Origin of the sequence: Salinarimonas soli (assembly GCF_008386575.1) — a bacterium.
Taxonomy (GTDB): Bacteria; Pseudomonadota; Alphaproteobacteria; order Rhizobiales; family Beijerinckiaceae; genus Salinarimonas_A; species Salinarimonas_A soli.
The window spans coordinates 1-47966 of record NZ_VUOA01000040.1 but is presented as its reverse complement, the minus strand read 5'-3'; the positions used below and the strand labels follow the sequence as shown (position 1 = coordinate 47966).

Sequence of the window (47966 nt, the reverse complement as noted above, 5' to 3'; positions counted from 1 at the left end):
CCCCATCGGGGAGAGGGGAGAGGGCCTCAACGACGAAGGCCGCCGGGTCGCCCCGGCGGCCTTCGGTCATTCACGGGTGAAACGCCTACTGCGCCGCTTCCGCCAGCGACGCCCATTCGCGGATGTCGACGAAGCGGCCCGCGATCGCGGCGGCTGCCGCCATGGCGGGGGAGACGAGGTGGGTGCGGCCCTTAAAGCCCTGGCGGCCCTCGAAGTTGCGGTTCGAGGTGGAGGCGCAGCGCTCGTTGGGGGAGAGCCGGTCGGCGTTCATGGCAAGGCACATGGAGCAGCCCGGCTCGCGCCAGTCGAAGCCCGCCGCGATGAAGATCCGGTCGAGGCCCTCGGCCTCCGCCTGCATCTTCACCAGCCCCGAGCCCGGGACGATCATGGCGTTGACGTTGGCGTGGACGCGCTTGCCCTCGACCACCTTCGCCACCGCCCGGAGGTCCTCGATGCGGCCGTTGGTGCACGAGCCGATGAACACGCGGTCCAGGGTGATGTCGGTGATCCGGGTGCCGGGGGTGAGGCCCATATAGTCGAGCGCGCGGTGCTTGGAGCGGCGCTTGTTCTCGTCGGCGATGTCGTCGGGGTTCGGCACCACGCCGGTCACCGACACCACGTCCTCCGGGCTCGTGCCCCAGGTCACGATGGGCGGCAGGTTCGCCGCATCGAGGCGCACCTCGCGGTCGAAATGCGCGCCCTCGTCGGTGTGCAGCGTGCTCCAGTAGCGCACGGCCGCGTCCCAGGCGTCGCCCTTCGGCGACTTCGGGCGGTCCTTCAGGTAGGCGAAGGTCTTCTCGTCGGGAGCGATGAGGCCTGCGCGGGCGCCGCCCTCGATCGACATGTTGCAGACCGTCATCCGGCCTTCCATCGAGAGCGAGCGGATGGCCTCGCCCGCATATTCGATGACGTGGCCGGTGCCGCCGGCTGTGCCGATCTCGCCGATGATCGCGAGGATGATGTCCTTCGCCGTGACGCCGGGGGGCAATTGCCCGTCGACCGTCACGCGCATGTTCTTCGCCTTGGACTGGATCAGCGTCTGGGTGGCGAGCACGTGCTCGACCTCCGAGGTGCCGATGCCGTGCGCCAGCGCCCCGAAGGCGCCATGCGTCGAGGTGTGGCTGTCGCCGCACACGATCGTGGTGCCCGGCAGCGTGAAGCCCTGCTCCGGCCCGATGATGTGGACGATGCCCTGCCGCACGTCGAGCTCGTTGTAGTACTCGACGCCGAAGTCGCGGGCGTTGTCGGCGAGCGTCTGGACCTGGGTCGCGCTCTCCGGGTCGGCGATGCCGTCCTTGCGGTCGGAGGTCGGCACGTTGTGGTCGACGACAGCGAGCGTCTTGTGCGGCGCGCGCACGGGACGCCCGGCCACGCGCAGGCCCTCGAAGGCCTGCGGGCTCGTCACCTCGTGGACGAGGTGGCGGTCGATGTAGAGAAGGCAGGTCCCGTCCGGCTGCGTGTCGACGACGTGGTCGTCCCAGATCTTGTCGTAGAGGGTGCGGGGCTTCATCGGGGCCGTCCTGTCAAAGACCGATGGGATGCGCCTCATTAAAGCGGGGAGCGCCCGGGCCACAATACGCCAAAACGCGCATGAAACCGGCGCAGGGCCCCGCGGGAGGCGGTCTTGCATGCGAAAACGCCGGCCCCGGGGGCCGGCGTGGAGGATGTCGTCTCAGGCGAGCGCGACGCTCACTCGGCCGCGGTGGCGGGCTGGCCGCCGCGCTTGGCGTCGCCCGGCTTGCCGGAGCGGTCGACGCGCTCGGCGATGCGGGCGGCCTTGCCGCGGCGATCGCGCAGGTAATAGAGCTTGGCGCGGCGGACCTTGCCGCGGCGCACGACCTTGAGCGAGTCGATCATCGGCGAGTAGACCGGGAACACGCGCTCCACGCCCTCGCCATAGGAGATCTTGCGCACGGTAAAGCTCTCGTTGAGGCCGCCGCCCGAGCGCGCGATCACCACGCCCTCATAGGCCTGAACGCGCGAGCGCTCGCCTTCCTTCACCTTCACGTTCACGATGACCGTGTCGCCCGGCTCGAAATCCGGAATGGTCTTGTTGAGGCGGGCGATCTGCTCGCGCTCGAGCTGCTCGATGATGTTCATGACAAAGCTCCTGCCGTTGCGTGGGCCTCGGGCCCGCGCGGGATTTCGGCGTCCTGTTGTGATTTAGGGGGCGGCCTATACCCGAGAATCCGGGTGTTGTCCACGCTCCCGTCGAGGGAGCGCCTTCGGCGCGTCGTCTTGCGCCCCGCAGGAGCCTCACGCCGCGATCAGCGCCCGCCCGTCGTGCCCTGCGATCGCCACCTCAAGGAGATCGCCCGCCCGAGCGCCCCCCGGGAGCCGCACCGGCGCGAAGCTTTCCGTGCGCCCGACATCGCCGAGCTCCACGAGAACCCGCGCCCACGTCCCGACCTGGGCGTCGAGATGGCGCCGGAGCGCCGCCTCGCCCCGCTCGCGCAGGCGCCGGGCCCGGTCCTTGACGACGTCCCGCGGCACCTGGGGCATGCGGGCCGCGGGGGTGCCGGGGCGCGGCGAGAAGGGGAAGACGTGGAGATGGGTGAGGCCGCATTCGTCCACGAGATCGAGGGAGCGCGCGAACGCCTCCTCCGTCTCGGTGGGGAAGCCCGCGATGATGTCGGCGCCGAGCACGACGTCGGGGCGAAGCCGCCGCACCTCCTGGCAGAAGCGGATGGCCTCCGCCCGGGAATGGCGCCGCTTCATGCGCTTGAGGACGAGATCGTCCCCGGCCTGGAGCGAGAGATGGAGATGCGGCATCAGCCGGGGCTCGGTGGCGATGGCGTCGAGCAGGTCCGCGTCCGCCTCGACGGAATCGATGGAGGACAGGCGCAGGCGCGGGAGATCGGGCACGTGCCGCAGCACCGCCCTCACGAGGGTGCCGAGCGCGGGCGCGCCCGGCAGGTCGCGGCCGTAGCCCGTCATGTCGACGCCCGTGAGCACCACCTCGCGGGCGCCGTGCTGGTAGAGCGTGCGCACCTGCTCCACCACGGCGCCCATGGGGGCGGAGCGGGAGTTACCCCGGCCGAAGGGGATGATGCAGAACGTGCAGCGGTGGTCGCAGCCGTTCTGGACCTGGACGAAGGCGCGGGTGCGCCCCCGCATGCCGTCGATGAGATGAAGCGCGGTCTCTCGCACCGCCATGATGTCGGCGACCCGCACCCGCTCGGTGTCGGCGGGGTCGAGGAGCGCGCCCCAGGTCTCCGGCTTCATCTTCTCGTGGTTGCCCAGAACCCCGCCCACCTCGGGCATCGCCGCGAAGGCGCCGGGCTCGACCTGCGCGGCGCAGCCCGTCACCACGATCCGTGCCTCGGGCCGCTCGCGCTTGATCCGGCGGATGGTCTGGCGGGCCTGGCGGGCGGCCTCGCCCGTCACCGCGCAGGTGTTCACGATCACGAGGTTCTCGTGGCCGGCCTCCCGGGCCTGCCGTTCCATCGCCTCGGATTCATAGATGTTGAGCCGGCAGCCGAAGGTGACGACCTCGACCCCCATCAGGCCGCCCCGGCGAAGAGCGCGGGGGCGAAGGTACCCTCCCATTCGAGCTCGACGGGGCCGGTCATGAGGACCCGGTCGTCGCTCTCGCGCCACTCGATCGTGAGGTCGCCGCCGGGCAGCGACACGGTCGCCTTGCGCCCCGTGAGCTTCTTGCGAGCCGCCGCAACGACGGCCGCGCAGGCAGCCGAGCCGCAGGCCCGGGTGAGGCCAACCCCCCGCTCCCAGACCCTGAGCACGATGTGCTCGGGCCCGCGCACCTCGGCGAGCGAGATGTTGGCGCGCTCGGGGAAGACGGGATGGTTCTCGAGGAGCGAGCCCACGCGGGCGAGATCGTGGGCGTTCACGTCGTCGACCCAGAAGATCGCGTGCGGGTTGCCCATGTTAACGGCGGAGGGCGAGTGCAGGACGGGCGCGTCGATGGGACCGATCTGGAGCTCGATCATCCGGGTGTCGCGAAACTCCTCCGCCAGGGGGATCTCGTCCCAGCGCAGCCGGGGCCGGCCCATGTCGACGGTGAAGACGAGGTCCGACACCCGCCAGGCCGGCAGGAGCCCCGCCTTGGTCTGGAGCGTGAGGCGCTCAGGGCTCCCGCCCATCTGGGCGTCCGCCATCATGGCCCAGGCGACGCAACGCGTGCCGTTGCCGCAGGCGCCCGATTCCGAGCCGTCGGTGTTGAGGATGCGCAAGTAAGCGTCCGTGCCCTCGACGACCGGATCGTGGATCGCCATGAGCTGGTCGAAGCGCGAGCGCGGATCGGCCGCGATGGCACGGGCCTCGTGGGGCTGGATACGCGTCTTGGAGCCGCGCAGGTCCACCACGACGATCTCGTTGCCGAGGCCGTTCATCTTCAGGAAGCGGTGGTGATCGAGCGCGCTCATGGCATCTTCCGGGCTGACCCGCCGCTATATGGGCCAAAGCCATGAAAATCGCGAGTCCGGACGTTACGGCACGGGCTCGCGGCGGGCCGCCCGGGAACCTATGCTCCGCGTCGCGGCGTTGACCCACGCTTGCGATTCGCACATCAGAGATCACCATGCTCCGCCGGCGCTCCCCTTCGACCCTCCGCCTCGCCCTCGTGGGGCTGCTCGTCTCCTCCACGGCCGTCCTGGGCCAGACGGCACCCGCGCCCGACGCGGGCGCCGCGCCCCGCCCGGCGCCGGTCGAGAGCGCTCCCCTCCCCCCGCCGGCCGCAACGCCCGCCGAGCCCCAGCCCGCTCCGGCTCCCCCGCCCGCGGCCGCCCAGCCCGCTCCGCCTCCGGGTCCCGCGACGGCCCAGCCGGCGCCCGGCACCCGCCAGACCCTCGTGCCCACCCCCGGCGACCCCAACGACGTGGACGAGGTCACGCTCCCGGCGCGCCCCGCCGCCATCGTCTCGGGCCGCAGCACCTGGGACGACGGCTTCAGCCACCTGAAGACCACCTTCGCGCGCATCGAGGCGGCCCTGAAGCCGATGGGGATCACGCCCACCGGCCGCCCCATCACGGTGTTCGTCGAGACCGACGACCTCGGCTTCCGCTACGACGCGATCGTGCCGCTGGACCGCCCTCTCGAGGGCCCCTCCCCCGTGAACCCCGAGATCCGCGCCGGCACGACCCCGTCCGGCAAGGCGCTGCGCTTCGTCCACGAGTCGCCCTACGACGACATCGACAGCACCTACGAGACGATCACGGCCTATCTCGACGCCAAGGGCGTCACGGTGAAGGACACCTTCATCGAGGAATACGTCACCGACCTCACCGACCCCACCGACCCCAACCTGCGCATCAACATCTTCGTCCAGCCGAAGTGAGCGCGGCTCCCCTCTCCCATGGGGAGAGGTATGCACGAAGTGCCAGGGGGTGAGGGGGTACCACGCGGTTCCAGCGAGTTCCCACCCCCTCATGCTGAGGAGCCCGCGCCAGCGGGCGTCTCGAAGCACGCACCACCTCTGCCACGGCTCTCCGGAGATCCCTGGACCGCCCTTCGAGGCCCTGCTCCGCAGGGCACCTCAGGACGAGGGTGATGGGTGGGAGCAACGGGGTGGGAGATCGCTGGTTTGAGATGGTCACCCCTCACCCCTGGCCCCTCTCCCCCCGGGAGAGGGGAGACGTCGCGAGCCGGCATCCGTCAGCGCCGCCTCATCCCTTTCCGCCCTCCCCCAGGAGATCCGGCCGCCGCTCGCGAGTCAGGCGCTCGGCCTCGGCGCGGCGCCATCGCGCGATCGCGGCGTGGTTGCCGCCAAGCAGCACGTCGGGGATGGAGCGGTCCTCCCACAGGCGTGGGCGGGTATAATGCGGGTATTCGAGGAGCCCGCCCTCGAAGCTCTCCTCCGTGCCCGACGCATCGTGGCCCATGACCCCCGGCAGGAGGCGGACGCAGGCGTCGAGGAGCACCATGGCCGCGATCTCGCCGCCCGAGAGCACGTAGTCGCCGATGGAGACCTCCTGGAGGCCTCGTCCCTCGATCAACCGCTCGTCCACTCCCTCGAAGCGGCCGCACACCACGACTGCGCCCGGCCCCGCCGCGAGCTCACGCACGAGCGCTTGCGTGAGCGGCCGGCCGCGGGGGCTCATGAGGAGGCGTGGGCGGGGATCGCCGGGCGGCGCGGCGGCGTCGATGGCGGCGGCGAGCACGTCGCAGCGCAGCACCATGCCGGGCCCGCCCCCGGCCGGGGTGTCGTCCACGGCACGGTGACGGCCCAGGCCATGGTCGCGGATGTGGCGGGCCTCCAGCGACCAGGCACCCCGCGCCAGGGCGTCGCCCGACAGCGACACGCCGAGCGGCCCCGGGAACATCTCGGGATACAGGGTGAGGATCGTGGCGGCGAAGGGGGTCACGCGAAGGTGAGCTTGAAGCCCTCGTGGCTCGCTGTGAAGCCGAGGGAGCCGTAGAAGCGGTGCGCCTCCAGGCGCGTCTTGTCGCTCGTGAGCTGGACCGTGCCGCAGCCGCGGGCGCGCGCCGCCTCCACGAGATGGGCGACGAGACGACCCCCGAGGCCGGCATTTCGCCGGGAGGCCGCGATGCGCACGGCCTCGATCTGGCCCCGCAGCATGCCTCGGCGCGACAGGCCTGCCAAGAGGATGAGCTGGGCGCAGCCGATCACGGCGCCCGCGTCCTCCATGACGTAGATCGTGCAGTTCGGGTCGCGCTCCACCGCCTCGAAGGCTGCGCCATAGGCCGGATCGTCGGGCTCGCCCTCGCGCTCGCGCCCGAGCGGATCGTCGCGCAGCAGCGCCACGATGGCGGGGACGTCCGCGCGTGAAGCTGGACGGATGAGGGGGTCAGGACCGCTCGTCGCCATGGGGCTTTGCCGGCTCGAAGAGGTCGTCGGGCGCCTCGACCACGAGCCGGCGGGCCGCGAGGTCGATGGTCGGCACGAAGGCCTTGGTGAAGGGGAGGAAGGCGGTGGGCCCGCGCGGCGGCCGGATCTCCAGGAGATCGCCGCCGCCGAAATCCGGCACGCCGATGACGGTGCCGATGGTCCGGCCGTCGGGGGTCTCGACGGAGAGACCCACGAGGTCGGCGGCGAGGAACTCGTCTTCGTCGTCGGGCGGGGGCAGGCGGTCGCGGGGGATGAGCAGGCGGCGCCGGTTGAGGACTTCCGCCGCCTCGCGGGTCGTCACGCCGTCGATACGCGCCAGCACCATATCGGCGGTGCCGGTGAGCGGGCGCACGGCCCCGAGCACGGCGGGGGTGCCGTCGTCCAGGACGAGCGGGCCGTAGGCGCCGATCGCCACGGGATCGTCGGTGAACGACTTGATCCGCACCTCGCCCTTGAGCCCGTGCGCGCGGCCGATCTCGCCCAGGGGCACGAGGCCCTCTGGAAGAGACGGCACGCGGGCGGCCGCGGGCGGGGCTGGAGCGCGCGGCGCCCGTGCTCCCCGGAGGGAGGCCTTGGGGCTGGGGCGCCGCGCCATGGCGCCTTACGCCGCTTCGCCTTCGGCCACGCCGGCCTTCTTGGCGCGCTCGGCGGCGCGCTCCTTGGCCTTCTGGCCCGGCTCGGCCTTCTGCGGGTTGTTGCGCGGGGCACGCTTCATGAGGCCGGCGGCGTCGAGGAAGCGCAGGACGCGGTCGGTGGGCTGGGCGCCCTTGGCGAGCCAGGCCTGGACCTTCTCGGTCTCCAGGATGATGCGGGCCGGATCGTCCTTGGGCTTCATCGGATCGTAGGTGCCGATCTTCTCGATGAAGCGGCCGTCGCGCGGGGAGCGCGAGTCGGCGACGACGATGCGGTAATAGGGGCGCTTCTTGGCGCCGCCGCGGGTGAGGCGGATCTTCAGGGACATGTCTTCACTCCTTGATTTCAGACGTTTGGATCAGAGACTTGCGAACCCGCCCGTCATCCCGGGGCCGCCTTCGGCGCCCGGAACTGACGAGCGGAACCTCACTTCTTCTTCCCCCCGAAGGGGAAGCCACCCAGGCCGGAAAGCCCGGGAATCTTCGGCCCGCCCAAGCCCGGCAGAGACGGACCCTTGCCCGGACCGCCGAGGCCCGGCGGCAGCGGCGGGAGCCCGCCGCCCGGCACGCCGCCGGCCTGCCCAAGCTTCTTCTGCATCTCGGCGAGCATTTCGGGTGTCGGCTCGGGCATGCCGCCCCCGCCGATGCCGAACATGTTGCCGAGCGCGCCCGCCAGGCCCCCCCGCTTGTTTTGGCCCATCATCTTCATGACGTCGGCCATCTGGCGGTGCATCTTGAGGAGCTTGTTGATCTCCTCCGGCTTCGTGCCCGACCCCGCCGCGATGCGCTTCTTGCGCGAGTTCTTCAGGAGATCGGGGTTGCGCCGCTCCTGCGCCGTCATCGAGTTGATGATCGCGATCTGGCGCTTGATCACCTTGTCGTCGAGGTTCGCGCCGGCGATCTGCTTCTTCATGTTGGCGATGCCGGGCATCATGCCGAGCACGCCGCCGATGCCGCCGATCTTCTCCATTTGGCCGAGCTGGTCGCGCAGGTCCTCCAGGTCGAACTTGCCCTTGCGCATCTTGTCGGCGATGCGTTGGGCCTTCTCGGCGTCGATGGTCTCCGCCGCCCGCTCCACGAGGGAGACGATGTCGCCCATGCCGAGGATGCGGTTGGCGACGCGGCCGGGGTGGAACTCCTCCAGCGCGTCGATCTTCTCGCCCGTGCCGACGAGCTTGATCGGCTTGCCCGTGACGGCGCGCATGGAAAGCGCCGCGCCGCCGCGCGCGTCGCCGTCCATGCGGGTGAGCACGATGCCTGTGACGCCCACCCGCGCATCGAAGGCGCGGGCCGTGTTGACGGCGTCTTGGCCGGTCAGCGCGTCGGCGACGAGGAGAACCTCGTGCGGGTTCGTCGCGGCCTTCACCTCCGCGACCTCGGCCATCAGGCCCTCGTCGAGGGTGACGCGGCCCGCCGTGTCGAGCATGACGACGTCGTAGCCGCCCAAGCGGCCCGCCTCCAGCGCGCGGCGCGCGATCTGGACGGCGTTCTGCCCCGCCACGATGGGCAGCGTGTCGACGCCGACCTGGCGGCCGAGCACGGCAAGCTGCTCCATGGCGGCCGGGCGGCGGGTGTCGAGCGAGGCCATGAGCACGCGCCGGTCGCCCCGCTCCTTGAGGCGGCGCGCGATCTTGCCCGTGGTGGTCGTCTTGCCCGAGCCCTGGAGGCCGACCATGAGGATCGGCACGGGGGCCGCGGCCTGGAGGCTGATGGGGTCTGCGTCGGCGCCGAGCATGGCGACGAGCTCGTCATGGACGATCTTCACCACCATCTGGCCGGGCGTCACCGACTTCACGACCTCGGCACCGACCGCGCGGGCCCGCACCTTGTCCGTGAAGGAGCGCACCACCTCCAGGGCCACGTCGGCTTCAAGAAGCGCGCGGCGGACCTCGCGCAGCGCCGCGTTGACATCGTCCTCGGTCAGCGCGCCGCGGCGGGTGAGGGTGTTGAGGATGCCTGAGAGGCGTTCCGACAAGCCTTCGAACATGTCAGTCGAGCCCCCGTGCGATGAGCGGCACGTCCGCCGCGGCCTCGGCGTCCTCGATCGCCCGGTCGAAATGGGCGACCGCCGCCGCGAACTTGTCGCGGCAGCCCGGATTGCAGAACCCCACCACGTGATCGCGGTACAGGGTGAGGGCATCGGCGGCGACGGGCTTGCCCGACCAGGGGCAGGCCTCGTTCACCGCGTCCTCGATGTTGAGCGTGTCGCTCGCCATGGATCTCTCGTGCGCTGTCGATTTTTCAGAATCGACAGATGGGGACGCACGGCCCAAAGCCAAACGCGCCCGAGGGCGCATCGCGCTGTCGGGCGTTGACCTCCGGCCTCACAGGACCGGGCGGCTTGGCGACGTTCGGGTCGAGCGTCTGGAATTTGAGCGGAGGCGATACGCGGATAGGGCGCCGGAGTCAAGGAAACCGAAAGCAGAGACCCCGACGCTTGCGCATCGGGGCCCTCTTGGTCCGTTCCTCACGGTGGTATTGGACCGCACGGGCGGGGCCGTCCCGCTTGTTTGTCGCTCGCCGTCGAGGGTGATCAGGCCTGCCGGCTGAGGCACGTATCGGTCGGCGTTAAGAGTGCCTTAGCAATTGTTAAAAATCCGTTACCGCGAAGCCACACCGGCCGGGCTTTCCGGATCCCGCCCGCGGGGCGTCACCCGCGCCGGCAGGCCGCCCTCGGGGCGAAGGGTGATGCGCAGCTTCAGGCGCGGCTCGTGGCCGTCGGGCACCGCGACCTGCAGGGCACGCACGAGGACCGCCAGGATCGCGACCGCCTCCCGCATCGCGAAGCCCATGCCGATGCAGATGCGCGGCCCCGCCCCGAAGGGCAGGTAGGCGAAGCGGTGGCGGGCCCGCGCGGCCTCCGGGGCAAACCGGCCGGGATCGAAGGCGTCGGGGCGCTCCCACAGGCGCGCATGGCGGTGCACGGCATAGACGGGGACGTAGACCGGCGTCCCGGCCGTCACCGTCTCGGGGCCGAGCGAGAGCGTCTCCAGGGCGGAGCGCACCACCACGGGCGCGGGCGGATAGAGGCGCATGGCCTCCTGCACCACCTGCCGGGCGTAGGGCAGATGCTCCAGGTGCTCGGGCGCGAGCGGCGCGCCGCCCGTCACCGTCTCGATCTCCTCGACGAGGCGGCGCTCCACGTCGGGATGGCGGCTCAGGGCATAGAACGTCCAGGCCAGCGCGAGCGCCGTGGTCTCGTGACCCGCCGTGATAAAGGTGAGCAGGTTGTCGGCGACGTCACGGTCGCTCATCGCCTGCCCCGTCTCGGGGTCCCGGGCCCCGATCAGCAGGGCCGCGAGGTCGTGGCCCCCACCGCCCGCCGCGCGGCGCTCCCGGGCGAGCCGCAGGAGCTCGGCGCGAAGATAGTCCCGCGCCCGCTCGGCGCGCCTCTGCCCCGGATAGGGAAGCCAGCCCGGCGCCTTGAGGAGGGCGTAGGCAACGTTCCAGCTCGTCGATTCGAGATAGTCCGTGACCCCCGCCTCGACCCGCGCGGCATCGATGCCACGAGTCCCCGACAGCATGGTCTCGACGATGATGTCGAAGGTGGTGCGGGTCATCTGCGACGCGAGGTCGATCGTGGCATCCGGCCCGGCGGCGAGGAGCCGGTCGCGGGTGCGCTCGGTCGCCGCCAGCATGGCGGGCACGAGCGCCGCCACCCGCTCGGGCCGGAAGATCCCCGCCACCGCCCGGCGCTGCCAGCGCCAATGCGCCCCGTCGGCGGTGAGGATCGCGTCGCCCAGCGCCGGCCGCAGGGCGCGCCGCATGGTCTCGGCCTTGCAGAAGCTCTCCGCGCGGTCGACGAGCACCGTGCGGATCAGGTCGGGATCGCTGACGAACAGGCTCTCGCGGCCGAACAGGCGCGAGCGGAACAGCGGCTCCTCGTAGACCGGCCGCGGCCAGGCCTCGATAGGATTGCGCACCACGGTGCGCAGGAGCCGCAGCGAGGGCAGCGGCCGCTCCGGGGGCGAGACCTTGGCGAGGGTGGAATCAAGCATCAGGTGAGCGCACGTCCCTTGTCGTTCCGGGGCTTCGCGGAGCGAAGGACCCCGGAATGACAGAGGTGGGGGCGAACTACCAGCTCGCGAGCACCGCGCCGCCGAAGGTCTTCTCCACGAAGGCCTTCACCTCGGGCGAGCGGTAGGCGTCGACCAGCGTCTTGACCCAGGGCTTGTCGCGGTCCGCCGCCCGCACGGCGAGGACGTTCACGTAAGGGCCCTTCGGGTCCTCGCGCAGGATCGCGTCCGAGGGCTTCAGGCCGGCGGGGGTGGCGTAGTTGGTGTTGATGGCGGCCGCGTCCACGTCGTCCAGCGACCGCGGGGTCTGGGCCGCGTCGATCTCGACGAAGCGCAGGCGCTTGGGGTTCTCGACGATGTCGGCCACCGTCGGCTTGAAGCCCACGCCCTCCTTCAGCTTGATCACGCCCTTGTCCTGGAGGAGCAGGAGCGAGCGCCCGCCATTCGTGGGATCGTTCTGGATCGCGATGCGGGCGCCGTTCGGGACCGCGTCCCAGGTCTTGTGCCGCTTGGAATAGACGCCGAGCGGAAAATTCACCGTCTGGGCGACGCTCTCGATCTTGAAGCCGCGATCGGCCTTCTGGTTGTCGAGATAGGGCTGGTTCTGGAACGAGTTCGCCTCGATCTCGCCCGCCGCGAGCGCTGTGTTGGGCACGACGTAGTCCGAGAACTCGATGATCTTGAGATCGACGCCGCCCCGCGCCGCGATCGGGCGCACGGCCTCGAGGATCTGGGCGTGGGGGCCGGGCGTCGCGGCGATCCGCACGGTCTGGGGCGCCTGGGCCCCCGCCGGGCCGGCGAGGAGGGCGAGCGACAGGGAGAGGAGGACGCGACGGGTGGGCATGGGGAAGCCTCCGGGAGACGGGTCTGGGGATCAGGCGCGGCGGATGCGCCGGTTGAGGCGGCGGGCGAGGCCGTCGCCGAGGGTCTGGACGAGCTGGACGATGAGGACGAGGATCACGACGACGGCGGCCATCACCTCGGGCATGAAGCGCTGGTAGCCGTAGCGGATGCCGAGATCGCCCAGGCCCCCGCCGCCGACGGCGCCCACCATGGCCGAGAAGCCCGTGAGCGAGACGATCGAGAGGGTAAGGCCGAGCACGATGGCCGGCAGCGCCTCGGGCAGGAGCACCTTGAGGGCGATCTGGAGCGGCGTCGCCCCGAAGGCGCGGGCGGCCTCCACGAGCCCCCCATCCACCTCGCGGATGGCGCCCTCGACGATGCGGGCGATGAAGGGGATCGCCGCCACGGTGAGCGGCACGATCGCGGCCCCCGTGCCGATCGAGGTGCCCGCGATCAGCCGCGTGAAGGGGATGATCGCCACCACGAGGATGATGAAGGGCGTCGAGCGGGTGACGTTCACGAGGAAGCCCAGCGCCCGGTTGAGCCACGGCACCGCGAACAGCTCGCCCGGGCCGCTGGTGGCAAGGAACACCCCGAGCGGCAGGCCGACGAGCCCGCCGATGCCGGCCGCGGCCGCCACCATGGCGAGCGTGTCGAGGGTCGCTTCCAGGATGAGGCGGATGAGCTCAGGCGACATGGCCGACGACCTCCGCGGTGAGGGAATGGCGGGCGAAGAAGCCTAAGGCCTGGGCCGTCTCGGCACCGCTCGGTATCGCGACCACGAGCACGCCGAAGGGACGGCCCGCGATCTCGTCCACGGTGCCGGCCAGGATGTTGGCCTCGATGGCCTCGTCCCGGGCGAGCCGCGCCAGCACGGGCTCGGTGGCGTGCGCCCCCCGGAACACCACCCGGATCACGGTCTGCCCGTTCTCGACGGGCTCGGGCACGAGGCGGCCCGCGATGGCGGGCGGGAGCGCGAAGCCGGGCTCGCCGGCGAGGAAGGCGCGGGTGAGCGGATGGCGCGGGGTGCTGAACACGTCGAAGACGGGTCCCGCCTCCACGATGCGCCCCGACGCGAGCACCGCCACCTCGTGGGCGACGCCGCGGATCACCGCCATCTCGTGGGTGATGAGCAGGATGGTGAGCCCGAGCTCGCGGTTGATGCGGGCGAGGAGGTCGAGGATCGAGCGCGTGGTCTCCGGGTCGAGCGCCGAGGTCGCCTCGTCGGAGAGGAGCACCTTCGGGTTCGTGGCGAGCGCCCGTGCGATGCCGACGCGCTGCTTCTGACCGCCCGAGAGCTCGGCCGGGTAGCGGTCGGCCTTGTCGGACAGGCCCACGAGGTCGAGGAGCTCCGCGACCCGCGCCCGCGCCGCCGCCCGCCCTATGCCTGCGAGCTCCAGCGGCAGCGCCACGTTGTCGGCCGCGGTCCGCGAGGAGAGCAGGTTGAAGTGCTGGAAGATCATGCCGATGGAGCGGCGCGCCTCGCGCAAGGCGGCCTCGTCGAGCCCCTGGATCTCGCGCCCGTCCACGATCACGCGGCCGGCGCTGGGGCGCTCCAGGCCGTTCACAAGACGGATGAGCGTCGACTTGCCGGCCCCCGAGCGCCCGATCACCCCGACGATGGAGCCCGGGCGGACGTCGAGATCGACGCCGTCGAGGGCCGTCACGGGGGCAGGGCCCGCCGAAAACGTTTTGGTGACGCCCTCGAAGCGGATCAGGGGCGGATCGGTTTCGGCGGCGAGCATGGCGTGCGGAAAAGGAGCGTTCATGGGGGTGAACCCTGGTCGGTGCGGCAGACGCGTCTCCGCCGCGGACGCGTGCGCCGCGTCCGGGTCATGGCTCGTGGAGACGTTTGGTTCGGCGAACGCGGCTCGGTCCACCGGATGGAGCGCTCAATGCGCGTGGGGACAGCAGCTCGGGGTCATCGGGCTCTCCTGATCGGGCCACGACGACGCGCGTGGCTCTTTAGCAGTTGGTGACGCGGAGCAAGCTGCTGCTCAAATCGCCGCGGCTCGGCCTGAAGCGCCGTGCATCGCCAGACTGGCCCAAGAAGGGCGGAACGGCAAGTAGATTGTTCGATAAAACGGACAAGATACATTGCAGCGGACGCATGCAGGCCGTGCGTCGGCTGCAAGCCGGGGCGCATCGCCCAAGAAAGAAGGGGCGGCGAGCCTAGGCCCGCCGCCCCCATGTCGAAGGCCCCGTTCGCGAACCGGGCCGGGCTTGCGGTCAGCGGCGGCGAGTCGTGCGCCGGCGGTTGTCGCCCTGCACCTCGTCGACGACGCCGCCGGGAGCGCCGGCGACCGCGCCGGCACCGGCGCCGACCACCGCGCCCACGGGCCCGCCGACCACCGCGCCGGCGGTCGCGCCGACCGCGGTGCTGGTGGCCTGCTGCTGGGTGGCGCAGGCGCTCGCAAGCAGGCAGAGCGCGGAAACGAACAGAATCTTCGGCATAATCCCCTCCGGGTGACGTGAGTTGCCCCGCTTCCCAACTCCGCACATCGACATGGGTTGCAGAAAGACAGCGCGAACGACGGCCGGTATGGCCATCCGCCCCCGGGGTACCGCCGCCGCGGTCCGTACGACAGCGCATGTTGTTTACAATCCGATCGGCCTCGATCAGACAGGGCGCGACCCGAGCGCGGCCCACCGGCCGGGCGGGTCGGCTGGGGATCGCGATGGCCCGGACGAACGACGCGCTGCCTCTCGAGGAGCACCTATGCTTCGCGGTCTATGCCGCGGGGCTCGCCTTCAACACGGCCTACAAGCCGCTGCTGGAGCCGCTCGGCCTGACCTACCCGCAATATCTCGTGCTGATCGTGCTCTGGGAGCGGGACGGGCGGACGTTGAAGGAGATCGGCGCGCGGCTGCACCTCGATTCGGGGACGCTGACGCCGCTCCTCAAGCGCCTGGAGGCAGGCGGATTCCTGCGCCGGAGCCGGGACGCGGGGGACGAGCGCCAGCTTCGGATCGAGCTGACGGAGAAGGGGCGCGCGGTCGAGGGCGAGGCGGCCGGGATCCGGGAACGGATGACATGCCGGCTGGGGCGCAGCGGCGAGGCGGTTCGGGCCCTGCAGCAGGACTTGGCGGGGCTCACCCCATCCTTGCGCGGGACGGCGCCGGCATGAGCCGCGCGGCGCCCCCGCCAGCCTCGAATGCGCTTGCGCGCTATCAAATTGTTTACTATGAGACCGATCGCAATCCAGAAAGACCGGGTGACTGAGATGGTGGCCTTGAAAGTGTTCGTCCGTTTGCTCGGCATGGCGTGGATCGCGGGATTGGCGGTCCTGGCCTGGCAATATACGCCGGGTCTCGGCACCGCCGCGGCCCCCTCCGCCAAGACCGCATCGGCGAAGCCCGATCCGCTCAAGATCGCCGCCGCGGAGCCCGCGCCGCTTCGCCCGGCACCCGTGCCGGCAGCGCCCGCCGCGGAGGCTCCGCGCGTGGTCTATCAGGGCAGCGTCACCGGCAGCACCACGCCGGCCCGTCCGGCCGGGCCCGCGGCTCCGCCCGTCGTCGCGGCCGCGCCCGTGCCCCAGGAGGCTGCCCCGCAGCGTCCGGTCCCGCAGGCCGCGCCGGCCCCCGCCCCGCAGGCGACGGCCGCTCTCGAGACCTCGGCGGGCACCCGCCGCGTGGATCTCAACACGGCGCCGGTGTCCGATCTCAACGCGCTCGGCGGCGGCATGATCGGCCGCGCCATCGTCCAGGGCCGCCCCTATGCGACGCCCGAGGAGCTCCTGTCGAAGCGCGTGCTCAACCGCGCCACCTTCGAGCGCATCAAGGACCAGATCGCCGCGAACTGAGCGCGCGGGCGCGGGTCAGGCCCGCGCCGCCATCATGTCGTGGGTGAGCACGGTGAGCTTGCCGATGAGGGCCGCCGTGTCGCCGTGGGTGCAGGACCATTGGGTGCCGATGGCCGCCCCGTCCGCCGACACCGACACGATCGCCACCGAGCGCAGCTTGCCCTCGCGGGCGAGCTTCATGTGCTCCTGCAGCACCTCGATCATCGAGCTGATGTTCTGATCCGACCGGACGTCGACGGCGCGGGGAAAGTTGACGACGGTCGCCTGCTCGCTGTCTTGCATGAGCGCCTCCTGTGGAGCCCATTGGGGGTCAAGGCCGTTGACAGGCGGTAAACCGCAGGCGCCGGCCGCCGTCCCAGCCCTGATGTCGGGCGCTCACAGGGGGGCCTGCCCCCGGCGCGGCTCGACGTTCTGCCGGTAGATCGCCTCGGCGACGGCGAGGAGCGGGTCGCGCGCGAGCCCCCCGGCCACCACGTAGCTGAAGCCGTCCTCGATCCAGGAGAACGCGGAGACCCCCTCGCCTTGCGCGAAACGGAAGGCGGTCTCGGCCGCCGTCCCCGTCTCGACATAGACGGTCAGGCGCGCGCCCGCCGGATCCTCGTACATGAACTGCGCGGCGGGCCCCGAGCCCGCGGGCAGCAGCCGCCCGCCGACGAGGCGATAGCCGCTCCCCTGCAGGTCGGGGGCGCGAAGCGGACGGCCAAGCCGCTTCGAGAGCCATTGCACCAGATGCGCCTCCTGCGAGCCTGGGACCTCCACGGGATGGGCGATCTCGACGGCGTAGGTGCGGTGCGCCCGGAGCGCGTTGGCCACCACCGCCGCCATCTCGGGCCCGCCCGCCCGGCTGCCAGGCGTGCCGGCGAGCCAGGCATGCGCCGACCAGCCCGCCGCTCCGCCAAGCAGCGTCAGCGCCACGCCGGCGGCGACGCCCGTGGCCGCCCGGCGCAGGCGGCGGCGGCGCTCGGCCAGAAGGGTCGCGACCCGCAGCCGCGAGGGAAGCGGCTCGCGGGCCTTGAAGGCGAGGCGGTCGCGCAGCGCGTCGCGGCCGGCGCGATCCGCCTCCACCCGCTCCCGGGCGCCCGGATCCCCGCGCAGATAGGCGTCGACCACCGCCTGCCGGTCGGGCGTCAGCCGTCCGTCGACGAGGGCGTGGAGGTCGTCCTCGCCGATGGGCCGTTCGTCCGTCACTTCACCCTCCTGAGACCGGCGGGCCGGCCCGTATCGAGATAGGCGCGCATCCGCTCCCGGGCGCGGCTCAGCCGGGACATCACCGTGCCCACGGGAATGCCGAGCACCTCAGCGGCCTCCCCGTAGGACATGTCCTCCACGCCCACGAGGAGCAGCACGGAGCGCTGCTCCTCGGGCAGCAGGGCAAGCCCCGCCAGGACGTCCCGCGCCCCCATGCCGCCGTCGGGCGGCGGCTCGTCGGAGGGCGCGTTCTCCAGGGCGTCGAGGCCCAGATGCGCCCCGCGCCGGGTGCGCTGGCGCAGCCCGTTGAGGAAGAGGTTACGCTGGATGGTGAAGAGCCACGCCTTGAGGCTCCCGTCCCGGCGCCGCAGGTGCCAGCGGGCGATGGCGCGCTCGAGGCAGTCCTGGACGAGATCGTCGGCCGCCGCGTCGTCGCGCAGGAGCGCCCAGGCATAGCGCCTCAGGGCCGGGATGTGCGGCTCCAGGAGAGCGGCAAGCTCGCTCATCGTCCCCCCGGCATCGGCCCGCAGCCCACGATTTCACCCCTGTTCAAGCCGTCCCGGACGATAAAGACACCGCGACCGGAGCCTTAATTCCATGCGGGACCCGAAAAAATCTGCTCCCGCACGGAATAAGCAACCCGCTTCAGGCGTCTTCAGGCCCAAGGGGCACGCCGTGCTCCCCGACCGCTCCACGAGAAGCGGCATTGCAGACGGAGGACGTCTCATGAAGCCTATCCTGTTCGCAGCCCTCGCCTCGACCCTGCTGCTCGGCACCCCCGCGATGGCCGAGACCGTCGCCATGAAGGCGGATCTCTCGGGCGCCAACCAGGTGCCCCCCGTCACCACCGCCGGCAAGGGCAACCTCACCGCCACCTACGACACGACGAGCAAGCGCCTGACCTGGAAGGGCACCGTGTCCGGCCTGTCGGGCGAGGCCACGGCCGCGCATTTCCACGGCCCGGCCGAGCTCGGCAAGAACGCCCCCGTGCTCATTCCCGCCCCCGGCGTGAAGCAGGGCGCCTTCGAGGGCTCGGCCACCCTCACCGACGACCAGGCCAAGGCCCTCATGGCCGGCCAGACCTACTTCAACGTCCACACCGCCGCCAACGCGGGCGGCGAGGTCCGCGGCCAGGTCACGAAGTAAGCCGAGCGCCTTTTAAGACGACGGGCCCGCCGGACCGACGGCGGGCCCACCCCCGCCCCATCCCCGGTTGCCCCCCGCGCCCGGATGGGCTAGAGAGGGGCTTCGCGACCACGCGCATGCACCCGTAGCTCAGCTGGATAGAGCGTTGCCCTCCGAAGGCAAAGGTCACACGTTCGAATCGTGTCGGGTGCGCCATCCTCTCTCTTGTGCGTCACATAACGTCCGACGAATCGTCACGTCGTCCGACAAATTGCCAAATAAAATCCGACGCCCAAGCTCATGAATCGCCTGGCGTTTCTACCTGTAACGTGGGTGCGGCTCCTACCTTGAAGGTAGACCTCGACACCTAGCCTCGCTCCCTGATCGGGCCTCTGAGCAGGAGCGTTCGAACCGAAACCGAGCGCGCAATCGCAGAGTCGAAATCGACGGGCAAGGTGGGCTCCGCCGTCGCGAAGGCCACCTCGGATGCTCCGGCGACGCATCGTCGGTGGGACCTAAGGCCGTCCCTTCGACGTTCACGCAGCATGTTTGCTTGGGGCAGGGTGGTCAGACCAGTGGGAACACCCTTCGCGAATGTCTTGGCGTCCTGGCGGAAACCGGCCGAGAATGTGGAGCGCCTCTGCACGGGGGCGGGCGTCCGTCGGTGTGCACCCCCTGGGGCGTCGCCTTGCCAGTCGCCCCTACAACCGACGGCAACAGGTCAATCGCCGTCCTCAAGGCTTAACAGGCCCGTCGATTGCCCCTGGCGCCCCCGCCCGGCCACGTGAGCGCCGGCGCCGGGCGCCGTCCACTGGATCTGTCAGGGCGGGCCCGCGCGATTCTCGCTCGGGAAGCTGGTGCGCACCTTGTAGGAGGACCGCAATTGGCGCAGTTCGGCTACGATCCTCTTGGTGAGCGCGGGCCAGCCGCGAACATCCTGCAACTCCGGAGCCGGAACCCGACACACAGGATCCACATGCCGATCCATGCGTCCGCCCGCCAGGATCAAGTCGACGACCCCTTGGTCGAGATCGGCAGCCACCAGGACAACGATCTCCGCCTTTGAGGTGCGCAACCGAAGCCCGGACGAGCGCCCGGCAAGGCTCCACGAGAGCTCCGGTATGAGGGCTTGCAGCAACGCGGTTTCGAACGCGATGACGCTGCCGGTCGCTGGATCGTCCGGGTCGCGATCAATGCCCAGGACCGCACGAGCGCTCGCGCGCTCCACGGCCACCGACCGCGGGAGCAAAGCTTGTTCGAGAACACGCACGCCCCGACTGGAGAGACACTTGCCGACGTTAGCGCCGAGCGCCACGCCCAAGAACCCCTTGTAAATCGAAACCGGAGCCCATCGCTCTCGCAGACCGTTCAGCGATGCGGGACAGATCCGGCTTGAGGCGCCCGCCTTCGGCAGCGTCTTCAGGAGCCCCGCCCGGACGAACGCGTCAATTACCGCCTCGCAGTCCCCGAACATCTTGGCCGCGGCAGCGCGGCTGAGGCCGGGGTGGACCCAGCGAGCTGCCCGGGCCGCCGCCATATCCTTACGGGCCTGAGGGTCGGGCACGAGAACGTCGCCCAAGCGGTCGCCGACGCGGAGCGCCCCGTCGGGCCGTTGAAGCTCCTCGGCCACGAGCGCCGCGGGATTGGTCTTGCAGGTTCGGCGCACTTGGCTCAAAGGCTTGAACCCGGGAGGCGCCTCGGAAATTATCCTTGTCCCGGCCATGATACCGCTCTGAAACGCGAGCAGGTCTTCGGGACGGAAGCGATCCCGTGCTTCATCCTTGCCGATGACCGCGAAAAGCTTGAGTTCGCCGGAGCTCAGAAACGCTCCCACTGTACAGCGGCTCACGCCGAGGAACTCTGCCGCGCCTGTTCGGTCCAACAGCGAGGAGAGCGTCGTGCGCACGAAATCGGCCTGATCGGGCGTGAACGCCCGGTACCTGCTGCGCGCCGACCCGAACTGGCGTTCATGGATGCCCAGCGTCTCCGAGATCCTGCGCAGGCGCTCGTCGGTCAAGCCGAGCTCGCGCGCCAGCGTCGGTACGGGGACCCAGCCAGCCGCGCCGTTGGTCCACTCGCCGCCTGTCGCCGGCGAGAAGTCGCCTCGCTCGATGACGACCTGCAACATCGCGCGCCGCAGCGGCGGGACGTGCTCGCCATCCTCCTCCGAGATGGCCTGCTCGATCCACCCGAACAGGGTCTTGCCGCGTCCACCTCCCCCCGCTGCCCGTTCGCCCGCGACGCGGTGGAGCAGAGCCACAAGGGCATCCTCGCCCTTCGCGACGATATCGTAGCCGGCCCGCAGCACGCGAGCGCGGTCGAACCCGTTGGTCTGGTTTACCACCGGACGGCGACGGGACGCGCCACCGAGCGCCACTCGGCCGACGAGCTCGACCATATCGAGGACGTCGCCCAGGAAGGGCAGGCCATCCAGGAGTGGGACCTGCGCCCGAGCCTCGATCCCGAAGCGCGATAGAATATAGGCCTCAAGGGACGGCACGGGCGGAGTCCGATGGGGGACGCCGAACCTTTGCAGAGGCTTGCCGGTGGGGGAGTGCGAGAACGACGGAGACCACCAGGGGAGGGCTAGACCGCCCGCGTCCGTGCATGCGATGTCGAGTTCGTGGTAGGGGCAGCGCGCGAAGGCGGGCAGATCCCACCACACGCGATGATAGGGATTCTCAGCAAGGCAGGCTGGGCAGAACCGCCGCTGCGAGATCTGCCATTGGCGACGACGGACGGCCTGTCCCAGGAACGCGACCCGGTTCGCCTCGACGATGGGCGTGGCGGCGAGGAGGGCATCCTTCTCCCTGATCGGGAAGGAGAAGGCGAACTCCAGGCACTCCGACGGCTTGATGTCGCGGCCGCCCAGGCCATGGCCCGTCAGCAACGCGGCGACGCTTGACCGCCGGGCGAGCCAGCAAAGCCGGGTCACGAACCCGTGGGCGGGTTCACCGAGCTTCGGGGCGTCCCAGGTCGGCAGGGGCGGCTCGTCCCTGCCCTTCAGGTCGGTGAAGGTCCGCATGGCTCTGCTTACCGGTAGCTGGTCTTGCGCGTCGGGATGCATGGCTGGCCTAGGCCGCCTTCCCGGGCGACGAGCCCATCTCGTCGCGGAAGGGGTTGAAGGTCTGGCCGGGCGGCTTGATCCGGTCGTAGTGGTCCGCGAAATGGCCCCACGTCACGTTGGGGCTCCCCTCGTTGAGGGCGTCGCAAGCGGCCGGGAAGATGAAATCGGTGAGCCGGCCGACGACGCCGTCGCTGACCCAGTGCAGGCGCCAGGCGGTCTGGACGGACCCGAGCTTGGACTTCTCGGCGAAGGGCAGCCTCTCGTCGATGCTGTCGCAAAGGAGCCGGAAAAGTCCACGGTGCTCCTTGTTCTCCCAGTCGTAGGGGTAGACGACGTGGTAGGGGAGATTGCCGCGCCCCTTCAGCTGCTCGTCCGCGGCCATGAGGCTGTACGTCTCCGGCAACCCCGCCGCGACGACGTTCAGGGTCCGCAGGTTGAGGATCTTGCGGATATAGCCCTTGGCGGCCGTCGCGGCGGCAGGCCGCTTGGTGCTGAATGCCTCCTGGGTCTCGTCGAGGAGCAGCAGTTGCACCTTCTGGTGCCGGAGGTCGTTCAGGACGTTGCCGAAGATATCGTCGACGTTCGTCTTCGCGGCGTGGCCCGTGTTGAGCGCGCCCGCGAGCGCCTCGACGAAGCCGCGCTTGCTGCAGTCGACCGGTAGGTCGACATAAACGACAGGTCGCTCTACCCCCTTCTCGCCAGTGACGTTTGGGAAATCGCGCGCGTAACGCTGGAGCACGTAGCTCTTGCCTGCCCGCGGGACGCCGGCGAGGACGAACAGGCAGCCCGTGTCATGCACGCCGCCCTTCACGGGCATGTGGAAGCGTGCGATGGCCTCGGTGGCCAGGGTGAAGTTCGTATGCCCGACGAACATGCTCTTCATGATCGTCTGGCGCTCCCCGGGCGAGCGCGCGGCACGCTCCTGGCGCTGCTTCGGCGTGAAGGTCTGGACGGTGTCACTCATCGTCGGAACTCCAGTTGTTGGCGGCCTTTAGGGAGGCTAGGTCATCGTCGTCGTCGGCAGGGAAGGCCGACGGCATCGCCTTGGCGAGCGGGACGGGAGCCGGGGAATCGGCCGGCGGTGCCGGGACGGCAGGGACCGGGGACGGCTCCTCTTCCGGTTGGGCGAGCGGAGCGGTCGCGACGGCAGGCGCCACGCGGGACTTGCGGCGGCCGGCGGCGGCGAGCGGATCCAGGTGGGCTGCCGTTGTCTCGTCCGGAGCACGCCCGGGAACCACGCGGCTCGCAAACCGGCGCTGGCGCTCCCCCTCCATGAAGCGGGCGAGGCGGCGCTGGACCTTCTTGCGCTCCGGGCGGCCGCGCGCGGCGACCGCGACCTCACCGAGCATGTCCCGCACCCGCATCAGGGTGTCGAAGTCGAGCTCTTCCCGGACCTGCTTCTGGGCATTCTCGATCACGACCCGGTGCACGTGGCGGTGCAGGCCTTCAGCGTAGCGCGCGTGCGCCCGCGAGGCAGGCACGACGATCACGGGTCGCTCGGGCTCGTAAGGGTTCTCGACGTACAGGCGGCCGAGGTCATTCGGATCCCGGCAGACCCTGTAGAGTGTGCCCCCTCCGTTCTCCCGCGCATTCTTGTGCTCGGGATGCGTGATCAGGCGGATGAGCTCCGGGCTTTCGTAGACGATGTATTCCCAGGTGATGCCGTTGTTCTGGATGGTGCGCGTCTCCCACTCGCCGCACAGCGCGATGAATAGGTCGGGCGGAGGGAGCGGGCCGCTCGGATGGCGGGCGGCCTTCTCGCTCCAGACGCGCAGGGGGATGTCGCCGACGCCGCGGATGACGCCCAGCCCCTTGGCGAGCCCGGCATTCGCGACATGGCAGATGAACACGTCGAAGAGGGCCTCGAACTCCGAGCGCTTCATGCGGGCCCTGTCGAGGACCTCCGAATCGAAATCCTTGCGCTCCAAGGCATGCGACATCGTCGAGCCCGGGAGCATGTGGACCAGGCCCGTGTTCTGGTATCCGAAGAACCGCTCCAGAGCCCCCTTCGTCCAGGGGCACCGTGGACGGAACCGGGGCTTGTTGATCTTCAGCTCCCGCGCGCCGCGCTCGATGTCGTCCTTGATGAGGTGGAGGGCGTTGTCGACCCACAGGTTCTCGATGCGCCCGAAGCACGGCCAGGGAACCGTCACGCCTCGGAGGTGCGTCATGTCCTTGGGATACATGGCGTGCCGGAGCCCCATGACGAAGCTCGCGTAGCTCGGCCCTTCGAAGCCGACGTGCCTGCCGACGATCATGCCAGTCGCCCGGTCCCTGAAGACGAGGACGTCCGGGCGCCCCAGAACGATGCCGGTGTCGTCGTCCTCAAGGAGGATGTCCATCGTGCAGTGGTCGACCTCGACATCCTGGTAGGGGCGGTCCGGGATCGGCGTCGTCTCGTAGGTGCGATGGGTCTTGTTCGCGTAGGCTGGCCCACGGCGATAATAGTCGCGGGTGTACCTGTCGATCTGCTTGCAGCGGCGCTGGAACGTCCGCTCCGACGGCGCGACGATCCTCGCAGCCTCCTCCCGGGTCAGGACGCCGCCCCGGACGAGCTGACGCTTGTAGGCCTCCACGGTCCGGCAGACCTTCGCGTAGGCCGTCGCCTTAGTGACCTTCGGGTTAAGCCATCGGACGACGCCGCGCTCTAGCGCGATCTCGCCCATGTGGTCGATCCCCCTCTTACGGTTTCCGCGAAAGGCCGTTCTCCCGACAAGGCAGGCCTTGCCGTAGATGTCCCCCAAGGCCACCCATCGGTCGAGCCAGTCGAGGACGGTCGTGAAATGGACCGGCGTCTCGCCATTCAGGGCGGCAAGGCGGTGGATGATAGGGTCGAGGGCCCCTGCCGAGCGCCGGAACTCCCACACGCTCCGGGGGGGCGGATCGTCCTTGACGTGACCGCTCAGGCAGGCCTCGATGTAGTCCAGCTTGCGGTCGGCCTCGGCCTCCTGCGCCGGGGACAGCGTGACGCGCGCGGGCAAGCGGAACTCGCCGAAGGAGCCCTCGCCCGCCACGATCCAAGCATCCCCGGACGCGCAAAGCGCCGCGAACTCCTCGTCGGTATGGAAGTCGGGCTCCTTGTCCTCCAGGCAGATGAACTCCAGCTTGCCCGCGATCCGCCGGTCGAACCTCCAGGTCCGTCCGCGGATCTTGAACACCGTCCCGCTGCGCAGGTCGAAGCGCCGGGTCTCGACCACGGTCGTGCCGGACAGGAAGTCCAGCGCACCAGGGAAAGGGGTGCCCGGAAGCCCGGGTCGAAGGGGAGCGTTCATGTCAGAGACCCCGCCAGACGGTGGTGTCGGGCGCGAAGGGCGCCCCGAGATCGAGGAAGACCTCGCCCCCCAGGGCGAGATTGAGCAGCGCGGTGAACGCCCGGCAGGTGCCTGGGACACTCTTCAGGCCCGCCTCGTGGACGACCTCGCGGACGGTCGTCGGGAAGCCCACGGCGAGAAGCGCGTCGCGAACGCGGGCGAGGGCCTCGTCGTCGCGCACGATGTAGCGGTGCCGCTCCAGGATCTGACAGTTCGAGAGGCGGGGCTCGACCCGGATGTCAGTCTCGTCGAGCACGACGAACGCCACCCGGTGATCGAGCTCGTAAGCCTCGCGGATGTGGGGCTCGCGCGCCTGCCATGATGGCCGGCTGCTCAAGTACAGGGCCTTCGCGTCCACGACGACAACCGGGCCGGCGCGGTAGCGGCAGACTACGTCCGGAACGTACTCGTGCTGATCGAAGCCGCCCCTGCCGTTTGGCATGAAGTAATGCAGGGTATGCGGCTCGACCGCGTAGCAGTCGATGGCGGGGTTGGCGCCCAGGAGCGTGCGCATGTCACGCTCCAGGAGCGAGCGGAACGGCGCCCGCCCGAGCGCCTTGTGGTCGGCACCGACGCCATCAATTGCCGAGCCATAATTGTACGGGGGTGTCTCCCGCACGACCGGCGCGCCCGGGAACAAGCCCAGGTCAGCCGGTGCCGTGACGGAGAGGGGGCGGGTTTGGCACGCGACGTGCGGGACACAATGGGTAGGAGCCATGGTGGCCTCCCTTAATCGGGGGGCCCGTCGCCGGGGCGGACGGGTACAAACGTCGGGGGAAGGGACCAGCCCGGCGGGCATGCCGCGCGGGCAGGTCGGCGCCGGACGGGCCCGAGCTCGCCGGCGTGTGGCCGGGCCGCGGGCGGCGTTCGGGCGTCGTGCGTTCGGGACGTTTCGCGAGCATGGTCATGGCGATCTCCTGTGCGGCAGGCATAGGCATGGCTCCGCCCGCGAGGGCGACGCCTTGGGTAGACGTGGCTGGTCCGGAGGTCGGCTTTAGTCGCGAGGACGCGCTTTGCGGGCGACCGCAGGGCGGGGAACGAGGGTTGTGGTCATGTCGACCTCCATCGCGTCCGCCCGTCGGGCGGAGGAGCTTGTCGCTCGCGGGTGGGGTCGGGAACGGCCGGACGGTCCGGCCTGAGGTCAGCAGCGACCGGGCCGTTTATCCGATACGTTCGGACCGCACCGCGTCGAGCGCGGCGGATTTGAAGTGCATGCTGCTGGTCATGATGTGCCAGCTGAGCACGGACCGCGGCCGCACTGCAACAGGAGTCGCGGAGCATGGTCTTCAGGCGGTGAACGAGCTCGCTCGAATGCCGCGGGATCCCCATCAGCCTTCTTCCGACCCGATGTGGCCGCGCTTGCCCGCGCGGCCCAGGGGGAACCGGATGACGTTCCCCGGGACGCGCGTGGGCGCCTTTCGGGCGGCCCGCCGCTCAGCCTCAGCCTGAGCTGCTCGGCCTATCGCGACGAGGGCCTTCTCGGCCGCGTCCCGGTGGGCGCGGACGCCGAGCGCCCGGCGCACGCGCTCAAGGCGCTCGGCGACCAGCACCGTGAAATCAGACGGCATGGCCACCTCCCCTGGAGGTGCGGCGGTGGGGCGCCGGCGGCCTGTAGCCATCGACGAGGCGCTGAAGGTCGCGCCCGGCCATGATCCGGTCGGCCAGCAGCGCGCGGGCGACGATCTCCAGGAGATCGGCGTGCTCCTCCAGGATGCCGACCGTGAGGAGATAAAGGCGTCTGATCTCCCCATCGACGATCTCCCGGAGTCCCGGATCGAAGAGCAGGAGAGTGGGATCCCTGCCTCGATGGAGGAGGGACTCCCCCAAGCCGAACGAACCATGGATGCTCGCCACGATGCCGGTGACGGCCTCCAGGTCCGAATGCGCCCCCGCGCTCGCGCGACCGAGGAGCACCTCCTCGGCGGCACGGCCGCCCAGGCCCACCATCGCGTTGGCCTCAAGGTCGGCTCTGGTGACGGACGTCCGCGGCGCGATGATCGTATGGCCGTGGCTGGTGCCACCGGGAAGGATCGAGAGGCTCTCGACCGTCCCCGCCTCAAGGAGCGCCGCCGCGAGGCCGTGGCCGGCCTCGTGGACTGCCGTCCTCCACCTGTCGGCGGGATCCCGGTCGTCGGGCGGGGCGACGACGGCCATCAGGTCAGACATCCTCATGGGCCGGCCGGCTGCCCGGGCGGTCTCGCGGGCCTCACCGACCCAGGCGGCGGCCTGGGCGCCTGTCGCGCCGGCCCCTAGCGCGGCGACCGGGCGAAGATCCTCGCCGGCGAGGTCCTGCTTGAGGTGGCTCCGCAAGATCTCGGCAAGATCCGCAGCCGTGGGCAAGGTGATGTGGATGGTCGGGCTAAGCCTGCCCGGCCGGACAAGGGCCTCGTCGAGCCTCTGGGGATGGTTGGTGGAGGCGCAGATGATCAATCGAGAGCGAGGATCGGACAGCTCACGCTCGATCCTGGTGAGCAGAAGTCCGATCAAGGGCGACCACCACGAAGCATGGTCCGCGTCGATTGATGCCCTCGACGGCAAGGCGTCGATCTCGTCGAGGTGGAGAATGGCCGGGCCTCCACGCCCGAGCGCCACGGCATGGTTGAAGGCCTGGTCGGCAGCACGGACGACGTCGCCGAGGTGGCCCTGAGTGGAGGCGAACCAGCTCCCGACGTTGGTCTCGTGAATCGGGCATCGGGCACTCGCGGACAACGACCTGATTAGCGTCGTCTTCCCAAGTCCGGGAACCGAGGAAAGGAGCAGCGAACGTGGCACAGAGCTGAAGCTGGCCTCGCCGCGGCGCCACGCCTCCAAGGCGTCCACTACGGCCAGGCAGTGATCCATTGCCAGCCCGTAGCCGTGGAGCTCAGAAAGGAGCGGCGCGGCCGCGATCCGGTCGTCGCCGCCGAGGAGCGCGCGAGAGGCGGCCTCCAGGCGCCGCACGCACTGGGTCGGGGTCGACCCGACCCGGATCGCGCTGACGAGGTCGGAGTAGGACAGCCCGACGCCCAGGCCGGCCGGCAGCGGCCCCGCGGACCGGCCGGTGGCGCGCCGGATCACGCGCCGGAGGACGGCCGGGTGGGTCGGATCGAGCACGACGGTGAGGTCGGCGGCACAGGTAAGGGCCGAGGGCAGGTGCTGGGCCGGCACCGGAGCGATGCCGACGACGCGCCCCCCCTCACCGAGCCGCGCGGCGACGTGGTCGTTGCCCTTATCGGAGCGATGGTCGAAGCGGGCGGACGTGCCGTCCCGCGCGATGACGCGGACGTCCGACCACAACGCCTTGATTGCCTGGGCGAGTGGGGCCGTCCAGTCGGCCGTGGGCGCCTGGATGACGACGGCGGCGGAGCCCGTCCCGTGCGTCAGGCGTCGCAGCCAGGCGGCCGGAATGGCGGCCTCCAGGGCATGCCTGGCCAGCGTAATTGTGGCGGGGGCCAGCCGCGGCGAGGTCGCCGGGGCGTCAGAGGGCTCGTCGAGACCCGTCAGGGTGTCGAGCGCGAGCTCCAGGGTGGTCTTGTCTTGGTCGATCATGGCGTCCTCGCAGGGCACGAGGACGCCGTCGGGTGCGCGCTATGGCGCCCCGGGTCGGCCTCGCGGCTGGGGTGTGAAGGGGGTCGGGCGCGGATAGCGCCGTTCGTGAGTGGAGGGCATCGGGGATCCTCGGTGGCCCGCGTCAGGAGCGGGCGCAGCGTTTCAGGGGGCCGCGTTCGAGCGGCCCGAGCAAACGGGAAGGGACCCCGGGCTTTCGCAGAGCGTCGTGGATCGGAAAGGGAAGCTTGGTCATCGGAGGGGCTCCAGGCGCCCTCCGGAACGGGAGCAGGGCTACCGTGAGGGCGCGACGAAGACAGGCGCGGACGGGCGGCCGGCGAGGGCCGGCGTGCGTTCAGCGTGTTTGGTGCGGGTCGTGCTCATACGGAACGAATACGGAACAAATGCCAAGCTTGTCAACAGGGATCCGGAAACCTTCCCCTTCGTCTTGTGCCATGATTAACCGCTGGGACCAGGAGATGCGAAGGATAGTGGCTGGGCGCACTCACCCCGGCAACGGTTCACCCCTTCAGTTTCAGGTAGGGTCACCAATGGGTAGAGCACTGGCAGGGGACTAGGCAGAGCTGTATGTTTGCTGCACCGCACCGGGTGCCGAATCCGCCCCCCAGGAGAAGCTCACCTACAATGCCGTCCTTAGAGCCTCAAGACAGAGAGCGTATGCTTCATGGGTTCGAAGCCAACGGCTATCCCTGCATGCAGCATTCGAAAGCGTCGCATAATCCATACAAACTAGAGTGGTTTGTCGACGGGGAGGTCAAAAAGTTCAATCTCTGGATATTCTCCATTGAACATGGCGGCAGCGGTTCAAGCTCGCGGGCTCCAGATGAATATCGTATTCAAATGTCCAGCTATCCTAAGAAAATGGCTGATTATGATCAGGGTGGCTACAAAGATATCCTGATGGGATACGACGACTCCAAGGACGTCGTTATCATTTTTGACCGAAGATGGCTTGAGACAGAAACAAAGAAGTTCGAAGTCTCAAGAACTAGATCGTCAAATTCTGCACAATGCAAAATTGACGCTATTGATCAAGCCGTCAAGTCTGCAGAGGGAATATACATTTCCGAGAAACAAGGGGTTTCGTTTGGAAAAGCTACGATCATAACGGCTCGCTCGGAGATGTTCCCAAAGTGCCTTCTCATGGTGGATGAATTGATGTCAGGAGTGATCACACCTGCAGATGCCGCGGCAGCTTCGACTGGAAGCAAGCCGAGGACTGTCTTTGATTATTGTGTCGAGCGCAATCTTCCATTCTCGCCGGACTTGCTCGCGAGATACATTGCTTCGTTTCTATCCAAGCCGTTTGTCATAATTGCCGGCATCAGTGGAACCGGAAAATCTAAGATCGCAGAACTCGTAGGCGAGTATTATTCATTCAGAAGTTCAACAAGCGCTCCGACGTCTACTGCTGTGGTGCCTATAGGCCCCTCGTTCGTATTCGGAAATCCTACAGGGACGCCAGACCCAACCGCAGTCGCACTCATTCCTGTGCGGCCTGATTGGGTGGACAGCAAGCCTATGCTCGGATACGTCAACCCAATCACAAATCATTACGAATGCACCAGAGCGTTGGAGACGATCCTCCGAGCTGACAGGAAGCTTCAGTCCACCTCAGATAAGTCGCTCGCAGATCGTTATTTCATGATCCTCGATGAAATGAATCTGGCGCGCGTCGAGCAATACTTCTCGGATTGGCTGGCCTGCACTGAGAGCCGCCGACTGACGCCCGAAGGCAACATCGTTCAGCAACCCGTGTCACTACATCGACTACCGACCGATCCGGACGCGACGCTTGCAAAACCCGATGGAACCGCGGAAGTTTTCAAGGTTCCCCGCACACTCGAACTGCCCACCAATCTAGTCTTGGTCGGAACCGTTAACGTAGATGAAACCACTCAGGGCTTCAGCCCTAAGGTTCTAGACCGGAGCATGGTGCTAGAGTTCGACGAGGTGGATCTAGAGCGGCTTAGGAATGGCGGGTCAAATCTCGATCCCACTGGATTTCGGTTTCCATTGACGTTACCGTCATTCGCGCTTCCATCCGATGCAGACTACAAAGCACTTCCAGATAATACTCACACTCATCTTAAATCTATCAATAGCATTCTAGAAAGTTCGCGACTTCATTTCGGCTACCGTTCAGCGGTCGAGATGGCCCGCTTCATCAAGATCTACCACGATATCATACCAGAGGACACACAAGACACCGATTGGCTACGCGCCCTCGACGTTGCCGTTCTTCAGAAAGTGTTGCCGAGGCTCTCCGGAAACCGGTCTAAGCTGATTAACCCTCTGGCTCGGCTCTGCGGCTACCTCAAGGATGGCTCCGTACCGACGGACACTCCTGATCTAGAGGACCTTCCCGACGATCCATCGGCTTTGTTCCCGCGCTCCTATTCCCGCGCTCGGGAGATGCTTTTGACGCTGGAGGAGTTTGGGTACGTGTCGTTCTTCAAATGACCCATTCGTTCCAGATCCGCTGCCGCAAAACTGGGACTTCCAAGGAAGCTTCGCAGGGAGACGTACTCGAACTCGAAGAACAGACTGAGTATGTGATTACGTTATCCTCGCCATACACGAAGGATTTTGAAAGCCGTATTGTCAGTCTTGGCGGATCCATGTACGGCGAAACCATCGCAAGTCTGAATTTTCGCAATTTTGTTGGCCGAGCTAATCTACTCGGCGTTACCCTGGATGTCCGTTCCCGGAAACTTGGGCCAGGTGGAGCCTCAGCCCTCCTTCAGGAGGTCTCGGACCTAGCTTCCGGTCTAGTGTTCGGGTGGGGCTCGCCGACTAGTTTTTCCACCTCGCCCGGGTTGGAGGCCCGCCCTCCCGTCCCTTACCATCAGCTCCAGCTTCTCCGGCATGTCATGCTGGAAGAACGCCCAGGTAACCGCCTCCAGGACTGGTTGGCCGCCATCGAGAGGGCCCCTACCCGACGCTACCTTCAAGAACGACCTCTTGTCTCGCCGGATCGCGTCCAATCACTGGATCCGCAAGCCCTCGTTGACATCTTCGCCAACCCGGATCGGCTGGTGCCTGCGCCACCTGGCAGTCCGGGATGGTCCACGCCGCTCGCGCAGGCACTTACCTTCGGCAACCCATCCCGCCGTCATTTTCCAGCCAGTGTAGCAGCTCCTCAGGGGCAACTGAGCACCGACACTCCGGAGAACCGATTCGTCAGGCATGTCGTCTCAGAGTGCCTGGCCCTGACCAATCGCTTTCTCGATCATCGCAGCATCCATGCGGACCTCCGAACGGCATGCCGGCAGATGGGAGTCCTCCTTCATGAGGCGCTAGGACGCCCCCTCATGGCGGGTGTCGGACGTCTGTCTAGCCTTCAATCACCCAGCCAGGCACTACTTAAGGGAGAAGGGTACCGAGAGCTATATGGTTTTTGGTCAGACCTCAGGCGTTACCGTTCGCTGCCGCTGACATCCGAAGAGACTACGCGGCTACTAGAAGGTCGGGACGTAGCAACACTATACGAGTATTGGGTCTTTCTGAAGGTGTTCAAGGCTGTCCGGCAAGTAGCCGGTTCCCTCGCGGTCACCCCTATCAGGGCTGAGCGTACCGAGCTTGGTGAGAGCCTCGTCGCCGGCTTAGAGGCAAAATTCGGCAAAATCAGACTGCGATACAATGCAAGTTTCACTAGGTCGTCAGGTGGGGCGTACTCGACGCCTCTAAGGCCAGATGTCGTGCTTGAGTTTGGAGAGCAGCGACATGCATTCGATGCCAAGTACCGCCTTGACTGGCTCGACACTGACGAGAAGGATCCTGATGACGGAACGGCGACTTACAAGAGAGCCGATCTATACAAGATGCACGCCTATCGTGATGCCATACACGGGCTTAGGACCGCGTTCGTCGTGTACCCGGGAAGCGAGTTCGTGTTCTTCTCCAGGGACGGAGGGAAGTGCGCCTCCCCATCGCTCGTCAGCGTCATGGATGGTGTTGGAGCGGTCCCGCTCCGCCCGGCATCTACCGCTGCGGATGGGCCCCTCACCGATCTGATAGCTATTCTCCTCAACCAGCCAGGCGCAGCTTGCCCTTCGTCGCCCTGAGTGCCTCGAAGATGTCGCGCACCTCGGCGTAGTCGACGAAGATCGCGCTGCCCTGGGAAGCTAAGCGCCGCATCACCTCGGCATGGATGCCCTGGGCTCCATGCCGGGCAATGGCCGGATCCTTCAGAACCTCCTCGACAATCCGCTTCAGGTCGATCTCTGCCGACGCCACAGGTGCCGTCTTCCTGGCCTCGCCTGAGCCTCGCTTCTGCAGGTTGAAGATTACGTCGAAATGAGCGACGTCCTCCTCGCCAGAGCGCCCCTTGTAGCCCTTATGGCTCTGCTGTTGCCGGTCGAGGGAGGCAGCCTCATGGAAGGTGAACCCCGCCTCGTCCGCAGCGTCCCGGATGGCTTGCCAGACGGCCCCATCGGTGTTGTGGAAGACGACTGTCGCCCAGCCGCCGTCCTTGAGGACCCGAGCGATCTCCCGCAGCGACGCCCCGATGAGCTCCCCGTAGCGCTGCAGCGTCTTCCCGCCCTTTTCGGGCGTGAGAGAGCGGTTGACCACGGCCTCGAAGCTCTGGTCAGTCAGTCGCCCAAGCCATGCCTCCCATATCAGGCTGCAATCTGCGTAGAAGATGTTCGACCCGAACGGCGGATCGGTGAACACATAGTCGACCGACTCGTCCGCGACCGCGACGAGGTTTGTGGCACTGCCGAGCAGAACCGACGGAGGATCGACGCCAAGCGGCCGGTAAACGCGATAGTAGCGTGCTAGCTGCTCGATCTTGTTGCGCATGACCTCCAGGACATTGGCCTCGGAGGACAGCTGCGGAATGTATAGGGTTCCCGTCAGCGGACGCTGTCCGCCGCGGGCATTGAAGCGACGCATCCTGGTTCCGTGCCAGGCGGTGTTCGTGAAGGCGAACGCCAACGCGCGACGGGTGCGATCATCGGGGACGGCCTGGATCTCCCTCCAGATCAAGGCGAGCGCTTGGAGGTTGCGGGCCGTGTAAAAATCCGCAACGGAGCCGACGTTCTGCAGCCCGAGTGCGCACCGAATGTACATCTCCCGGTCCTTGCCGATTGCGACCCGCGGGTACCAGTCCCGGATGTCGTCTCGGCTGAACGAGAGTGCATGGCGGATATCGTCGGCCGAAGCTGGCTTCTCGTGTCGTCGCCCATCCTCGGTCTCGTAGGAGATCCACGCCGGCACCGATCCCAACGCCTCCAATCCGGACCGCTTGATCTCCTTCCCGCAACTCGTGCACTCGACCGTTCGGCCAACCCGACCCGTCTTACGGTCGATGGCGTCCCACAGCAGGAACTCCTTCCGGCAGTGTGGGCAGCGGTGACGAGTGCTCCACATTGTCCAGTGGATCAGGCCCACCTCGCCCGTTCCGTGCCGCGTCGAATAGAGCTCCGCGACCTTCGGCCCGATCTTCCGGTCGAGCTCATCGAAGCCCGCCCGGAGAGCTTCCGGGCTGCAATCGCGTGTGTGGTTCCACGCCAGGTGGACGGCAGCGGGGGAAAGGTCGTTCAGGACTGCCCGCCGGCCTGCGAGGGCCGCTGCGACCCCGGTCATCCCCGAGCCGCAGAACGGGTCGAGCACAACGTCGCCGGGCTTGGTGTAGTGCTCGATGAAAGGTTTGATCGCTTCGGGCGGCACCTTCGTATGGTAGCTGTGGGCCGTATAGAGGGCACTATTCCGCCCACCCTGAACACGCGTCGCCGGGGCAGGCTTTCTGACTGGCTCGCCTCCCTCGGTCACGGGAACGGATGATGGGGCGGCGATATAACCCGACACGAAGTCCACGTCTGCCTGTGAGGACGGCGGAGCGAACGTCCACCGCCCTTTCACTTCGCGCGCCCCAAGCGCGGCGCAGCGCTCGGCCACGTACGGCATGGTGATGCCGGCCACGGCGCGACCGCCGGCAAGTGCGGCCTGCACAACGGCCGAGTAGATTTCGTCGGTACGCCCGCCGCGTACGAGGGCATGCCGTATGGCCGCGTCGACGAAGTCCTCCGATGCGGGCTCAACAGGCGCCTTCACAGGATATTGAGCCTTGTTGGCGAGGCAGAGCATCAGGTCGAAGGTCGTCACGTTCTCCTTGCCCGTCACGCCCTTCACGCCCTTGATCGAGGGCTGGCCCTTGTAGAGCATGTGCACGGATTCCGTGGCGAAACCGGCTTCATCCAGAGCCTTGCGGACCGCCTCCCATACGGCGTCGTCGGAGTTCGAGAACGCGAGTACAGCGCGGCCGTCCGGCTTCAGGACGCGACGCGCGTGCGAGAAAGCCTGGCACATCAGGTCGCCGTAATCGTCGAGCGTCTTGCCGCCGGTCGAGGTAGAGCGGTGCTTGTTCACCACGATCTCGGCACTGGTGTCGGTGAGATGCCCGAGCCATGCGTCCCAGAGCAGGGAGGCGTCCGCGTAGAAGATATTGGCACCGAATGGCGGATCCATGAAAACGAGATCGACGGCGCCATCAGGGATGCAGCCCAGGTCGGTGGCCGAGCGCTGAAAAACCTGGGCTTGAGCCGCGTCCTTCGGGAAGTCCTTGTAGTACCGCAGGACGTCGGCAGCCTTCCGTCGGAAGAGGCTCCACACGTTCCACTCGTACCGGAGCGAAGAGATGTAGAGCGTCCCCGTCATAACGTTCGTAGGCCGCTTCGCATTCCACTGGTACCGCCGCGAGGCCCTGTTCACCGCCGCCGTGAAAGCGAACATGAGCGCCTCGCGCACGCGACCTTCCGATTGTCCAACGATGGCGTGCCGGAGCGCCGCGAGGGCATGCAGGTTGCGGCGGGTGAAAAAATCTCCGGCGGCATGGATGCCCATCGAGCGGTGCCCAGCGCGCCACATCTCGCGATCCGAGCCGAACGCCACGTTCGGGGTCCAGTATGGAATAGGAGCGCTGTCGGCGTCGGCGATCAGTGAAAGCTCCGCTGGCGTAGGCCGGTGCGTGTGGATGCGGTTGCTTCCACGGGAGACGTGGCTCTGCACCGGCTCCTCGCCGATCCATTCCAGGTCGGCCTTTCGCGTGACAGAGCAGCATCTCGGGCACTCGACGCCGTCAGCGCTCGCACCGTTCTTCTGTACCACGTCCCAGTAGAGGATTCGACCGGTGCACTGAGGGCAGCGGTACACGTCGCTCCAAGTTGTGTATTCGACGATGTCGTCTGAACCTACTGGGCGATAGAGCCATTCCATTGTAGGGGCTACCGCCGCTTCCACGCGCGAAAGACCAACGGAGAGGGCAGCTGGGTCACAATAAGCGGTATAGTTTCGCGCGATGTGGACCGCCGAGGGGGAAAGATCCGAGAGGAGTGCGTTCCGGCCAGCCCTGAGCGCGGCGACACCGGTCATTCCGGACCCGCAGAAGGGGTCAAAGACGAGTTCCCCGGGTCGGGTGTACGCTTCGACGAAGGGGATGATTGCCTCCGGAGGCACCTTCGTATGATAGCTGTGCGCTCGGTACGAGGTGCTCGTCTTCACCGCGTCGATGCGCTCTGGAATGGTGGGGCGCTCGACAGGCAGCGGGCTGCCGGCCGCCGTGAATGGCACCTGCGGCTCCGTCGGATATGAGACAGCTTGGGCCTCTATGCGCTGTCGGACGGCGGCCACTACTCCCGCGGCGTCGAGATCGAGCGCAAGCTGGACGTCATGGGGCAAGCGGCCGGGAGCGAGCTCCAGTAAATCGCGAGGCACGCGGAGAACCGAGGAGAGGATCGCGATCTGGTCCTCGGTTGGGGTGCGCTTGCCACCTTCGATAAGGCTGAGCATGCCCTTGGTGACGCTGAGCCGTGCCGCAACGTCCGCCTGGGAGAGGCCAAGCCGCTCGCGTCTTTCCTTCAGGATTGTCGGCACCGACCACTGTGTCATCGTGAATCCCTTCGAATCCGAAGGATCCAGGGGTTTACAGAAAGGGTCAACGCCCTTTTCCGGAGCGTGGTAAACTACCCACAGGGCAAGGCACCCTGGTTCACCCTCAACGCGAAGCGCTGTCGTGTCGCTCCTTGCGGCCGCGAACGCCCTTTGTCGTCCGGCTCCGCGGGACGGCGGACCGGCCGCTAGCGGCCTCTACCATCGCCAGTACCTCCCGCCTGACCTCGACATCGGAGATGCGCAAGAACGCTCGCATCATTTCTGCGGCCAGGGGCTCGGCCTTAAGCACGATGGTCAGGTCATAAGAAGCGCCGTCAGACACACCGCTGCGGCCATCGGGGGCGCCTTTGCCGAAAAAGAAGGAGGTCGGGGCGCCGAGTACAGCGCTAAGGCGAGAGAGGTTGGTCGCGCTCACCCGACAGCGCCCCTTCTCATATTTCAGGATTTGATGCATGGAGAGCCCGATTGCCGCCCCAAGCTCCGCTTGCGTTAGGCCCAATGCTTGGCGCCTTTCGCGGATGCGCGCGCCCACGCGCTGATCGACCGGGTTGGGAGCCGGGCGAATGTAGCAGGTCACTTCACGCCTCCAACTTCCCTAGGTGTCGAGATCTGAGCGTCGAGTGGCCTCATGCAACAAGGGCTACTTGGGCCCAAGTGCCAGACTGGTCAAGTTCGCGCCCGTCCTGCGCTGATGCGACAGTGGGCGCAAGATTGCAAAGGAGGCGCCGCCTGCGAGCGAGCAGGCTTGGGCGAGCAAAGCACACAACCGAGATCACTCGCCCTGGCGCTCATAAGGAACTGAAGGACCAATGGAGGCCCTCTCCTGCTCCCTCGCCTGTCTGTCAGGCGGCTAGTATGTCCCTGTCCTGCCTGAGATCGGACGGTCGTATCGCCTCGCCGTTGCGAAAGGCGTACAGCTGATTGATCTGTGCTCCGTCCCACATGAACCGGAAGTGGTCGCCCTGGATCGCGCGGTCGAGTGTGCTGCCGTTGAGGAGCGATACGCATGACCCGGCAAGCCTTTCCGGCGAGGTGAAGAGGAGCCCGTCGCGCCCGGAGGCCACGACGCGTCGGCCAATCTCCAGGCGCTCCACCTCGCACATGGCGGGATCCCAATCGCGGCCATCGACGAAGCGGCCCCTGACCCGGCGCGCGAGAACGCGCATGTCCAGCCCCGTCGGGCTTTCCTTCGTGCAGGAGAGGAATGTCTCACGCTTCCGGACGGAGATGGCCAGCGCGGCCCCCTCTTTGCGGCCATAAACGACGGGGATCCCGGCGAGGCAGGCCGGATTGGCAGGCACCTCGAAATACGCGCCGGTCGCGTAGCTCCTGAGGGCACCGCGCACCACCCCATGAGGCGTCCAGCCCTCGACCAACCAGTTGGCCCGATGCTTCGGGTTGGCGATCTGTGGGACGGCGACATGGGTCACCCGAGAGCGGTTCACGAGGCTGGTCGAGAAGCAATGTTGCGGCGATTAACTAATTCTATGCAACGACTTAGCTGCGTGACCGCCGCTCGCCACGAGGCGTTCCCGAGGGTTGGGCCCCGCCGGCGGCCGCGGGCCGTGAGCGACGCGCCGTCCGGGTGTATCCTGGACCTGCCAGGATTCGCGCGGTCCCTGCGGCCCGCATGGCGGCAGCCCCTGCGGCCGCGCCCGGTAACCAAACCTTTCCAGCTGGGGACCAAGGTGGCCCCGACGATGCCAGGAGTCGGGCCGCCGTGAAACCCTTCGAAGTCTTCGATGCATTCGTCAACAGCCACGCCAGTAGCATCAGCCCCGAACAAGCTGTGCAGATGTCGAAAGACTTTCTCGCCAGACCAGAGGAAGAACTGTCGGAATTCGTCGCGAAGGGCGGCGGATTTAGCAGCGTCGACAGACATGTGAGCTGGGACAAGAACGCCGTTAAACTATTTCGACATCTACTGAGAGGCTTGCCAGAGCGCGAAGCGTTGAAATTTTGCGCGTTCTTGGCTGACCGCCGTCAAGACTACGCCCTCCAGGAGAATGTCTCCCTCCTTCTCCATGCGGAAGAGCCCGAGATCACCAAGGTCACGCGGCGCGACGTTGCGGGTCTCTTCGAAGGTCAGCGCGTCGACGAAGAGTTCGGCGAAATTCTGGGTCGGATCTTCGTGCTCCCGAAGACAGGGTCCACCTCGGACGGCCGTGCAAGCCTGGCGGCCGTGGTGGATCTGCTCGCTGGGTCCGACGGTCTGCCGTCGCGGACGCTCTTCGAGAAGGTCGGTGCCTTTCGCTGCTCCACCGAGAGATTCCGCCGTCTCGTCGTCGAGCTCCTGGCACCGATCCACCGGAGCGAAGCGGAGAACAATTTGCTGGCCCAGCGTGTCGGCGATGCGCTTCGGCTGGACGGCCATGAGCTCGTCCCGGCAAGGTTCCAGTCAGGGCGGACGGTCTACGAGGTGCGACTGGCCGAGACCGGAGGGTTCTCCACCGCACGATCCCTGATCTTCGCGGCCACCGGTACGAAGCCCAGCATCGGGATCAGCGATGTCCTCGACGGGGACCTGGCCGTCCTGGGCGACGACGGCCGCTGCCTCGTCTACGACAGGCCGCTGAGGGACAGCCTCAGCTGGCTGGAGTTGCTCGACTGGTGGCGGGACGCCTCGCGGAAGCTGGAGGCCGACCCATCAGAGCAAGGCCTTGTCGACCGGCTCACGGCCAGCCTCGACTCGCCTCCGGAGCAGTTGTTCTTTCGGACCTACCTTGAGATCTACGGCGCGAGGCTCGCCGACCGGCTGCCGGCCCTAATCCCGCAGGTCTACCTCCACTACGATCCCCTGATGGCGCGCGAGTTGCCTGGGGGGAAGTCCCGCATGCGGCAGCGGATGGACTACCTGATGCTCCTGCCCGGTCGGCAGAGGGTAGTGGTCGAGATCGACGGCAAGCAGCACTACGCGAAGGGCGATGTCGCCGACACCCGCAAGTACGCCGAGATGGTCGCGGCCGACCGGGCCCTGCGGCTCAAGGGCTATGAGGTCTACCGGTTCGGCGGGGCGGAGTTCTACGACGCCGGCAAGGGAGAGCCCGCGGCCAATGCCAAGCGGATTCTGACGGAGTTCTTCGACGCGCTGTTCGAGGTGCACCACATCACCTGAGCGGCTCGCGACGAGGCACCCGAGATAGGCGCTCCCGATTACCGTCAGGAACGGCGAAGGTCTCTCGCAATTAAGCCTGCATCGCGGCGAGGAAATCCAGCTGCTGCGCCGACGCCCGTGCCTTCGACGAGATGACCACCAGACCGCCGATCAACGGCCGGAGCGTACCCTACCCTGGCCCGCTCGGTGATCCGGCCCTCGTGGATGCAGCGACGCTCCCACCGGTGAACCCGGGCGGAATGCTTTCACGGCGTCTTATTGGTCGCCGGGGCCCCGCGCCGGGTCACACCAGTCGGAATTTATCTGGCGAGCACGGGCCATAATCGGGACTTATTTGGCGGCTTGTCGGATTGTAATTGCTTCTATGCCGATCTAAGTCATTGATCTTGAGGGCATGGGAGTTGGCTGTTATGTGACGCCCAAGACTCTCCCTCGTCCCCATGCCGCCCGCCTAGGCTGCCCTCACCGTGGGGCGCATCTGCCGTCTGGAAACGGACGCGCCGCAGGGCCATGATCGCCGCAGCATCGCCCCTGGTCCGCCCCGGCGCCCGACGGCGTGACTTCGACTGAGGACATCCCATGTACAAGAACACGCAGCTCTTCATCGACGGCGCCTGGACGCCCGCCCTCTCGGGCCGCACCATCGACGTGCTCGATCCCGCCACCGAGGAGACCATCGGCACGGTGGCGCATGCGGGCGTCGAGGATCTCGACCGCGCCCTCGCCGCCGCCGAGAAGGGCTTCCGCACCTGGCGCAAGACCTCCGCCTTCGAGCGCTCCAAGGTGATGCGCAAGGCGGCCGACCTGCTGCGCTCGCGCGTCGACGAGGTCGCCCGGCTCATGACCCTGGAACAGGGCAAGCCGCTGGCCGAGGCCCGCATGGAGACGCTGGGCGCCGCCGACACCATCGACTGGTTCGCCGAGGAAGCCCGGCGCACCTATGGCTGGGTGATCCCGGCTCGCGCCGAGGGTGTCTACCAGCTCGGGCTCAAGGAGCCCGTCGGCCCCGTCGCCGCCTTCACGCCCTGGAACTTCCCCATCAACCAGATCGTCCGCAAGCTCGCCGCGGCGCTCGCCACGGGCTGCTCGATCATCGTCAAGGCTCCCGAGGAGACCCCCGCCTCCCCCGCCGAGCTCATCCGCGCCTTCGCGGACGCGGGCGTGCCCGAGGGCGTGGTGGGGCTCGTCTACGGCGTGCCGGCGGAGATCTCCGAGTACCTCATCCCGCACCCGATCATCCGCAAGATCTCGTTCACGGGCTCCACGCCCGTCGGCAAGCACCTCGCGGCGCTCGCGGGCCGGCACATGAAGCGGGCCACGATGGAGCTCGGCGGCCATGCGCCCGCGATCGTGTTCGACGACGCCGACCTCGACGCCGCCGCGAACGTGCTCACGGCCGCGAAATTCCGCAACGCGGGCCAGGTCTGTGTCGCCCCGACCCGCTTCCTCGTCCAGGAGGCGGTCTACGAGCCCTTCCTGGAGCGCGTGGTCGCGGCCGCCAAGGCCCGCAAGGTGGGGCCGGGCATCGATCCCGAGAGCACCATGGGCGCCATGGCCAATGCACGGCGCGTGCAGGCCATGGAGGGCATGGTGGCGGACGCGGTCCAGCGCGGCGCCACGGTCGAGACCGGCGGGCGGCGCATCGGCAACAAGGGCTTCTTCTTCGAGCCCACGGTGCTGACGAACGTCTCGCGGGAGGCGCACGCCATGAACGAGGAGCCCTTCGGCCCCATGGCGCTGGTCTCCACCTTCGCCGGGTTCGACGAGGCGATCGAGGAGGCGAACCGTCTGCCCTTCGGCCTTGCGGCCTATGCCTATACCCGCTCGACCAAGACCGCGACGGCGCTGGCCGCCAACGTCGAGAGCGGCATGCTCACCATCAACCACAACGGCCTCGCCATCCCCGAAGTGCCCTTCGGCGGCATGAAGGACTCGGGCTACGGCTCGGAGGGCGGGCGCGAGGCGGTGGAGGCCTATCTCAACACGAAGTTCGTGAGCCAGGCCGGCCTCTAGATTCCCCCGCGGCAGGCACCGTCCTGGCGCCCGCAAACGCGGGCTCCGGGACGCGACCCGCTGGCGGGTCCCGAAGCCCTCCCTTAAGATCGCCGGATCCGACCCAACAGGCCCGTTCTCCGATGCGTCATCTCGTCCTTGTCGCCGCCCTCGCCTCCGTCGCCTCAGGCTGCGTAGGCTTCTCCCGAAACCAGGCCCCCCAGGCCGTGCAGGTGGCGGCCGTGCCGGTCGCTCCCGTCGCGCCGGCGCCCGCCGTGACCCCCGCGGCGGTCCCGCCCGCGAGCGGCCCACGGCGCATCGCCTCCGACGGCGCGGGGGGCTACACCCTGCCCGACGGCACCCGCGTGGCCTCCGACGGCGTCGGCGGCTTCCGCTTGCCCAACGGCGCCTATGTGCGCTCCGACGGCAATGGTGGCGTCATCCTCCCCACCGGAGCCCGCTGCGGCAGCGACGGCGCGGGCGGCTTCGTCTGCCCGTAGGAATTGAGTGCCGAGAGGGGTAGGGAGGGCTCGCTTGTCCGACCCTCCCGAGCTCGTCCTGAGGTGCCCTGCGTGAGCCCGGCCTCGAAGGGCGTTCCAGAGGTCTCCGGAGGGCTGTGGCAAGGTGCTGGGTGCTTCGAGACGCCTGCTGGCGCAGGCACCTCAGCATGAGGGGGCTGGGCGGACCGCTGGATCAGCGTGGTACCCCCTCACCCCCGGCCCCTCTCCCCATGAGAGAGGGGAGTGCATGAGCCTTGAGGGGCGCTCCAGGGATCTCCCTCCGGCTCACATGCGTGCTGCGTGCGTCAACGCTTCGCGCCTCAGCATGAGGGCCGTGAAGGGGGCTACCCCTCTCACGCCACCTCGTCCCGGCTCATCTGCAGCCGCACGAGCCGCGCATAGGCGCCCGCGCGGGCGAAAAGCTCGTCGTGGGAGCCCGTCTCGACCACGCGGCCGCCCTCCATGACCACGATGAGGTCCGCGTCCCGCACCGTGGCGAGGCGGTGGGCGATGACGAGGGTGGTGCGCCCGCGCATGAGTTCGGCGAGCGCCGCCTGGACGAGGCGTTCCGATTCCGCGTCGAGCGCCGAGGTCGCCTCGTCGAGGAGCAGGATCGGCGCGTCCTTGAGGAAGGCGCGGGCGAGCGACACGCGCTGGCGCTCGCCGCCCGAGAGCTGCGTGCCGCCCGGCCCCACGATCGTGTCGTAGCCCGCCGGCAGGCAGGCGATGAAGTCGTGGGCCGCCGCCGCCCGGGCCGCCGCCTCGATGGCATCCTGCCCGGCCTGCGGGCGCCCGAAGGCGATGTTGTCGCGCACCGTGCCGTCGAACAGCACCACGTCCTGCGTCACCACCGCGACCGCGTCGCGCAAGGACGCGATATTGACGTCGCGGATGTCCTGCCCATCGATGAGGATGCGCCCCTCGCCGGCATCGAAGAAGCGCGGCACGAGGGCGAGCAGCGTCGACTTGCCCGAGCCCGAGCGCCCGACGAGCGCCGTGGTGCGCCCGCCCGCCGCCACGAGGTCGACGCCCGTGAGCGCCGCGGCGTCGGGCCGGTAGCGGAAGCCGACGCCCAAAAAGCGCACCTCGCCGCGGGAGACCTCCAGGGGGGCCGCGCCGGGCCGGTCGGCGATGGTGGGCGCCGTGTCCATCACGGCGAAATAGCGCTTCAAGGCCGCCGCCGCCTCCTGGAGGATGGCGTGCAGGTTGCCGAGCGCGCGGATCGGCTGGGCGGCGAGCAGCAGCGCCGTCACGAAGCCCGTGAAGTCGCCGATCGTGGTGGCGCCCTGGCCGATGCGCCAGCCGATGAGCGCCAGCACCGCGGCGACGCCGACGCCGCCCCCGATCTCGAGCAGCGGGTCGAGGCGGGCCCGGGCGTTGGCGGCCTTCATCTTGAGGCGGCGCACGCCCTCGAAGGCATCCGCGACGCGGCCCTTGAGATAGCCCTCGAGCCGATAGGCCTTGGCGACGCGGGCCCCCGCGAGGCTCTCGGAGACGAGGCCCGCCATGGCGCCGATCTGCTCCTGCGTCGCCGTTGAGACGTGGCGCAGCTTCTTGCCGATGCGGGCGATGGGCGGGGCCACGATGGGGGCGAGCACGCCCGCCGCCAGGGTCGCCACGGGATCGATCCACAGCATGGCGCAGACGAGCGCGGCGACCGTGAGAACGTCGCGCACGAACACGGTGGCGAGCCGCGTCAGCGCCTCCTTGATGTAGGAGAAATCCGTGGTGAAGCGCTGGGTCAGGGCCGCGGCGCTCTCCCGCCCGAGCACGGCCAGATCCGCGTCGATCAGGCGGGCATAGAGCGCCGCCTGCATGTCGGCCTCGACCCGGGTCACCACCCGGTTGACGAGCACCACCTGCCCGTAGAGCGCGAAGCCCTTCACGGCCGTGACCACCACCACGACGAGGGGCGCCCACTGGATCGCTCCCATGTCGCGCCGGTCGAAGGCGTCGAAGGCGTACTTGATGAGGAGCGGGTAGAGGCTCGTCGCCGCCGCTCCCACGGCGATCAGGGCGAGAATGACGACGAGCGTCGGCGTGTGCGGGCGGACCCAGGCGTGCCAGAGGCGGCCGAGGAGCGGACCCGTATCGCCGCGGAGGGACAAGCGAGGTTTGGCCATGGGACGAGCGCGCTAGCACGCCAGCGCCCCGACGACAACGATGGGCCGTCCCGGAGGAGGCGGCGCGAATCACGCTCGTGCGTTCCGGCCAAGCAAGCCTGGCCGTAGCGGCAGGTTCACGGAAGGTTGAAACGGAAAAGGTGACGCATTTTCGTCATCGTCGAGTGAACCGCGAGCGCTGCTGTGACGTTGCCCTGCCAAGCACATCGAGGGAATACTCACATGCGCCGTCTTGCCTTCGTCCTCGCCGGGCTCCTGTGCTCGGTCGCCGCCCACGCGTCTCCGCTCGACACCTCCTCGGCCCGCTACGCGGCCTACAACGATCCCCTCTTTTCCGGCTCAAGCCAGCCCGACGACAGCGATTATTTCCGGCCCCAGGCCGTCGCCGAGCCGCGTCAGCTCGTGCAGTTCGACGGGAAGTTCGCCCCCGGCACGATCGTGATCTCCACCTCCCAGCGCCGCCTGTTCTACGTCACGGGCCGCGGCGAGGCGATCCAGTACTCGGTGGGCGTCGGCCGTCCCGGCTTCACCTGGAGCGGAACCAAGACGGTGAGCATGAAGCGCGAGTGGCCCGATTGGCGTCCGCCGGCCGAGATGCTGCGCCGCCGCCCCGACCTGCCGCGCTACATGCCCGGCGGCCCGGAGAACCCGCTTGGCGCCCGCGCCATGTATCTCGGCTCGTCGCTCTACCGGATCCACGGCTCGAACGAGCCCGAGACCATCGGTCAGGCCGTCTCCTCGGGCTGCATCCGCATGACGAACGATGACGTCACCGACCTCTACAACCGGGTCCGCGTCGGCGCCCGCGTCGTCGTCCTCCAGTAACGCGCCGCCGATCCCCCTCCCCCTTGGGGGGAGGGGGTGGGGGTCGGGACGCGAGAGGTCCCGGTCCAGAAAAGGGCTGTACGCGCGTGCGTGCTCCCCTCCCTAACCCCCGCTTCGACTTTTCGACCCCCATCCCTCCCCACGCGGGGGAGGCGAGGCGCGCCTCTCACCGCACGCCCGTCATCCGCCTTAAGGTCGGGACCAGGTGCTCCAGGAGATAGGGCTTGGCCACGAAGGCCGCTCCCTCCGGCAGGGCGCCGGAGCTGGCGTCCGAGTGCCCCGACATCATCACCACCGGCAGGTCGGCAAATCGCTCGCGCGCCGTCTGGGCGAGCTCGAACCCGTCCATCGGTCCCGGCAGGTGCGCGTCCGTCACGAGGGCGAGGATCGTGCGGGCGCGAAGCAGGCCCAGGGCCTCGTCCGTGCTCTCGACGCCGAGCGCCGAGAAGCCCGCGGCTTCGAGATGCGAGACGATGGCCTCGCGCTGATGGGTCTCCTCCTCGACGACGAGGACGGCGGGAGCGTTCGAACGGGACTCCATGGGCTCTCCTGTGCGAGGGCGGCGGCCTCCTGGACCAACGCGGGCGCACCCCGAACGGTTACGGCTCCGTTGATGACGGATGGTCACGTTAACCATTTGTTAACCATTTCGGACGACCCTTCCGGCAGGCACGTGGGGACCAAACAGGGCGGGGACGATCCGGGCATAACCGGGCGCCTCGCCCTTTGCCGTTGCGGCGATCGGACGCTTGTCGGCCCCGGTTCGCCTGTCGTATGGCGCCGGGACGTCGTCCGCCGCTCTCTCCGAGACCGCTCGCTTGGCCACCCCTCGCATGATCCCGCCGGGCGGACCGGCCCGGTCCCGATCCGCGCACCCGCGCCCGGGCGGCCGCGATGCCTGACAACCCGTGCCATGACGGCCTCGATGGCGGCGAGCTCGGCGCCCTCGTGCGCGCCCACGCGTGGAGCCGCACCCCGCTCGGCGACATCGCGGGATGGCCCCAGAGCCTGAAGACCACCGTCGGGATCCTGCTGCGCTCGCCCGTCCCGATGGTGCTCCTGTGGGGCCCCGACGGCGTCATGATCTACAACGACGCCTATTCGGGCTTCGCGGCCGATCGCCATCCGCGCCTGCTCGGCTCGAAGGTGCGCGAGGGCTGGCCCGAGGTGGCCGCCTTCAACGACCATGTCATGCGGGTGGGCCTCGCCGGCGGCTCGCTCTCCTTCCGCGACCAGGAATTGACGCTCCACCGGCGCGGCGAGCCCGAGCCCGTATGGATGAACCTCGACTACAGCCCTGTCCTCGACGAGAGCGGGGCGCCCGGGGGCGTGCTGGCGATCGTGGTCGAGACCACCGAGCGCGTGCTGGCTGAGCGCCGGATCGCCGAGGAGGGCCGGCGCCTGCGCGACATGTTCGAGCAGGCGCCCGGCATCATGGCGATCACCCGCGGCCCGGAGCACGTCTTCGAGCTCGCCAACGCGGCCTATCTCGATTTCGTGGGCGGCCGCGAGGCGATCGGGCGATCAATCCGGGAGGCGCTGCCGGAATTGGACGGCCAGGGCTATTTCGAGCTCCTCGACGGGGTCTACCGGAGCGGGCGGCCCTATCTCGGCCGGCACATGCCGGCCCGCCTGCGGCGCCGGGCCGGCGAAGCGCTGGAGACGCGCTACGTGGATTTCGTCCTCCAGCCCCTCACCGACGAGCGCGGCGGGGTCACGGGAATCTTCATCGAGGGTCACGACGTCACGGAGATGCGGCTCACGGAGCTTGCCCTGCGCGAGAGCGAGGCCCATTACCGCACCGCCATCGACCTGAGCCCGCAGACCGCCTGGACCGCCACGCCCGACGGCTTGCTCGATTCGGTCGGGGCGCGCTGGCACGACTGGACCGGCACCAGCGGGCTCGGCGCCTCCTGGGGCGAGGTGATGCATCCGGAGGATCTCGACCGCTCCGTGGCGGTCTGGACCGAGGCCGTGACCACGGGAAAGCCCTACGACATCGAGCACCGGGCCTGCATGCGCGACGGCACCTATCGCTGGATGCATTCGCGCGCCTATCCCCGCCGCGACGAGAGCGGCCGGATCGTGAAGTGGTACGGCACCACCGAGGACATCCACGACCGCAAGCAGGGCGAGATCCACCAGCGGCTCCTCATCAACGAGCTGAACCACCGGGTGAAGAACACGCTCGCGACCGTCCAGGCCATCGCGGCCCAGACCTTCAAGGGCGCCCCGGGCGCCGACGACACGCGCCGAACCTTCGAGGGCCGCCTCATGGCGCTCGCCCAGGCCCACGACGTGCTGACCCGGGAGAACTGGGAGGGCGCGGAGCTGCGCGAGATCATCGGGGAGGCGGTCGCGGCCTATCGCGGGGACGACCGGTTCGCGCTGCAGGGACCGGAGGTGCGCCTCGACCCCCGAGCCGCTCTCGCCATCGCCATGGCGCTCTACGAGCTCACCACCAACGCGGCGAAATACGGCGCGCTCTCGGTGCCGACGGGGCGGGTGGCGATTCGCTGGGAGGTCGGCACCGAATCGGGACGGCGCCTGCACCTGCGTTGGGAGGAGCGCCACGGCCCGCCGGTCGCGCCCCCGACCCGCAGCGGCTTCGGGACTCGGCTCGTGCGAAGCCTCGGCGCCGAGCTTGGCGGCACGGTCGACCTCGCCTACGCGCCCGAGGGCGTGGTCTGCACCGTCGAGGCGCCGCTGCCGGAGATGTGAAGGGGACCTGAAAAGCGAAAAGCCCGCCTGAGCGGCGGGCCTTCGAGCATCCTTGAGGGGACAAGGAGAATTTGGAGCGGGCGAAGGGATTCGAACCCTCGACCCCAACCTTGGCAAGGTTGTGCTCTACCCCTGAGCTACACCCGCATCCGTCTCGACCGCGCCGCGGCGCCGTCGAGGCGCTGCATATGGAGCAATTCTCGGCGGGATGCAAGCGGGTTTTCGCAGTCCTCCGCGCGCAGGCTCGCGACGCTGCGGTCCTCCGGCTGTGCCCAGTGGACGCCCGCACTGTGGCGAGGCGCAACGCGCTCCCCTCCCCCTTGCGGGGAGGGGTTGGGGGTGGGGGTGACGGCTGAGGTGGAGCAGAACAGGACGCACCCGATCGGCTGGTGATCTTTTCGGGTAGGACACCGCCGTCACGCCCCCCCCCCGCCCCCCCCCCCCCCAGGGGGGGG

Annotated in this window: 40 protein-coding genes and 2 tRNA genes; 12 read left to right on the top strand and 30 right to left on the bottom strand. The window is 68.5% G+C overall.

Going from position 1 to position 47966, the window contains the following annotated elements; genetic code table 11:
- Window positions 1-85: 85 nt before the first annotated feature.
- The 4 genes from leuC to dapF form a co-directional block, all read right to left on the bottom strand.
- Complete coding sequence (gene leuC / locus F0L46_RS21550; protein ID WP_149821457.1) at window positions 86-1510, bottom strand: 3-isopropylmalate dehydratase large subunit; 1425 nt, start codon at window positions 1508-1510, stop codon at window positions 86-88.
- Between the two features lie 179 nt (window positions 1511-1689).
- On the bottom strand, window positions 1690-2100 hold the full coding sequence (gene rplS, locus F0L46_RS21545; protein WP_149821455.1) for a 50S ribosomal protein L19: 411 nt from the start codon (window positions 2098-2100) through the stop codon (window positions 1690-1692).
- A 156-nt stretch (window positions 2101-2256) separates the two neighbouring features.
- Window positions 2257-3504 carry a tRNA (N(6)-L-threonylcarbamoyladenosine(37)-C(2))-methylthiotransferase MtaB gene (mtaB, locus tag F0L46_RS21540; RefSeq protein ID WP_149821453.1) on the bottom strand — a complete coding sequence of 416 codons (1248 nt, stop codon included), beginning with the start codon at window positions 3502-3504 and terminating at the stop codon, window positions 2257-2259.
- Window positions 3504-4385, bottom strand: coding sequence for a diaminopimelate epimerase (gene dapF, locus F0L46_RS21535; protein WP_149821451.1), 882 nt, complete (start codon window positions 4383-4385; stop codon window positions 3504-3506). Before dapF ends, mtaB begins: the two co-directional genes overlap by 1 nt.
- A gap of 155 nt (window positions 4386-4540) precedes the next feature.
- Between dapF and F0L46_RS21530 the strand changes: the two genes are divergently transcribed.
- On the top strand, window positions 4541-5296 hold the full coding sequence (locus F0L46_RS21530; RefSeq protein WP_149821449.1) for a GyrI-like domain-containing protein: 756 nt from the start codon (window positions 4541-4543) through the stop codon (window positions 5294-5296).
- Window positions 5297-5624: 328 nt separating this feature from the next.
- Here F0L46_RS21530 and trmD read toward each other — a convergent pair whose 3' ends face one another.
- From trmD to F0L46_RS26310, 11 genes are all read right to left on the bottom strand, one after another.
- Entirely contained in the window at window positions 5625-6323 is a 699-nt protein-coding gene (gene trmD / locus F0L46_RS21525) for a tRNA (guanosine(37)-N1)-methyltransferase TrmD (RefSeq protein ID WP_276315615.1), read from the bottom strand.
- Window positions 6320-6787: a GNAT family N-acetyltransferase gene (locus F0L46_RS21520; protein ID WP_149821447.1), complete on the bottom strand. Its 468-nt coding sequence runs from the start codon at window positions 6785-6787 to the stop codon at window positions 6320-6322. Before F0L46_RS21520 ends, trmD begins: the two co-directional genes overlap by 4 nt.
- Window positions 6768-7403: a ribosome maturation factor RimM gene (gene rimM / locus F0L46_RS21515; protein WP_149821445.1), complete on the bottom strand. Its 636-nt coding sequence runs from the start codon at window positions 7401-7403 to the stop codon at window positions 6768-6770. Before rimM ends, F0L46_RS21520 begins: the two co-directional genes overlap by 20 nt.
- Before the next feature lie 6 nt (window positions 7404-7409).
- On the bottom strand, window positions 7410-7769 hold the full coding sequence (rpsP, locus tag F0L46_RS21510) for a 30S ribosomal protein S16 (protein WP_149821443.1): 360 nt from the start codon (window positions 7767-7769) through the stop codon (window positions 7410-7412).
- Between the two features lie 98 nt (window positions 7770-7867).
- A complete protein-coding gene (gene ffh, locus F0L46_RS21505; protein WP_149821442.1) occupies window positions 7868-9427 on the bottom strand; it encodes a signal recognition particle protein in 1560 nt (519 codons plus the stop codon).
- Window position 9428: 1 nt separating this feature from the next.
- Window positions 9429-9656: a glutathione S-transferase gene (locus F0L46_RS21500; RefSeq protein ID WP_149821440.1), complete on the bottom strand. Its 228-nt coding sequence runs from the start codon at window positions 9654-9656 to the stop codon at window positions 9429-9431.
- Window positions 9657-10040: 384 nt separating this feature from the next.
- Window positions 10041-11438, bottom strand: a complete 1398-nt coding sequence (locus F0L46_RS21495; protein ID WP_149821438.1) for a cytochrome P450 — start codon at window positions 11436-11438, stop codon at window positions 10041-10043.
- Between the two features lie 76 nt (window positions 11439-11514).
- A complete protein-coding gene (locus F0L46_RS21490) occupies window positions 11515-12300 on the bottom strand; it encodes a MetQ/NlpA family ABC transporter substrate-binding protein (RefSeq protein WP_149821436.1) in 786 nt (261 codons plus the stop codon).
- Window positions 12301-12330: 30 nt separating this feature from the next.
- Complete coding sequence (locus F0L46_RS21485; RefSeq protein ID WP_149821434.1) at window positions 12331-12996, bottom strand: methionine ABC transporter permease; 666 nt, start codon at window positions 12994-12996, stop codon at window positions 12331-12333.
- Complete coding sequence (locus tag F0L46_RS21480; protein WP_149821432.1) at window positions 12986-14068, bottom strand: methionine ABC transporter ATP-binding protein; 1083 nt, start codon at window positions 14066-14068, stop codon at window positions 12986-12988. The genes F0L46_RS21485 and F0L46_RS21480 overlap by 11 nt, the downstream gene beginning before the upstream one ends.
- 460 nt (window positions 14069-14528) lie before the next feature.
- Window positions 14529-14753, bottom strand: a complete 225-nt coding sequence (locus F0L46_RS26310) for a YMGG-like glycine zipper-containing protein (RefSeq protein ID WP_188312080.1) — start codon at window positions 14751-14753, stop codon at window positions 14529-14531.
- A gap of 224 nt (window positions 14754-14977) precedes the next feature.
- On the opposite strand from F0L46_RS26310, the gene F0L46_RS21470 reads away from it, so the two are divergent.
- Window positions 14978-15427, top strand: coding sequence for a MarR family winged helix-turn-helix transcriptional regulator (locus F0L46_RS21470; protein ID WP_149821428.1), 450 nt, complete (start codon window positions 14978-14980; stop codon window positions 15425-15427).
- Window positions 15428-15538: 111 nt separating this feature from the next.
- Window positions 15539-16102, top strand: a complete 564-nt coding sequence (locus F0L46_RS27115; protein WP_276315617.1) for a helix-hairpin-helix domain-containing protein — start codon at window positions 15539-15541, stop codon at window positions 16100-16102.
- Window positions 16103-16117: 15 nt separating this feature from the next.
- Here F0L46_RS27115 and F0L46_RS21460 read toward each other — a convergent pair whose 3' ends face one another.
- The 3 genes from F0L46_RS21460 to F0L46_RS21450 all read right to left on the bottom strand — a co-directional run bounded on the left by F0L46_RS21460 (window position 16118) and on the right by F0L46_RS21450 (window position 17796).
- Complete coding sequence (locus tag F0L46_RS21460; RefSeq protein ID WP_149821426.1) at window positions 16118-16384, bottom strand: hypothetical protein; 267 nt, start codon at window positions 16382-16384, stop codon at window positions 16118-16120.
- 93 nt (window positions 16385-16477) lie between these two features.
- A complete protein-coding gene (locus tag F0L46_RS21455; protein WP_149821424.1) occupies window positions 16478-17290 on the bottom strand; it encodes an anti-sigma factor family protein in 813 nt (270 codons plus the stop codon).
- On the bottom strand, window positions 17287-17796 hold the full coding sequence (locus tag F0L46_RS21450; RefSeq protein ID WP_149821422.1) for an RNA polymerase sigma factor: 510 nt from the start codon (window positions 17794-17796) through the stop codon (window positions 17287-17289). The genes F0L46_RS21455 and F0L46_RS21450 overlap by 4 nt, the downstream gene beginning before the upstream one ends.
- Before the next feature lie 220 nt (window positions 17797-18016).
- Here F0L46_RS21450 and F0L46_RS21445 point away from each other — a divergent pair, with 220 nt between their 5' ends.
- Together F0L46_RS21445 and F0L46_RS21440 are read left to right on the top strand one after the other, a co-directional pair.
- Window positions 18017-18436 (top strand): CHRD domain-containing protein, encoded by a 420-nt coding sequence (locus F0L46_RS21445; protein WP_149821420.1) that lies wholly within the window; start codon window positions 18017-18019, stop codon window positions 18434-18436.
- 118 nt (window positions 18437-18554) lie between these two features.
- Window positions 18555-18631: transfer RNA gene (locus tag F0L46_RS21440), tRNA-Arg, on the top strand.
- 604 nt (window positions 18632-19235) lie between these two features.
- Here F0L46_RS21440 and F0L46_RS21435 read toward each other — a convergent pair.
- From F0L46_RS21435 to F0L46_RS21410, 6 genes are all read right to left on the bottom strand, one after another.
- Window positions 19236-21440: a TniQ family protein gene (locus F0L46_RS21435; protein WP_188312079.1), complete on the bottom strand. Its 2205-nt coding sequence runs from the start codon at window positions 21438-21440 to the stop codon at window positions 19236-19238.
- A gap of 49 nt (window positions 21441-21489) precedes the next feature.
- Window positions 21490-22446, bottom strand: a complete 957-nt coding sequence (locus tag F0L46_RS21430; RefSeq protein WP_149821416.1) for a TniB family NTP-binding protein — start codon at window positions 22444-22446, stop codon at window positions 21490-21492.
- Window positions 22439-24754 carry a TnsB C-terminal domain-containing protein gene (locus F0L46_RS21425; protein ID WP_149821414.1) on the bottom strand — a complete coding sequence of 772 codons (2316 nt, stop codon included), beginning with the start codon at window positions 24752-24754 and terminating at the stop codon, window positions 22439-22441. The genes F0L46_RS21430 and F0L46_RS21425 overlap by 8 nt, the downstream gene beginning before the upstream one ends.
- Window position 24755: 1 nt before the next feature.
- Window positions 24756-25511 carry a hypothetical protein gene (locus F0L46_RS21420; protein WP_210247671.1) on the bottom strand — a complete coding sequence of 252 codons (756 nt, stop codon included), beginning with the start codon at window positions 25509-25511 and terminating at the stop codon, window positions 24756-24758.
- A 610-nt stretch (window positions 25512-26121) separates the two neighbouring features.
- On the bottom strand, window positions 26122-26361 hold the full coding sequence (locus tag F0L46_RS21415) for a hypothetical protein (protein ID WP_149821410.1): 240 nt from the start codon (window positions 26359-26361) through the stop codon (window positions 26122-26124).
- A complete protein-coding gene (locus F0L46_RS21410) occupies window positions 26351-28321 on the bottom strand; it encodes an AAA family ATPase (RefSeq protein ID WP_149821408.1) in 1971 nt (656 codons plus the stop codon). Before F0L46_RS21410 ends, F0L46_RS21415 begins: the two co-directional genes overlap by 11 nt.
- Before the next feature lie 642 nt (window positions 28322-28963).
- On the opposite strand from F0L46_RS21410, the gene F0L46_RS21405 reads away from it, so the two are divergent.
- The gene (locus tag F0L46_RS21405) at window positions 28964-30802 is read left to right on the top strand and encodes a DUF8727 domain-containing protein (RefSeq protein WP_149821406.1); all 1839 of its coding nucleotides are present in this window, start codon (window positions 28964-28966) and stop codon (window positions 30800-30802) included.
- Window positions 30799-32406 carry a DUF2357 domain-containing protein gene (locus F0L46_RS21400; RefSeq protein WP_149821404.1) on the top strand — a complete coding sequence of 536 codons (1608 nt, stop codon included), beginning with the start codon at window positions 30799-30801 and terminating at the stop codon, window positions 32404-32406. Before F0L46_RS21405 ends, F0L46_RS21400 begins: the two co-directional genes overlap by 4 nt.
- Here F0L46_RS21400 and F0L46_RS21395 read toward each other — a convergent pair.
- The 3 genes from F0L46_RS21395 to F0L46_RS21385 all read right to left on the bottom strand — a co-directional run bounded on the left by F0L46_RS21395 (window position 32369) and on the right by F0L46_RS21385 (window position 37665).
- Window positions 32369-36232, bottom strand: a complete 3864-nt coding sequence (locus F0L46_RS21395; RefSeq protein WP_149821402.1) for a DNA methyltransferase — start codon at window positions 36230-36232, stop codon at window positions 32369-32371. The two genes, F0L46_RS21400 and F0L46_RS21395, sit on opposite strands and share 38 nt — an antisense overlap.
- Before the next feature lie 106 nt (window positions 36233-36338).
- On the bottom strand, window positions 36339-36812 hold the full coding sequence (locus F0L46_RS21390; protein ID WP_149821400.1) for a helix-turn-helix domain-containing protein: 474 nt from the start codon (window positions 36810-36812) through the stop codon (window positions 36339-36341).
- A gap of 265 nt (window positions 36813-37077) precedes the next feature.
- Window positions 37078-37665, bottom strand: coding sequence for an RES family NAD+ phosphorylase (locus F0L46_RS21385; RefSeq protein ID WP_149821398.1), 588 nt, complete (start codon window positions 37663-37665; stop codon window positions 37078-37080).
- Between the two features lie 290 nt (window positions 37666-37955).
- Between F0L46_RS21385 and F0L46_RS21380 the strand changes: the two genes are divergently transcribed.
- The 3 genes from F0L46_RS21380 (at window position 37956) to F0L46_RS21370 (ending at window position 41842) form a co-directional block, all read left to right on the top strand.
- Window positions 37956-39350, top strand: a complete 1395-nt coding sequence (locus F0L46_RS21380) for an AbiJ-related protein (RefSeq protein ID WP_149821396.1) — start codon at window positions 37956-37958, stop codon at window positions 39348-39350.
- A 579-nt stretch (window positions 39351-39929) separates the two neighbouring features.
- Window positions 39930-41363, top strand: a complete 1434-nt coding sequence (locus tag F0L46_RS21375; protein ID WP_149821394.1) for an NAD-dependent succinate-semialdehyde dehydrogenase — start codon at window positions 39930-39932, stop codon at window positions 41361-41363.
- Between the two features lie 122 nt (window positions 41364-41485).
- The gene (locus F0L46_RS21370; protein WP_149821392.1) at window positions 41486-41842 is read left to right on the top strand and encodes a hypothetical protein; all 357 of its coding nucleotides are present in this window, start codon (window positions 41486-41488) and stop codon (window positions 41840-41842) included.
- Between the two features lie 353 nt (window positions 41843-42195).
- Here F0L46_RS21370 and F0L46_RS21365 read toward each other — a convergent pair whose 3' ends face one another.
- The gene (locus tag F0L46_RS21365; RefSeq protein ID WP_149821390.1) at window positions 42196-43965 is read right to left on the bottom strand and encodes an ABC transporter ATP-binding protein; all 1770 of its coding nucleotides are present in this window, start codon (window positions 43963-43965) and stop codon (window positions 42196-42198) included.
- A gap of 222 nt (window positions 43966-44187) precedes the next feature.
- Between F0L46_RS21365 and F0L46_RS21360 the strand changes: the two genes are divergently transcribed.
- The gene (locus F0L46_RS21360) at window positions 44188-44790 is read left to right on the top strand and encodes a L,D-transpeptidase (protein WP_149821388.1); all 603 of its coding nucleotides are present in this window, start codon (window positions 44188-44190) and stop codon (window positions 44788-44790) included.
- 166 nt (window positions 44791-44956) lie between these two features.
- Here the strand turns inward: F0L46_RS21360 and F0L46_RS21355 are convergent, their stop codons facing one another.
- Complete coding sequence (locus F0L46_RS21355) at window positions 44957-45331, bottom strand: response regulator (RefSeq protein ID WP_188312078.1); 375 nt, start codon at window positions 45329-45331, stop codon at window positions 44957-44959.
- 353 nt (window positions 45332-45684) lie between these two features.
- Between F0L46_RS21355 and F0L46_RS21350 the strand changes: the two genes are divergently transcribed.
- On the top strand, window positions 45685-47511 hold the full coding sequence (locus F0L46_RS21350; protein WP_149821384.1) for a PAS domain-containing HWE histidine kinase family protein: 1827 nt from the start codon (window positions 45685-45687) through the stop codon (window positions 47509-47511).
- Between the two features lie 72 nt (window positions 47512-47583).
- On the opposite strand, the gene F0L46_RS21345 is transcribed toward F0L46_RS21350, so the two are convergent.
- Window positions 47584-47658, bottom strand: a tRNA-Gly gene (locus F0L46_RS21345).
- Between the last annotated feature and the right edge of the window lie 308 nt (window positions 47659-47966).

Excerpts from the sequence above, each read along its gene's own strand:
- rpsP (WP_149821443.1), bottom strand. The coding sequence starts at position 7,769 with ATGTCCCTGAAGATCCGCCTCACCCGCGGCGGCGCCAAGAAGCGCCCC.
- dapF (WP_149821451.1), bottom strand. The coding sequence starts at position 4,385 with ATGAGCGCGCTCGATCACCACCGCTTCCTGAAGATGAACGGCCTCGGC.
- F0L46_RS21460 (WP_149821426.1), bottom strand. The coding sequence starts at position 16,384 with ATGCAAGACAGCGAGCAGGCGACCGTCGTCAACTTTCCCCGCGCCGTC.
- F0L46_RS21445 (WP_149821420.1), top strand. The coding sequence starts at position 18,017 with ATGAAGCCTATCCTGTTCGCAGCCCTCGCCTCGACCCTGCTGCTCGGC.
- mtaB (WP_149821453.1), bottom strand. The coding sequence starts at position 3,504 with ATGGGGGTCGAGGTCGTCACCTTCGGCTGCCGGCTCAACATCTATGAA.
- F0L46_RS21375 (WP_149821394.1), top strand. The coding sequence starts at position 39,930 with ATGTACAAGAACACGCAGCTCTTCATCGACGGCGCCTGGACGCCCGCC.
- F0L46_RS21395 (WP_149821402.1), bottom strand. The coding sequence starts at position 36,232 with ATGACACAGTGGTCGGTGCCGACAATCCTGAAGGAAAGACGCGAGCGG.
- F0L46_RS21485 (WP_149821434.1), bottom strand. The coding sequence starts at position 12,996 with ATGTCGCCTGAGCTCATCCGCCTCATCCTGGAAGCGACCCTCGACACG.
- F0L46_RS21490 (WP_149821436.1), bottom strand. The coding sequence starts at position 12,300 with ATGCCCACCCGTCGCGTCCTCCTCTCCCTGTCGCTCGCCCTCCTCGCC.
- F0L46_RS21530 (WP_149821449.1), top strand. The coding sequence starts at position 4,541 with ATGCTCCGCCGGCGCTCCCCTTCGACCCTCCGCCTCGCCCTCGTGGGG.
- F0L46_RS21495 (WP_149821438.1), bottom strand. The coding sequence starts at position 11,438 with ATGCTTGATTCCACCCTCGCCAAGGTCTCGCCCCCGGAGCGGCCGCTG.
- F0L46_RS21500 (WP_149821440.1), bottom strand. The coding sequence starts at position 9,656 with ATGGCGAGCGACACGCTCAACATCGAGGACGCGGTGAACGAGGCCTGC.
- F0L46_RS21520 (WP_149821447.1), bottom strand. The coding sequence starts at position 6,787 with ATGGCGACGAGCGGTCCTGACCCCCTCATCCGTCCAGCTTCACGCGCG.
- F0L46_RS21360 (WP_149821388.1), top strand. The coding sequence starts at position 44,188 with ATGCGCCGTCTTGCCTTCGTCCTCGCCGGGCTCCTGTGCTCGGTCGCC.
- F0L46_RS21420 (WP_210247671.1), bottom strand. The coding sequence starts at position 25,511 with ATGGCTCCTACCCATTGTGTCCCGCACGTCGCGTGCCAAACCCGCCCC.
- F0L46_RS21355 (WP_188312078.1), bottom strand. The coding sequence starts at position 45,331 with ATGGAGTCCCGTTCGAACGCTCCCGCCGTCCTCGTCGTCGAGGAGGAG.
- F0L46_RS21415 (WP_149821410.1), bottom strand. The coding sequence starts at position 26,361 with ATGCCGTCTGATTTCACGGTGCTGGTCGCCGAGCGCCTTGAGCGCGTG.
- F0L46_RS21470 (WP_149821428.1), top strand. The coding sequence starts at position 14,978 with ATGGCCCGGACGAACGACGCGCTGCCTCTCGAGGAGCACCTATGCTTC.
- rplS (WP_149821455.1), bottom strand. The coding sequence starts at position 2,100 with ATGAACATCATCGAGCAGCTCGAGCGCGAGCAGATCGCCCGCCTCAAC.
- F0L46_RS21450 (WP_149821422.1), bottom strand. The coding sequence starts at position 17,796 with ATGAGCGAGCTTGCCGCTCTCCTGGAGCCGCACATCCCGGCCCTGAGG.
- leuC (WP_149821457.1), bottom strand. The coding sequence starts at position 1,510 with ATGAAGCCCCGCACCCTCTACGACAAGATCTGGGACGACCACGTCGTC.
- F0L46_RS21480 (WP_149821432.1), bottom strand. The coding sequence starts at position 14,068 with ATGAACGCTCCTTTTCCGCACGCCATGCTCGCCGCCGAAACCGATCCG.
- F0L46_RS26310 (WP_188312080.1), bottom strand. The coding sequence starts at position 14,753 with ATGCCGAAGATTCTGTTCGTTTCCGCGCTCTGCCTGCTTGCGAGCGCC.
- F0L46_RS21405 (WP_149821406.1), top strand. The coding sequence starts at position 28,964 with ATGCCGTCCTTAGAGCCTCAAGACAGAGAGCGTATGCTTCATGGGTTC.
- F0L46_RS21410 (WP_149821408.1), bottom strand. The coding sequence starts at position 28,321 with ATGATCGACCAAGACAAGACCACCCTGGAGCTCGCGCTCGACACCCTG.
- F0L46_RS21425 (WP_149821414.1), bottom strand. The coding sequence starts at position 24,754 with ATGAACGCTCCCCTTCGACCCGGGCTTCCGGGCACCCCTTTCCCTGGT.
- rimM (WP_149821445.1), bottom strand. The coding sequence starts at position 7,403 with ATGGCGCGGCGCCCCAGCCCCAAGGCCTCCCTCCGGGGAGCACGGGCG.
- ffh (WP_149821442.1), bottom strand. The coding sequence starts at position 9,427 with ATGTTCGAAGGCTTGTCGGAACGCCTCTCAGGCATCCTCAACACCCTC.
- F0L46_RS21350 (WP_149821384.1), top strand. The coding sequence starts at position 45,685 with ATGCCTGACAACCCGTGCCATGACGGCCTCGATGGCGGCGAGCTCGGC.
- F0L46_RS21370 (WP_149821392.1), top strand. The coding sequence starts at position 41,486 with ATGCGTCATCTCGTCCTTGTCGCCGCCCTCGCCTCCGTCGCCTCAGGC.
- F0L46_RS21400 (WP_149821404.1), top strand. The coding sequence starts at position 30,799 with ATGACCCATTCGTTCCAGATCCGCTGCCGCAAAACTGGGACTTCCAAG.
- F0L46_RS21365 (WP_149821390.1), bottom strand. The coding sequence starts at position 43,965 with ATGGCCAAACCTCGCTTGTCCCTCCGCGGCGATACGGGTCCGCTCCTC.
- F0L46_RS21435 (WP_188312079.1), bottom strand. The coding sequence starts at position 21,440 with ATGCGGACCTTCACCGACCTGAAGGGCAGGGACGAGCCGCCCCTGCCG.
- F0L46_RS21430 (WP_149821416.1), bottom strand. The coding sequence starts at position 22,446 with ATGAGTGACACCGTCCAGACCTTCACGCCGAAGCAGCGCCAGGAGCGT.